This is a genomic window from Mobilisporobacter senegalensis (assembly GCF_003752155.1).
In the GTDB taxonomy this organism is placed as follows: domain Bacteria; phylum Bacillota; class Clostridia; order Lachnospirales; family Lachnospiraceae; genus Mobilisporobacter; species Mobilisporobacter senegalensis.
Window position 1 is genome coordinate 230,687 of sequence record NZ_RJVG01000004.1, and the last position, 57,671, is coordinate 288,357.

The 57,671-nt window shown below is 34.8% G+C and carries 33 protein-coding genes, 1 tRNA gene and 1 pseudogene (2 of these 35 running past the window's edge); 4 read left to right on the top strand and 31 right to left on the bottom strand.

Features of this window, described 5'->3' with window-relative positions:
• The 16 genes and pseudogenes from EDD66_RS08430 to nifJ all read right to left on the bottom strand — a co-directional run.
• Positions 1 to 155, bottom strand: partial view of a UbiA family prenyltransferase gene (locus EDD66_RS08430; RefSeq protein ID WP_170164300.1) — the beginning only. The gene continues 781 nt to the left of window position 1, outside the view; only the first 155 of its 936 coding nucleotides appear in the window; it begins with the start codon at positions 153 to 155; its stop codon lies beyond the left edge, outside the window.
• Positions 156 to 178: 23 nt separating this feature from the next.
• A complete protein-coding gene (locus tag EDD66_RS08435) occupies positions 179 to 1,387 on the bottom strand; it encodes a radical SAM protein (RefSeq protein WP_170164301.1) in 1,209 nt (402 codons plus the stop codon).
• 8 nt (positions 1,388 to 1,395) lie between these two features.
• A complete protein-coding gene (locus tag EDD66_RS08440) occupies positions 1,396 to 2,766 on the bottom strand; it encodes a B12-binding domain-containing radical SAM protein (protein ID WP_123609139.1) in 1,371 nt (456 codons plus the stop codon).
• A 7-nt stretch (positions 2,767 to 2,773) separates the two neighbouring features.
• A complete protein-coding gene (locus EDD66_RS08445; protein ID WP_123609140.1) occupies positions 2,774 to 3,997 on the bottom strand; it encodes a U32 family peptidase in 1,224 nt (407 codons plus the stop codon).
• On the bottom strand, positions 3,994 to 5,211 hold the full coding sequence (locus EDD66_RS08450; RefSeq protein ID WP_123609141.1) for a hypothetical protein: 1,218 nt from the start codon (positions 5,209 to 5,211) through the stop codon (positions 3,994 to 3,996). The genes EDD66_RS08445 and EDD66_RS08450 overlap by 4 nt, the downstream gene beginning before the upstream one ends.
• Positions 5,204 to 5,824 carry a class I SAM-dependent methyltransferase gene (locus EDD66_RS08455; RefSeq protein WP_123609142.1) on the bottom strand — a complete coding sequence of 207 codons (621 nt, stop codon included), beginning with the start codon at positions 5,822 to 5,824 and terminating at the stop codon, positions 5,204 to 5,206. The genes EDD66_RS08450 and EDD66_RS08455 overlap by 8 nt, the downstream gene beginning before the upstream one ends.
• 2 nt (positions 5,825 to 5,826) lie before the next feature.
• Entirely contained in the window at positions 5,827 to 7,449 is a 1,623-nt protein-coding gene (locus EDD66_RS08460; RefSeq protein ID WP_123609143.1) for an SPL family radical SAM protein, read from the bottom strand.
• Positions 7,446 to 8,435 carry a polyprenyl synthetase family protein gene (locus EDD66_RS08465; RefSeq protein ID WP_123609144.1) on the bottom strand — a complete coding sequence of 330 codons (990 nt, stop codon included), beginning with the start codon at positions 8,433 to 8,435 and terminating at the stop codon, positions 7,446 to 7,448. Before EDD66_RS08465 ends, EDD66_RS08460 begins: the two co-directional genes overlap by 4 nt.
• A gap of 165 nt (positions 8,436 to 8,600) precedes the next feature.
• The gene (locus tag EDD66_RS08470; RefSeq protein WP_207667765.1) at positions 8,601 to 8,783 is read right to left on the bottom strand and encodes a hypothetical protein; all 183 of its coding nucleotides are present in this window, start codon (positions 8,781 to 8,783) and stop codon (positions 8,601 to 8,603) included.
• A 628-nt stretch (positions 8,784 to 9,411) separates the two neighbouring features.
• The gene (locus EDD66_RS08475) at positions 9,412 to 9,864 is read right to left on the bottom strand and encodes a hypothetical protein (RefSeq protein WP_123609145.1); all 453 of its coding nucleotides are present in this window, start codon (positions 9,862 to 9,864) and stop codon (positions 9,412 to 9,414) included.
• A gap of 45 nt (positions 9,865 to 9,909) precedes the next feature.
• Entirely contained in the window at positions 9,910 to 11,439 is a 1,530-nt protein-coding gene (locus tag EDD66_RS08480; protein WP_123609146.1) for a Y-family DNA polymerase, read from the bottom strand.
• A gap of 445 nt (positions 11,440 to 11,884) precedes the next feature.
• Positions 11,885 to 12,193, bottom strand: coding sequence for a uracil-DNA glycosylase family protein (locus tag EDD66_RS08485; protein ID WP_123609147.1), 309 nt, complete (start codon positions 12,191 to 12,193; stop codon positions 11,885 to 11,887).
• Between the two features lie 617 nt (positions 12,194 to 12,810).
• Positions 12,811 to 14,292 (bottom strand): annotated as a pseudogene (gene lysS, locus EDD66_RS08490) (lysine--tRNA ligase); the annotation flags it as partial.
• 33 nt (positions 14,293 to 14,325) lie between these two features.
• Complete coding sequence (gene greA, locus EDD66_RS08495; protein WP_123609149.1) at positions 14,326 to 14,805, bottom strand: transcription elongation factor GreA; 480 nt, start codon at positions 14,803 to 14,805, stop codon at positions 14,326 to 14,328.
• 341 nt (positions 14,806 to 15,146) lie between these two features.
• Positions 15,147 to 16,055, bottom strand: a complete 909-nt coding sequence (locus EDD66_RS08500) for a hypothetical protein (RefSeq protein ID WP_123609150.1) — start codon at positions 16,053 to 16,055, stop codon at positions 15,147 to 15,149.
• A gap of 120 nt (positions 16,056 to 16,175) precedes the next feature.
• Positions 16,176 to 19,703, bottom strand: a complete 3,528-nt coding sequence (gene nifJ / locus EDD66_RS08505) for a pyruvate:ferredoxin (flavodoxin) oxidoreductase (protein ID WP_123609151.1) — start codon at positions 19,701 to 19,703, stop codon at positions 16,176 to 16,178.
• A 328-nt stretch (positions 19,704 to 20,031) separates the two neighbouring features.
• Between nifJ and EDD66_RS08510 the strand changes: the two genes are divergently transcribed.
• Positions 20,032 to 21,873: a choice-of-anchor A family protein gene (locus tag EDD66_RS08510; protein ID WP_123609152.1), complete on the top strand. Its 1,842-nt coding sequence runs from the start codon at positions 20,032 to 20,034 to the stop codon at positions 21,871 to 21,873.
• A 114-nt stretch (positions 21,874 to 21,987) separates the two neighbouring features.
• Here the strand turns inward: EDD66_RS08510 and EDD66_RS08515 are convergent, their stop codons facing one another.
• From EDD66_RS08515 to EDD66_RS08580, 14 genes are all read right to left on the bottom strand, one after another.
• Positions 21,988 to 22,974: a substrate-binding domain-containing protein gene (locus EDD66_RS08515; protein WP_123609153.1), complete on the bottom strand. Its 987-nt coding sequence runs from the start codon at positions 22,972 to 22,974 to the stop codon at positions 21,988 to 21,990.
• 58 nt (positions 22,975 to 23,032) lie between these two features.
• A complete protein-coding gene (locus tag EDD66_RS08520; protein ID WP_123609154.1) occupies positions 23,033 to 24,034 on the bottom strand; it encodes an ABC transporter permease in 1,002 nt (333 codons plus the stop codon).
• A gap of 32 nt (positions 24,035 to 24,066) precedes the next feature.
• Positions 24,067 to 25,584 carry a sugar ABC transporter ATP-binding protein gene (locus tag EDD66_RS08525; protein ID WP_123609250.1) on the bottom strand — a complete coding sequence of 506 codons (1,518 nt, stop codon included), beginning with the start codon at positions 25,582 to 25,584 and terminating at the stop codon, positions 24,067 to 24,069.
• 128 nt (positions 25,585 to 25,712) lie between these two features.
• A complete protein-coding gene (locus EDD66_RS08530) occupies positions 25,713 to 27,164 on the bottom strand; it encodes an ATP-binding cassette domain-containing protein (protein WP_123609155.1) in 1,452 nt (483 codons plus the stop codon).
• A 7-nt stretch (positions 27,165 to 27,171) separates the two neighbouring features.
• Positions 27,172 to 28,185 carry a sensor histidine kinase gene (locus EDD66_RS08535; protein ID WP_123609156.1) on the bottom strand — a complete coding sequence of 338 codons (1,014 nt, stop codon included), beginning with the start codon at positions 28,183 to 28,185 and terminating at the stop codon, positions 27,172 to 27,174.
• Positions 28,186 to 28,200: 15 nt separating this feature from the next.
• Positions 28,201 to 29,814 (bottom strand): response regulator transcription factor, encoded by a 1,614-nt coding sequence (locus tag EDD66_RS08540; RefSeq protein ID WP_123609157.1) that lies wholly within the window; start codon positions 29,812 to 29,814, stop codon positions 28,201 to 28,203.
• Between the two features lie 133 nt (positions 29,815 to 29,947).
• On the bottom strand, positions 29,948 to 31,648 hold the full coding sequence (locus EDD66_RS08545; RefSeq protein ID WP_170164302.1) for a methyl-accepting chemotaxis protein: 1,701 nt from the start codon (positions 31,646 to 31,648) through the stop codon (positions 29,948 to 29,950).
• 240 nt (positions 31,649 to 31,888) lie between these two features.
• Entirely contained in the window at positions 31,889 to 38,227 is a 6,339-nt protein-coding gene (locus EDD66_RS08550) for a GH92 family glycosyl hydrolase (protein WP_123609159.1), read from the bottom strand.
• 215 nt (positions 38,228 to 38,442) lie between these two features.
• Positions 38,443 to 39,111: an ABC transporter ATP-binding protein gene (locus tag EDD66_RS08555; protein WP_123609160.1), complete on the bottom strand. Its 669-nt coding sequence runs from the start codon at positions 39,109 to 39,111 to the stop codon at positions 38,443 to 38,445.
• 17 nt (positions 39,112 to 39,128) lie between these two features.
• The gene (locus tag EDD66_RS08560; RefSeq protein WP_123609161.1) at positions 39,129 to 40,394 is read right to left on the bottom strand and encodes an ABC transporter permease; all 1,266 of its coding nucleotides are present in this window, start codon (positions 40,392 to 40,394) and stop codon (positions 39,129 to 39,131) included.
• A 1-nt stretch (position 40,395) separates the two neighbouring features.
• Positions 40,396 to 41,313: a hypothetical protein gene (locus EDD66_RS08565; protein ID WP_123609162.1), complete on the bottom strand. Its 918-nt coding sequence runs from the start codon at positions 41,311 to 41,313 to the stop codon at positions 40,396 to 40,398.
• Positions 41,314 to 41,840: 527 nt separating this feature from the next.
• Positions 41,841 to 41,912, bottom strand: a tRNA-Gln gene (locus EDD66_RS08570).
• 88 nt (positions 41,913 to 42,000) lie between these two features.
• Positions 42,001 to 43,179 (bottom strand): cation diffusion facilitator family transporter, encoded by a 1,179-nt coding sequence (locus EDD66_RS08575; protein ID WP_123609163.1) that lies wholly within the window; start codon positions 43,177 to 43,179, stop codon positions 42,001 to 42,003.
• A gap of 239 nt (positions 43,180 to 43,418) precedes the next feature.
• Entirely contained in the window at positions 43,419 to 49,955 is a 6,537-nt protein-coding gene (locus EDD66_RS08580) for a GH92 family glycosyl hydrolase (RefSeq protein WP_123609164.1), read from the bottom strand.
• Positions 49,956 to 50,349: 394 nt separating this feature from the next.
• On the opposite strand from EDD66_RS08580, the gene EDD66_RS08585 reads away from it, so the two are divergent.
• Genes EDD66_RS08585 through EDD66_RS08595 form a run of 3 tightly spaced genes read left to right on the top strand, consistent with a single transcriptional unit; the run spans position 50,350 to position 53,005 of the window.
• The gene (locus EDD66_RS08585; RefSeq protein WP_123609165.1) at positions 50,350 to 51,498 is read left to right on the top strand and encodes an NAD(P)-dependent malic enzyme; all 1,149 of its coding nucleotides are present in this window, start codon (positions 50,350 to 50,352) and stop codon (positions 51,496 to 51,498) included.
• Positions 51,495 to 52,445: a TIGR01212 family radical SAM protein gene (locus EDD66_RS08590; RefSeq protein WP_207667766.1), complete on the top strand. Its 951-nt coding sequence runs from the start codon at positions 51,495 to 51,497 to the stop codon at positions 52,443 to 52,445. The genes EDD66_RS08585 and EDD66_RS08590 overlap by 4 nt, the downstream gene beginning before the upstream one ends.
• A gap of 29 nt (positions 52,446 to 52,474) precedes the next feature.
• Positions 52,475 to 53,005 carry a DUF4364 family protein gene (locus EDD66_RS08595; RefSeq protein WP_123609166.1) on the top strand — a complete coding sequence of 177 codons (531 nt, stop codon included), beginning with the start codon at positions 52,475 to 52,477 and terminating at the stop codon, positions 53,003 to 53,005.
• A gap of 113 nt (positions 53,006 to 53,118) precedes the next feature.
• Here the strand turns inward: EDD66_RS08595 and EDD66_RS08600 are convergent, their stop codons facing one another.
• Positions 53,119 to 57,671, bottom strand: partial view of an Ig-like domain-containing protein gene (locus EDD66_RS08600; RefSeq protein WP_123609167.1) — the 3' portion only. 820 nt of this gene lie beyond the right edge of the window; only the last 4,553 of its 5,373 coding nucleotides appear in the window; the start codon falls outside the window, past its right edge; its stop codon occupies positions 53,119 to 53,121.

Sequence of the window (57,671 nt, forward strand, 5' to 3'; positions counted from 1 at the left end):
TACCATATCAATAAACTCATAATGACATTGAACACATACTGTGAAGAAAATGGAATAAATAGTAATGCTAATAATGCTGGAATTCCCGTTTCATTAATTGCGGATGGCATGTACTCCCATCTAACTAAAACAAAAAAGCTTTTGATTGTTTTCATCTCTCTCCTCCTCATAATTTAAATTAATAATGTTCCTGTTGACAAAATGGACGGATCATATCATCAGCCTCCAGGAAAAAAAGTCCACACTTCTTATTCCGCTCATAGTCAAACTGATGATCCCCCATATAGTTCTCACAACTAATCATTAAAATTTCCTTTAGATTTGCTAAGGGATCAAATTCTTTCTTTAATATTGATGAATACAGCATTTTTCTAAATATATGTTTTTTTATTAATTGAAACATATTCAGTGTCAGTTTCATCATTAAGAAAGTCTTTTTGCCAAATGAATTGGTATTATTCAACTCATTTGTTATTTTCTCTAAATATTTCAGAAGGGATTCCATATTAAGTGCCTCCTGTACCGGGATTAGAGTTTTGTTTTTTGTAACATATATATAAGTTGTTAAGTTACAATGCTCATGAAACAGCGGGAAATACTGCTTTTGTGGTTTTTTACTAACCGCCTCTATAAACTCCGGAACTGGAAGAATAGTGGCAGGAGACGTGAAATGCTCCTTCCTAATCTGCCTTTTCGTCTGACATTCAATACTTTTTACAATCTCGTCCTTATTATAAATATAAGCCAAATCAAATTTATCAGAGTTGTTACTATTTCGTATAAAAGATTGGAAATTAACATGTTCTATAAAATCTTTATTTTCAACCGCATAATCTATAATAGATCCGATCTCTCCATCGTTAATACCCCGCATAATACATGCTGCAAGTATTGTTGCCTGATTCACAGATTTCAGGTTCTTTAATGCTTGTCTTTTCGTTTCAGCCAGTTCTTTTCCCCTCATTAACTGGTATGTGCTATTATTGAACCCATCAAACTGCAATCCCATTTGACTCAACCCTGCTTTTTTAAGATCCTTTACATAATCAATATCTTCAGCAAGCCTTATTCCATTTGTCATAACTTCTGTTCGCTTAAAGCCCATTGCATGAATCCTAGCTATTAAGTCGGGAAGGTCATCTCGTAAAGTGGGTTCTCCTCCTGTCAGTGCAATTGTCGGATCAATATCTGGCCGTTCTTTTTTTAATCTTTCCAGACGATCTATTATGTCTCCAAACTCCAGGTCTTTGTACATACTAATTTCCGATTGATTTTTCAATCTCCTAAAGCATATGGGGCAATTAAGATTACATTTTTGTGTCACTTCAATTAGCCCTAGTATAGGATTTGATAAAGCTTCGATTGATGTAATGAAATCTGTATTCATACCCTCTCCTACCATTTCTGTGAGTCAAAGAAACCACCAAATGACCATTTTAAAAACCCTTTAAATGTTTCTTTATCCAATTTTTTCACTTCCGAAATTACACGCTGCAACATCTTAATTGGCCTGAAATAGAATTTCCGATAAGCATAATTCAAAAGCTTTTTCCCATCCTCTAATTTTATCTCCTCAGTTTCCAGAATTGGACTCATAATGGTATACCGTAACAAGTTCTTTTCCTTAATCAATCCTTCCTTCTCACAGGATTCGTAAAATCGTGTTCCTGGAAATGGCGTAGGAACTCCGAAAAAAACATAATCAGGATCTAGCTTTAGTACAAAACTCACTGTTGCTTTTGCATCTGCAATTGTCTCCCCTGGAAACCCTAGTATGGATGATACTGCTACTCTCATTTTGGAATCGCGTCCTAATTTTACAGCTCTGAAAAATAAGTCATTTGAAATATCTCTATTCAGGTTTTTCATCGTCTTCTCCTGAACAGACTCTATCCCAAATAATAGACATTCACAGCCTGCACGAGAAAACCGTTTCATCGTTTCTAAATCCGGTATCCTGTCTGCTCTGGTCTGCATTCCCCACCAGACTTTCAACTTTCTCTTCTCAATCTCATCACATATTTCTAAGGCACGAGGTAAATCCACCAAAAAATCTTCATCCACAAATGAAATTCCTTTAACCTTATATTGTTCAATAAGAAATTCCATTTCATCTACAACATTCTTTGCACTTCTTCCTCTCCAGCTTGGAAATAGATGAGAGATTGAGCAGTAATTACAGGTCATGGGGCAACCCCTGCTGGTCATCATAGTGGCCATGTTCATGGGGCCAAAAAGCTTATACTTATGCATTGGAAATAAATGTCTTGCAGGGAAAGGTATGTTGTCTAAATTTTCTTCAGGTATCCTTGGATTGGTTTTAATTACTTTCCCATCCTTTTTAAACATTAATCCATCTATCTCTTGGGGATCTTTACCGCTCAATAGTTCTACAAACGTTTTTTCCCCTTCTCCAAACATGATATAATCTGCATAGTCTATCAATGAATCCGGTTCCAAGGATGGCATTGTTCCCCCTATTGCCACTGGATAATGTGTTCTCAATTTCTCAGCAATCTGCTTACCGTAATCAATGTTACAGGTAACACAGGATATTCCTATGAATTCCGGATCTGTCTTCATTGCCTCTTGTACTGTTTTTTCCACGTTATATTTAAAGCCAAAAGCGTCGACTACTTTTACTTCATGTCCAGCCTGCTCTAAAGCTGCAGCCACATAAGCAAGTCCAATTGGAATACTGGGCAGGCCCATGAATTTTAACACTCTGGGTTCATCATAATTCGGGTTGACTAAGGTTACTCTCATACAAATTCTACCCCACAATCTTTTCTTTAAAATATGGTAAATATTTTTTCATTAGTTGCCACTTTTTTGTATTTTTAACATATTGGTTAAACGCGTATTTCATTAATATATATTGCATGAAATTCTGTTTTTTAGTTACCTCCATCATATTTCCTATTTTATCAAAGGTAGAGCAGTATTCCTCTAATATCTTTTCGTCGTAATGGATAATATCATGAAAATGATTTGAACAATAGTTGCATTTTGAACAGTCTCCACATTCAAAACCTTTTTTAAAAAACCGGTTAAAGAATTTTTCCAGCTTTGCCTTATCAGAAGTTAAATTGAGTTTATTATCAAATAATAATTCGCCTAATTCATGTGATTCGGGGGATATAATCGTTAATAAATCAAGCACATTTCCATCATATGATTCCTCACTGTAAGCTCGTCCTGCCCGGACAATCCATTCTAAATTTTTCTCTCTGCCCCCTATTTTCATATAGTCCACAATACCATCATAGTAATTGCTATCTTCGGGTCTTAACCATGGGCTTTTTAGTATTTCATCCATATTTTTTAACCGTTTGTTTAAACAATTGTAAATACAGTAATCCAAATAAAAAGCTTTTTTATGTACTGAAGCATGTGAACCAGAGTTATAGTGATAATAGCGATAAGGGCAATCCTTTAAACAACTGTCATTTACCAGTATTTCAAGATCCAGCTTTGTATGGTTCCGAATATCTTTTATTATGTTGGGCTTACGGTTTAAATTGATGTTTAATACAATTCGGTTAACACCCAGCTCTTCATAACGTTTTACCTTCCCGATGCTATCAACAGCCACAATGGTTGATAATGCAATTTTAACTTTATTTTTACTTATTTTCTTTATCAATTCAATTAGATAAGGCACTGCCACTGTAACTGTATCACTAAACGAACATATCCACTTTAACTCATCCAACATTTTAGCTTTATATCGTGGATCAAATTCCATATTTCCAAGACAACTGGAATTTATTGTATAGTTAAACTCCAGACCGCTTTCATGGACTTTTTTCACATAATTTTCAACGTCTTTTCTTTTTAGTAATTTTCCACGTATTGCAGCAGAGGAGTGTCCCGCTCCCAAATAACTAGATTTTAATGAACCATATAACTCATGTATTTTATTCTTTCCCTTTTGTATTTCAGGAAGATAGTCAAAGAATTCATAATCCCATGAACATGGTAATGCAATTTTCATTTTATATTCGCCAACTCCTTTTCAAGAATTGCTAAATTGCCGTTTGTTGACTCCACAAACTTTAGTAATTCTTCTCTCACACTGCCATTTGCAATTGATTGTTTTATCAGATCAGTTCCTTTTTTAAAAGTATCCACCATTCCATTTAAAAATAAATATTGAGCGGCATTTATGACAAGCAAATCTGAAAATCCATCCTCTCGCTTTCCTACCATAGATTCTAAAGTAATTTTTAACCTATTATCAAAGTCACTTAAAGTAATGTCTTTCACATTTCTGTGTTTTACTCCCCAATCTTCAGGTGTTGTATAAATAGTATCCTTTACCTTGTTCTCTTCGATTAATGTCATCTTAGTCATACCTACATTTGATACTTCATCCAATGACAAACCTTTGTCATCAGTCCCATAGACAATCATTCCTTTTTTCGTATATGAACAAAGTTCTGCAACAAGTTCTCCTACCAACTCAGTATCTGGAACACTAATTCCCCGTTGCTGGAAAGGAGCCTGAAAAAAATCAAAACAGAGTATATGAAATCGAAATGGATAAAATAATGCTTTCATGATGTGCATACCATTTGGTACTTTTGACATAAAAGTTGCTATATCCTGAGTTTTGGCATCCGCCGCTGATTCTCCATTAATATAAGCAGCTCGACTGGTTATAAAGGCAGTTTCAACGGATTCTGGTAATGTAATAGCTTTATACCCAATATTATCTGTAAAATTTCCAGCCCCTGAAGCTCCAAAATAGGAATGACTCCCCATTTTCAGAACATTTGCTCCAGCAGCTGCGGCCATTATTATGGATGGTGTAGAGACATTAACTGTTTTAATCTCATCGCCGCCAAATCCATTTGTATAAATCAAATTTTTGCTGAAGGGCTTAACGTCCTGGTATCCATTAAACCAGTCATTATCTTTAAAACTCTGAATGAATCCTTTCATTTCCATCACTGTGATTCCTTTTGCAAATATACCTGTTAAGAAAGTCGGTGCAATCAAAACCGTAAGCGGATCAATTGATTTTAAGGACATAAGCATTCGGAGCTTTTCAGGTAAAAACTTCTTGGTTACAAACCCTTTCTCAATGTTTTTCCATTCTCCCCATAAATATCCCCAGCCTTTTCTCACTTCTTCCTGTGTGAGATTATCCTGGTTTTGAATACGTATAAGTATTTTTTCCCACCACAATTCCCATGTTTTATCCATCTTTACCTACCCTTTTACATAATATTCCATATTCAAAAAAATACTTAACAGTTCCCACTACTTCTAAACCTGATTTCTTGCATAACTGAATGCATTCATCCATGTTAACTGGATCTGAATAGCCCATTTTTTTCTCTCCTAATTCCAAAAATCTTGTAAATAAATTATTATTTAGAGCAAAAATTAATACATACCCATTTGCTTCGGTAAAAGATTTATGTAATTCAATTATGTCTTCCTTTTTACTGAAATGTTCAAGTAGACCATCACTCATTACCAAATTGTATTCCGGTCTCCGGGCAATTTTTGTAAAGTCTTCTTTTAGGTATTTAATACTACCTGTTCTATTTTGAAATAACTTTTTATGCATTTCATAGGCAATTTCATTATTATCAACAAGCGTTACACTACCCCCATATATATCCAGAATATGTATGGCTGCAGCACCAGTACCTGCACCTATTTCCATAACATCCGGTGTTTTTATGTTAATTTTCTTTAATATCTTTTGGTATTTTTTTAAATGCACAAAATAGAGGAATTTAAGAAAAAGGGGATGCTTTTTTACCCTTTTCCAAAAAAAATTCCAATCGACATACTCTTTGTTTTTCATATTTACAACCACTTTCCTTTGATCATCTTTGAATAATCATTCAGACCATATTTCTTTAAAACGCCTTTCATAAGATAATCAAATATCCTCTTCTGATACTCCTTATCAACATAGAGGTTATCATTTCCTCTCACATATAACCGTTCATAATCTTCCGTTAATTGCGGATAATATTCATCTATAAACTGCTTTACCTTATATTTGCTATCTCCACGTAAATTGAGAATATCCGGTATTACATAATCGACTTTATAATCAGACAACGTCTTAACTAGATGTTCCATTTCACTTTCACTATCTGTGATAAAAGGGAAGATAGGAATCATAAGTACTCCCACCGTAATCCCAGCTTTCTTTAATTTTTCAATTGCTTTTAAGCGGTTCTCAATCGGTGCAGCTCTCTTTTCTATTTTATCTAAGAATGATTGGTCTAAAGAAGGTATACTAAACACTACATCTGTTAATGGACCTAACTTTGTTAAAATGTCAATGTCCCTCATAACCAAATCAGACTTTGTTGTAATTGTTACTGGATTTTTATACTTATATAGTAACTCCAGTATTTTTCTTGTAATTTCATAGTGTTCATCTATTTTTTGATATGGATCCGTTACAGTGCCAAGGTTAATTAATTTATTTCTGCTTTCTCGCCATTTTGGAACCATTATCTGCTTTTCTAAAGCTTTATCCGCATTAATTTTCACATAAATAATTCGTTCAAATTCATCTTTGGTATGCCCCAAATATTCATGACTTGTTCTTCCATAACAATACTCACAGGCATGTAGACATCCTCGATAGGGATTTGCCCCCCAGTTAAACGGTAGCATTGGAGAGTTAATGAAATGCAGCATAGTGGAAACAACAATTTCTTGATAAGTAACCTCAGTTTTACTCTTATCATCATTGAATTTCTCACTGATTAATTGGATTCTTTCGATCTCATACTTATTCATTTTTTCTTCACAGGCTTTTTTAAATTCAATTTCTATTAGTTCTCCAAACTTTAGCTCAAATACTTTTCTAACCACATAGAAAGCATTAACATTCTTGATTTCTATCCACTCCATGATGTATTTTTGCAATAAAATAATATTCTTCTTACCAAGATTATTAATTGATGTAACTAGCCCCTGCTGAGTATCCATATTATTTGAAACAATAAAAATCACTATTGAATCTAAAAAATCAACAACTTCTTCCTTATTATCTTTTTTAGCCAACACCTTACTGTATGTTTCTAGATATATACGTGCTAAAACTGGATACTCTGGGTCTGCTAATTTATTTTTTATATATTTGATTAGTTCAAGGTCCCCCTTTTCCAATATTGATTCAATACTGGGAATCAAACCATACCTTATAAATTTTTTACTCCAATCATTTGTCAGCTCTACAAATCTTTCATGAATAATTACTCTGCATGATTCTAATTTTTCATATGCCAGAGCCATATACATGACAGCAAATACTCTCACATATTCATCCTCTGATTTTAGAATATCCAATACCTGCTTAAAATCATCGGATGTAAAATCAATACCCATTTTCTTTTTCAGAAGATTTTTACAAGTCTTCACTTCTGGTTCTCTTTTTATTTCCTCCACAATTAAATCAATATTCATTGAACTCCCTCCAGTAAACAATCACAATATTCTTGTAAAGCTATTTTGTACTCATTCTTTCTTAAATCCTTTATATCCTCTTTTGCTTTTTTTATATAATAAACGATTTTATCTTTTACTTCGGACAGAATTATATCCTGGCTAATTATTTCAATTACCAATTCCTTATTTGAAGATTTCCCGCTATAAAAATTTTGTATTATTTCCTTTTGCAGGGTATTACCTATTTTATAAGCTACAATTGTTGGTAATGTAACAATTCTTCTTTCTAGATCAGTCTGATAAGATTTATCAGCTCCCTCATTTCTTAAATAAATAACACTCTTTAAATCATCCAGTATTTGATATGCCAGACCAAGATTATACCCATAAGACACTACAGCAGCTCTATAATTCTCACTATCCCCAGCAATAATTGTACCTAATTCACAAGCCATAGAAAAAAATATAGAGGTCTTATTACTGATCACATGTATATAATCCAATTCACTGATAGTATAGTTTCCCTCTAAAATACTTTCTGACTTTTGACCTTCATACATATGCAATAAACAGGATGATATACTATTTAAAATTTCTTTTTTCTGATTTTCTCCAGTTTCAATCTCGCCTATTAATCTCATTACGATAAATATTAAACAGTCCCCCAATAGCAAGGCTGAAGGCAGCCCATACTCATTCACAATAGTTTTTCGTCCTCTTCTATATACCCCATTGTCAATTATATCATCGTGTATGAGACTTGCTGCCTGTATTAACTCAATAATAATTGTGAGTTCAGTAAGGCTAGAGTCGTATTCTTTTCCTGCTAAATAAGCTGTAATATATGTAAAAGTAGAACGTATCATTTTCCCAGGACATTTTATTACCTGCATAAACTCTGGAATTGACATAAAATCCTTTAAATCTATATTATCAATAATTTCAAAAACCTGACTCTCATAGGTTTCTTTAACCTTTTTATTTATAATATTAAAGCTTTTCACTTATATCCCCCCACACAGTAGCTTATTAATAAAGTTTTTAACACCCCACCATATTACTTAAATTTTGTACATTTTTATGTATTTTTCTATATTTTTCGCTCTTTTTAATATACTTTATCCAATTAACTCCAATTAAATAAATAATACAAAATATGCCACATTTTGTCAATAATTTTCTGATTGCTTAAATTCTTCATCGCAAAAACCTTCTGTTTTTGCATAATCAGCATAAAATACATCTCCTACATTCATTAATGAACAAATTAAAATCCTTGCCACACCATACTCTTCTGCTAAATCTTTCTGGATTGTAGTTTTAAGTATTGCTAATTTACACCTTTTAATCATGTGACTAACTCCCTGATATATAACTTCTTGAATAGCTAGTTCATCTTTCCTCCTAAAATGGGCAGAAAAAAAGCCGGGCGTAACATTTCTGATACTCCCGGCTTTCATGGCCATAGTTGAAAAGGTCATAAAAATGGCCCTGACACTTAAAAATGCCAAGGATATTTTTACTTACTTAATATTCTTTATAGCTACCCCATAATACAGAGTATAAGGGATTGAAGATTCAAAGTCAGCACGCACTTAGTCCGCATTCCGTCCGCCTTTAGTTCACACCTAATTTATCTTCACTAAAAAAATACTTGCTGTCGATATTATTTCCACTTATCCCAATGAAAACAGCTTTATATTTTAGAAGTGCATAACCCCATAATGCCTTCTGTTAATTTTCTCTTCTCTGATCCTGTTTCTGTACCACTAACACCTTCATACCGATCCTCATATTATCTCTTATTGTTCCGTCCATTTTTCTCCAATCAACATTTTCATTTTAAATAAATATATTTCTTCTGTTATCAATTTCGACTCTGACAAAGCTGTAAACGTTAAATATATTTGCTCTAAATAGCATATCTTTTCTATATATCAACTTTTGTCTTATTCATAACATTTAACCAAAAGGTAATGCTTACATAGAAAAATCATTTATAGACGGAAAAATTTCTCCTTTGATACTGATGATTTCCTCTATAGGTATCCTTGTTTCATCCTGCATAACGACAGTTCGCTCATGCCCGTCAATTTTTTTCACAATGCCAATAGCAGAAACGTAAGCTCCACCTGTCTTCTTTTCATCTGGCTGAAAATAAGTGATATTAATCTCTGGTTGACTACCTAACTGCTCATGTACGATTCTCAGTTTTTCATCTAATACATTTTTCGCACACTCATCCAACTCCATTCTTCTATTTGTTAGCCTTGCTGTCTCCTTGATGGCTCCTTCATAATCGGTCACTGCGACAAATGGAGAAAATTGTGCCGCACGATCATGTGTAGACATATGTGGATGAGATTTTGATATATGGTGTGGTAGATTGATGATATCATCATACTGATGTTCATAATTCTTATCGTCTTTCATTTTCTGCCTCCTTATACATTGTTTCACAAGCGTTTCCTTTCGGAGCTATGCCTTATGTCCTCCTATTTGCTTGTTTCGCTCTACTGTCATAGCACCCTTTTCCAAATTCATGCCCTTTAATATAGCATTTTTTCCGAACTTTTTCTTTATGTCCAATACCGCTTGTTGCATCTTCTTTTCACGTTCCAGAGCGGCTTCCTCTTCTTCCCTTTTCTTTTGTTCAGCTGTATAATCGGTGAACAGGTCAAGCTGTTCAAAGGAATCAGACCTTACTACAGAACTTTCATCAACAACGTGATTTGCAGTTATGTTAATCCTTCTAACCAAAAGGTTTTCATCTACTATTTGACAATACAAATCCATGACTGCATCGATTATTAGTTTTGTAGAGGACGTTAGACCTCCTAGATTTGCGGTTCCATGAGCATGTTTTGGAACTTTACGCCCATAATGATCTGTAGTTACAGTTCCATTGTATTTCTTCCTTATCTCTGGGTTACTCATATTCTCAATATCATAGCCTACAATTAAAACCATCTGATCCGCCACAAGCCCTTTATCAACCAGATCAAGAACAAGAAGATCTGTCATTTCCCGTACAATCAACCTTGCTTTCTCATAATCATATGGGCACTGTAGAACTTGTCCGGATCCAAGGCTTTTTACACGAGGCTTATAAGACTTTATGTCTGCCATCGTACATGGTTCCCAGCCCCAAGCATGATCAATCAACAGCTCAGCATTTATTCCAAACAACTTATAAAGCAGTTCTTCATTGTAAAAACTATTAGGTTTTCCAATCGAACACTTTGCCACATCCCCCATTGTAAACAGTCCATATTTTTCTAATTTTCTGGCATATCCTCTCCCAACACGCCAGAAATCCGTTAGTGGGCGATGTGACCAGAGGAGATGACGATAGGTCATCTCTTCTAATTCAGCAATCCGGACTCCATCCTTGTCTGGTACTATGTGTTTCGCCACGATATCCATCGCAATCTTACAAAGATATAAGTTAGTGCCCACTCCAGCTGTGGCCGTAATTCCAGTAGTTTGAAGAACTTCTTGTATCATCTTCATAGCTAATTCCCGTGCTGAAAGATGGTATGTCTGCAAATAATTGGTCACCTCCATAAAAACTTCATCTACGGAGTAAACATGGATATCTTCCGGTGCAACATATTTCAAATATATACTATAAATCCTAGTACTATATTCCATATAGCAAGCCATTCTTGGTGGAGCTGTAATATAATCTAATGACAATTCAGGAGATTTTTTTAGTACTATATCATCATAGGAAGAGCCAATAAATATGTGACCAGGGGCTTTACAAACTCGTTGAGAGTTCACTTCTTTGACTTTTTGAACAACTTCAAAGAGTCTTGCTCGCCCTTGAATGCCATATGACTTTAAAGATGGTGACACCGCAAGGCAGATTGTCTTTTCAGTGCGGCTTGCATCAGCAACTACAAGATTAGTAGTCAAAGGGTCAAGATTACGTTCAGCACATTCAACAGAGGCATAGAAAGATTTTAGATCAATCGCAATATAAACATGATTTTCCTGTTTCATGGTCTATGCCCCCTTCTTATTCTTCAATCTCTGATTCCATTTCATCCTATGTTACTTCATATGGTGTTCTTCAAAAGGTATATATATAGCTATCTAGAAAATGTATCATTCTGTTCTGCATTTATCTCATTTTATTCTCTTTCCAACTTTTTTACTTTGAATGGTTGATGGTATATTCAAGAGAATTTGTAAATCCGACTTTATTCATGAATAATAATTTAAATTATATCAAGAATTCATTGCTTATTCAATTATCACATGATAATGAGTATAGGTAAGTATAGGATTCTATTTTTAATGCTAACCAATATGATTTATCACTTGTATAGGTATATTATATGGAGTTCTTATATTTTTTCTCTATATTGTTAAAATCATTCTTAAAGTGTTTCATTCTTGGAAGTCCATTATTATTGAGTTACTATTGAAGTACTATTCATTTATACTATTCATTTATTATGTTGTTTTTGTTAATTATTTGTCTTATCCCTTCAACAAATTTTTGTTGCCCTCCGTTGGCGGGATGTCTAACATACTCCGTAGCATAACTTTGAAACATAGTACTATTTAGTATAGTTTCTTCCGCTGCTCTTCCCACTGCAATAATTTTATTTATAGTTCTAAATTCATTTAAAATAATTTCTAAATATCTTAGTCCAGCTTCATTTTCTTTTTTTGTTGGTTTTCTATTAGTATCTTTACTACCCTTGAAGGGATGAAAACGAAATTTGTTCCACAATAGTAATTGATCCAAATATGTACCTATATTCCCCCATACTATACTTGCTTAGCTCCCTTTTTCTAAATTCACATCACAATTAATTGCTTTATATCCAAGTATCTCCCCTAAATACGAGTTACACCATTTCTTTTTATCAAATGAAATTCTTCCGTAAACGGAATTCCTGTATTGCGACACCCTTGTAACCTGGTGCCTCTCCTACTATAATGAATTCTCCATGCTGTAACTGATATGAAAGCTTCTACAGGAAACTTTAGCATCTCTGCCGTTGTTGGATTTAGTTTACCGCCAATTTTCTAATTTGAAAATTCCGCAGTGTGGTAAAGTTATTTTGAAACTTACCTTCTCATGGTAAAAATAATTATTTATGCTTATCGACTATGACTTACACTTTAATGGCATAGAATTTACTTCGTAAATTCTTCCTGCAACGAAAAAAGGACACCTTTCTAAAAGTTAACTTTTAGAAAAGTGTCCAAGTAGTGCAAAATATTAAATTGGTTTCTTTAGAGGGAACTCAGCATTATCGTGTATTATCACGTATTATGCGAGTCAAAAATGTTGTCTTTTTGTTGTCCTTAGGGAATTCAACACCCTTCAAACCCTTGATTTTACTGGCTTTATTTATCCAGCGTCTTCATCGTAGGGAATAATAAAACATCTCTAATAGCAGCAGAATCAGTTAAAAGCATAACTAATCTATCAATACCAATTCCTATACCACCAGTTGGAGGCATTCCATATTCTAACGCTGTTAAGAAATCTTCATCCAGAACATTTGCTTCATCATCACCTGCGGCACGAAGTGCTTCCTGTGCTTCAAAACGTCCTCTTTGATCAATTGGATCATTTAATTCGGAGAATGCATTGGCCATCTCACGTTTTGTGATGAATAATTCAAACCTTTCTGTATAGTTTGGATCTGTTGGTTTTCTCTTAGCTAAAGGAGATATTTCAACAGGGTGATCCATAATAAATGTAGGTTGGTCTAATTTTTCTTCCACATATTCTTCAAAGAATAAATTGATAATATCACCTTTTTTATGCCTGTTCTCAAAGGCAATATGATGCTCTTTTGCTAATGCTTTTGCCTCTTCTTCTGTTTCAATTGTATTAAAGTCAATTCCAGCATATTTCTTGACAGCATCAACCATAGTTAAACGTTCAAACGGTTTTGACAGATCAATTTCTACACCATCATAGCTAATTAGAGTTGTTCCAAGAACCTTATTGGCAACGATTCTAAATAATTCTTCCACTAAATCCATCATACCATAATAATCCGTATATGCCTGGTATAATTCTAACAAAGTAAACTCTGGGTTATGGCGAACAGATAGACCTTCATTACGGAATACACGTCCAATTTCGTATACTCTCTCAAGCCCACCTACGATTAATCTCTTTAAATATAATTCAAGAGATATTCTTAGATGAATATCCTGATCAAGAGAATTATGGTGTGTATTAAACGGTCTTGCAGCCGCACCACCAGCATTTGGTACAAGTACCGGTGTTTCTACTTCAATAAAATCCTGATTATCTAAATAATTACGAATCTCCCGAATAATGAAAGAACGTTTAATAAATGTATCTTTTACTTCCGGGTTCACAATTAAATCAATGTACCTTTGTCTGTAACGAGTATCGGTGTCTTTTAAACCATGGAATTTCTCAGGTAGAACCTGCAGACTTTTAGAAAGTAATACAACTTCTACTGCTTTAATGGAAACTTCCTCTGTATGGGTTTTAAATACAACCCCTTTCAGACCTACGATATCACCAATATCAAATTTCTTAAAATCTGCATATGCATCATCGCCAATTTCATCTCTTCTGACATATGCCTGCATATTGCCTTTTACATCAGCTATATTACAAAAAGATGCTTTACCCATCACTCTCTTTGACATGATACGGCCAGCAATAGATACTTCCTGTCCTTCTAATTTCTCAAAATTTTCAAGGATATCTTTTGTATGAGCTGTTACATCATACTTCATGATTTGAAAAGGATCTTTTCCATTCTCCTGAAGTTCAGCTAATTTAGCTCTCTTTATTTTTAGTAATTCATTTAAATCCTGTTCGACTTGCTTCTTTTCTTCAGCCAAAATCTATCTCTCCTTCATATGTAGCCTAACTGGCTAGTTAGATTTTTGTATCTCTAATATCTTATAACGTGATATTCCTACTTGTGTTTCTAATTCAACGATTTCTCCAACTTTACCGCCAATTAATGCTTTACCTACAGGAGATTCATTAGAAATCTTTCCTTTTAAGCTATTCGCTTCTGTGGAACCAACAATTTTATAATCTAATATATCATCATATTCTAAATCCATAATACGAACTCTACATCCAATGTTTATTGTGTTAACATCAACATCTTCTTCTACTACTACTTCTGCATTTCTTAGGATTTTATCTATTTCTTCAATTCTTGCTTCAATATCTCTTTGTTCATCTTTCGCAGCATCATATTCAGCATTTTCTGATAAATCCCCTTGTTCTCTTGCCTCTTTGATTTTTTCTGCTACTTGTTTACGTCTATTTACCTTTAAATCTTGTAATTCATCCTCTAATTGTTTTAACCCCTCATAGGTTAAGATGTTCTTCTTCTCCATTAAAGCTCAACCTCCAAATTGTATTATCGTATCTTTTATAATGTATATGACTATAAAAAATAACTTATCCCAGGTATTTTCTGTTTTGAAAATCTTAGAACAGGGCTTTTCTTAGCAAGCTATGACCCTGTACATTCATGATATTATATCCTATCATCTTTTCATTGTCAAGATTTCGCTATATAAGTCAATTTAATATAATCGTTATTAGTTACAAACCAGCATGATCTTTTCTTAAAACTATATCATTTTTCTCAAAAAGAGTGTAATTAATTCAGGTGCAGTTTAAACCACACCTGAACTGTATTTTCCATAATATAATTGAATATATAAGTTACTTCCTAGAGGTATATTAATTCCCTTAAGTTCAAATTTAATTCTTTACTTATTTCATCTAAGCTATACCTTAGGCTTCCATTATTCTTCCCTTCTATAAACTCGCCCAGGAAAGAACGGTTTCTTAATAAATAAAATCCCAATAATTCATTATTAATCACTTGATTTCCAGAGCTGATTATAACATCATGGATAATACAGGTATTTTTATTTCTTAAATATTGATACTGCCTCTTTATAATATCACTTTCCAGGTCTATCACTATATTGCCCTGATATCTGGAACGTTCTTTTGATAAATCTATAATTACATCGTTAGTATTGTCATTGTCAAGATATTCTGATGTGATCTCAATAACTAGTCCTGTATTATCATATATAATATCAACAAACTCATTAAAATATTCAGGTCTGGGAGTAATAATTGTCAGATGATTTAAATCATTTACTAATAACTCCAGGATGTAGTCAATCTTACAATCTCCTGAATCAATTATCTTTAATCTCATATCTTTCATATCAATGGAATGAATCTTTAGGGTACGTTCCATTATAGGAATTATCATTATATACATAATTATAGTCCTATATTGTTTTATCAGTGACTCATCTATTTTACGAATGAATCTGGTTAAATTTGGTTCTGTATACAGATATTCTATCTTATTTTCTTTTATTATCTTGTCAATATAATCTGTTTTATATTCTTCATCCAGCTCATCAAATTCTTTGTTCGTAAAGGGCAACATAATTGTGTCCCCTTTTTCTCCCAGATATACACTTTCTTTATATATAGTCTTAACATATCTTTTTAAGTAAAATAAATATATTTTTCGAGGCAAATATTTCTTTCGTTTTCGAAACTTATTCTCTTCTTTCTCTTCCATTGTTGAAATTATTGAATAACCATTCATGATCCTACCACTGATATCTTGTTTATATTTATTATATTCTTAAGCTATTAATATATGTACATACTATTGGATCAAGATGAAAAATCCCCTTGCCTTATATATGACAAGGGGATAATTTAATTATTCTTCAGATGCTAATTTTACTAATTTTTCATACTTCGCTTTTGCATCTTTTTCTGATTTCGCAAACAATTTCGCTGCTTTTTCTGGATTAGAACGAGCAAGTGAACTATAACGAACTTCATTTTGAAGGAATTCCTGATAATCTGCAGTAGGTGCCTTGCTATCTAATTGGAATGGATTCTTTCCTTCTTCTGCAAGACGTGGATCGAATCTGAATAGATGCCAGTAACCTGATTGCACCGCACGTTTTTCTTCGGTCTGAGCACCTTTCATACCGCCTTTGATACCATGATTGATACATGGAGCATAAGCAATAATGATAGATGGTCCTGGATAGCTTTCCGCTTCTACAAATGCTTTCACGCATTGATTGTAATCAGCACCCTGAGCGATTTGTGCTACATATACATAGCCGTAGCTCATTGCAATCGCTGCAAGATCTTTCTTTTTAACTTCTTTTCCGCCAGCTGCGAATTGAGCAATTGCACCGGTTGGAGTAGCTTTAGAAGATTGTCCGCCGGTATTAGAGTAAACTTCTGTATCAAATACAAGAATATTAACATCTTGTCCACTGGCAATTACATGGTCTAATCCGCCAAAACCAATATCATAAGCCCAGCCATCTCCACCAAAAATCCATTGAGATTTCTTAGCCAGGTAGTCTTTTTCTTTTAATAGTTCTTTCGCTTCAGTACTGTTTTCAGATTCTAAAGCTGCAACTAACGCTCTTGTAGCTAATCCGTTGGCACCACTGTGATCTTTTGTTTCAAGATATTTTTCACATGCTGCTTTTATATCATCTTTCTTAGTAACCTTAGATAATGCTTCTACGGAAGAAAGTAAACGGCCTCTTAATGCCTGATTTGCTAAATGCATACCATAACCATATTCTGCATTATCTTCAAATAATGAATTAGCCCATGCTGGACCACGTCCATCAGGTCCCACCGTATATGGAGTAGAAGGTGAAGATCCACCCCAGATTGAAGAACAACCTGTTGCATTGGAAATTAACATTCTATCTCCAAATAATTGAGTTGCAAGTTTGGCATAAGGAGTTTCTCCACAACCAGCACAAGCACCTGAGAACTCAAGTAATGGTTTCTTAAATTGGCTGCCTTTAACACTTGATTCTTTAAACTTATCTAACACAGCCTCTGGTGTTCCAAGTGTTGTAGCATAATCAGCTAATTTTTGTGAATCTAATTGAGATTCCAGATTCTTCATAACTAATGCTTTCTCGCCCTTCTTACCTGGACATACATTAGCACATGATCCACATCCTGTACAATCAAGTACAGATACAGAAATTGCAAATTTATATCCTGGCATACCTGTCATATCAAGCATTAATGAACCTTCCGGTGCATTAGCAGCATCACTTTCATTCATTACCACTGGACGAATGACAGCGTGTGGACATACATAAGAACAGAAGTTACATTGAATACAATTATCAGGCTTCCATTCTGGAACATCTACTGCTATACCACGTTTTTCATAAGCAGCCGAACCTTGAACCATCATACCATCAACATAATCAACAAATGCAGATACAGGAAGTGAGTTACCTTCTTGGGCATTAATTGGATTTTGAATATTGTTAACATAATCAACAAGACCTTTTCTGCTGCCGGTTGCTGTTACAGATAAATCTTCATCTGCTGCACTTGCCCAGGAAGCTGGAACTTTAACTTCAACAATATCAGTAACACCACGATCAATTGCATCATGATTCATCTTAACAATAGCTTCACCTTTTTTGCCATAAGAAGCTGTAGCAGCATCTTTCATATATTTTACTGCATCATCTACTGGAATGATATTAGCTAATTTAAAGAATGCAGCTTGAAGAACTGTATTAATACGTCCACCAAGACCGATTTCTTTACCAATTGAAATACCATCAATTGTATAGAATTTAATATTATGTTCAGCCATATAACGTTTTGCCTGGCCTGGAATATGTTTTTCAATCTCTTCCATGGACCATCCGCAATTAAGCAGGAAGATTCCACCGTCTTTAAGATCCTGAACCATATTGTATTTCCTTATATAAGATGGATTATGACAGGCAACAAAATTAGCTTTCTTAATTAAATATGTAGCTTTGATTGGATCTTTACCAAAACGTAAGTGGGAAATTGTTACACCACCAGATTTTTTGGAATCATAATCAAAATAAGCCTGAGCATACATATCAGTATGATCACCAATGATCTTAATGGAGTTCTTATTCGCACCTACAGTACCATCTGCACCAAGACCCCAGAATTTGCAACTGATTGTACTTTCAGGAGTTGTATTTGGATTTTCTTTTAAGTCAAGAGAAAGATGAGTTACATCATCATTGATACCGATAGTAAATTTCTTCTTCTCTGTATTACGGTAAACTGCAATAATTTGAGCAGGAGTTGTATCTTTTGAGCCAAGGCCATAACGTCCTGTATAGATTGGAACATTATCAAATTTAGTATCTTTTAATGCTGCAACGACATCAAGATAAAGTGGTTCACCAAGAGAACCCGGCTCTTTCGTTCTGTCTAATACGCTAATTTGTTTTACAGTATCAGGAATTGCATCAATAAGATGTTCTGCACTGAATGGTCTATATAATCTTACTTTCACAACGCCGACTTTTTCCCCGGCAGCGATTAAATAATCAATTGTTTCATCGATTGTTTCACATACAGAACCCATTGCAATAATAACTTTTTCTGCATCCGGAGCTCCATAGTAATTGAATAGTTTATAGTTTGTACCAATTTTAGCATTCACTTGGTTCATGTAGTCTTCTACAATACCAGGAACCGCATCATAATATGTATTGCATGCTTCTCTTGCCTGGAAGAATACGTCTGGGTTCTGAGCTGAACCACGAAGAACTGGATGTTCAGGATTTAAAGCACGGCGACGGAAAGCATCTATTGCATCCATATCAACCATATCCTTAAGGTCTTCATAATCCCATTGTTCAATTTTTTGAAGTTCATGGGATGTTCTGAAACCATCAAAGAAGTGTACAAATGGTACTCTTCCCTTGATTGTAGAAAGATGAGCTACAGCTCCTAAATCCATAACTTCTTGTACACTACTGCTGCATAGGAAAGCAAAACCAGTTTGGCGACATGCATAAATATCTGAATGGTCACCGAAAATTGAAAGTGCATGACTTGCTAACGCACGTGCAGATACATCGATCACACATGGTAGTAATTCACCTGCAATTTTATACATATTAGGAATCATTAATAATAATCCTTGAGAAGCAGTATAAGTTGTTGTTAATGCACCTGCTGCTAAAGAACCGTGTACTGTACCTGCTGCACCTGCTTCAGATTGCATTTCAGTTACTTGAACTTCATGCCCAAAGATATTCTTTCTTCCTTGAGTTGCCCATTCATCAGTATGTTCTGCCATAACTGAAGATGGAGTAATAGGATAGATTGCTGCAACATCTGTAAATGCATAAGACACATGAGCTGCTGCCGTATTTCCATCCATGGTTTTCATTTTTCTAGCCATTATATAATTTCCTCCTTAAAAGTACTTTTTTAAACATACTCTGTTATAATTTTATCACTTTCACAATTAATTGTAAAGGTTGTCAGTTTCTAAATATTGTACTAAATTCAATACTTGTTACAGTTCAGCCATGCAGAAATTATATATTTTTAGACAAAATCTATATTCCGGCATATTATGAATGGGATGGCTGAACTGTAACAATGCATGATGGGGAATAAAGTTTTTCTATATCTATACAAAAAAGTTTGCACCCAAATTTTTCTAGTGAATAAACTGTATTAAGAATAAGGATATTTGTAATCCAAAGGAGTTTTTTAGTGTTAATATGGATAATAACAGAAATGAAGCTTTATTAAACATAGGAATACCATACGATAATATTATTTGGAATGACATAGAGGGGCAGCCATTCGGGATTGCTTCAAATTTTAATGCTATTATATTTGAAGATGCAAATAATATTATAGATACAAAAGGTGCCATGGCTGTTGGAGGAAACTTTTACAGTCCACGGGGATTAAGCCTTGCATTTGGTGAAAATGTTAAACTTGCAGAAGTTAATTACTCTCCTGATGCAGTAAGATTTTTAGTAGGAGGAAATATAACTACTGGTGGTCCTCTTGTTGTGATAGGTCATGTTGTGGCAGGAGGAAGATTCCGAGGCGCAAGTGGCAGTACTTATTTTATCGGTAAGGACCAGATGGCTACTCAATTACAAGAGTTAGAATTTTTATATCAGGCAGTTGGCGGCAGTCCTTATTGGACACCAACTGACAAAAGGACTCACTATATCATCTCAAGCTATGATGTGCCTCGCTATATACCAGCCAGCAGAATTGGGGCAGATGTGGGATTATTCTTTGAAGAAGCCAGAGATAGCATTACGGATTATAAAAATTGTATTATGGCAATGGAGGAAAATGGAACCGTAATAGATAATTTCCATGAATGGATTCTTAGTGGCAATGATCCTGAACTAAATGTATTCGTTATTGATGCCAGACCTAATGGCATATTAAACAAAGGAATCAGAGCTGAAGTTCCAGATGGAAGTCTTATTGTTGTCAGATTCAGAACCGGAAATAATGCTCACATACAATACGGATTGTGGGGCGATCGAAGACATGTTCATCAAACTCTTTATGTCTTTGAAGATGCAAATGAAATTTTTATGGAAGTTCCTGCTGCAATCTGGGGAAGTATACTTGCACCACAGGCTATGTTCCATGCTCATCCAACAGGCGGACATATCAGTGGCAATGCAGCCTTTCGTTCTTTTGCTGTAAGTGCAACAAGTGGATTTGAATTTCATAGCCATCCATTTATGGGAGGTCTGTATTGTGGAGTAACTGTTCCAACAATGCCTGAAGAGGCCGAAGAAATGCCTGTGGTTGAGACTCCACCTATCACTGAATATGTACCATATCAACCATTTGCTCCTACCCAGGAGTTTTTGCCTGCGGAGGAAATGCCGGTCATACCGGCTCCGGAACAAGCACCTTGTCCTGAATGTCCACCTCAACAGCCTTGTCCTACTTGCCCTACTCCACCGCCTTGTCCTGCTTGCCCGACTCCAGAGCCTTGTCCTACTCCACCGCCTTGCCCTGCTCCGCTACCTTGCCCGGATTGTCCTGCTCCAGAACCTTGTCCGGATTGTCCACCTCCAGAGCCTTGTCCTACTTGTCCGACTCCAGAACCTTGCCCGGATTGTCCGGATTGTCCGGATTGTCCACTTCCGGAGCCTTGTCCTACTTGTCCGACTCCAGAACCTTGTCCTGTTTGTCCAGATTGTCCGGATTGTCCTGAAGCAAGGTCGTATACAGAATTTGTTCCACTACCAATTCCAATCCCATATCCCGAACCAACGGAATGCCCTGAATGTCCGATTTCTTTAATAACACCAGGTATCATTTCAGGTTATGTAAGAGGTTGTAATTGTTGTAGAAATCATCCTTGGGAAATTACTCTCTATCAGATATGTAAAGATGAAAAGATAATGTTATATTGCGAAAGAATCGCTTGCTTTGGAAGTTTTGAATATGAAGTTCCTTATGAGGGAAATTATATGTTAAGTATATGTCCTCCAAGGAATTATAGAAGAACTGCAAAGTGCAAACCAATTATTGTTTTAGAAAATGTAGGTGTATCTAATTTCATGATCTGCTAATATAATATTTTAACCCCAACAGGAGCTGTCTTGCGTGGCAAGACAGCTCCTGTTTTATATTTATATTGTTTATATTAAATATTGCCAAGAACTTATGAATTTATTTATGACTAATTATAGTCCTTCTTTAGTGATGACAGAAACGCCTGTATCAACAGTTTCAGCTCCTGTATCAGCTCCTGATAAAGCATTCACTGCTGTCTTCATTCCTTCATAACCCATAACATCAGGATTTTGAGCCATTGTAGCTAAAAGATATCCATTTTTGATTAAATCAAGAATTGTATCAGATTTATCAAAACCAACACCAACGATTGTATCGCCAGCTTCCTGGATTGCATTACCAATACCAACGGTTGAACCTTCATTGGCACCAAAAATACCAACAACACCAGATGTAATATAGTTAGCTGCGATATCTTTTGATTTAGCAGCATCACCATCGCCGTATTGAGTTTCTAATAATTCAAATGCTGTTCCTTCAAATGCTGAACGGAAACCGTTTTCACGAGCTACACATGATGCTGTAGCTGCATTAACATTAACGATACCAATTTTTCCTTCTTTTACTCCAGCTGTTTCTAAAGCTTTTAACATTTCTGTACCTGCTGTTTTACCAGCTGCTTCATTATCTGTAGCAAGAGTTTGAATTGCTGGATAATCTGCTGCTGAATCTACATAAACAATTTTAACACCTGCAGATTCTGCTTCTTCTAATGCAGAGGTAACTGCATCCGGTCCATTTGCTGCAAGAAGAATCGCATTTGCTCCACCAGCTACTGCATTATTAATACATTCAATTTGTTTTGCATCATCTTTAACGTCTGGTGCTAACCATTTGTAATCTACATTGCCTGCTTCCCCAGCTGCTTTTTTAGCGCCTGCATCCACATTAACCCAATGTTGGTCCATTTGATCCATTGTAATTAAGTATACTTTGTATGTATCCCCTTTTGTTTCTTCTGTAGTTGTCTCTTCCTGTGCTGTTTCTTCCTTTGTTTCACTATCAGTAGTTGCAGTTTCTTTCGTTTTGCCGCATCCAACCACCATAGTAGCCATTAAACTAAGACATAATGCTAATGATAATAATTTTCGTTTCATCCTGAAACCTCCTCTTTTCTTTTTTATATTAAAGCTTTTTTATTGCTTCAATAACAAATTAATTAACTCTGGATTTCCTTGGTTTTCCTGTACGGACAACCACATCCAATAATACGGACACAACTACGATAATACCAATGATGATATTCCTGATAGCTACGGGAGCACCTGCAAATTGAAGACCATTTTGAAGAACACCCCAAATAGATGCACCGATTACTGTACCAAGTAATATACCCTGGCCACCCAGTGTACTCACACCACCAATAACAGAAGCTGCTACTGCATACATTTCATAGCTGTTTCCGGCATCCATTGTTCCCATTCCACTTGTTGCAGTCGTAACAAGACCTACGGTACAGGCACAAATGGCACTTACTACATATACCTTGATAGTCGTAACGGATGTATTCACTCCCGATAACTTAGACGCTTCAATATTACTTCCAATGGCATAAATATGACGTCCTGTACGTGTTTTACTTAAGATAAAATTAAATACTATCCATAATACAATTGCTATCCATATTGTGTTATATAATCCCATTGTTTTCCCATAATAAAAGAAATTACGGAAAACTTTGGCTCCATCACCAATAGAATCAGTGTTGTAATTATTATTTACGATCTGTGCAATACCTCTTGCGATTGTCATTGTACCAAGAGTCGCAATGAAAGGAGGCAGTTTACATTTTGCTACTAATTCACCGTTTAGCACACCTACAATTAAGCAGCAGATGATAGTGATAAATACTGCCACTAAAGGATTTACACCTTTTGTCATAAGAGTTGCAGAAATCATACAGCTCATACCAACAACAGATCCAATTGAAAGATCAATATTTCCTGTAATTAATACATATGACTGCCCAATACCAATGATTAATATTGGCGCTATCTGTCTTAGTAAGTTTCCAATATTTTTACTAGAGAAAAAGGTTGGATTGATGATTCCAAATACGATACATAGAACGATCAGTCCAAATGCCACTGTAATGACCTGCCCCATTCCTCTAATTGCCATTATTCTTTTAAATGCATTTTGTTTGTCATTTCCCATTGTTAACTCTCCTTTATTCTTTGTCATAATCACTATGCATTCGCTCCATTATCAACTTTCTTTTCAAAGCTTGTGGCATATTGTAATATTTCATCCTGTGTTGCTTCTTCCGTTCGTAACTCACCTGTTATCCTGCCATCACACATGACTATAATTCTATCACTGATTCCTAATACTTCCGGCATCTCTGATGATACAAACAATACACCAATTCCTTGCTGTTTTAATTCATTCATAAGATTATATATCTCGACTTTTGCAGCTACATCAATTCCTCTTGTAGGCTCGTCAAAGATTACGACCCTTGAATTACGAACAAGCCATTTTCCAATGACCACTTTTTGTTGATTCCCTCCGGATAAACTTCCTGCATCCACTTCAGAATTTGGTAGTTTAATTCTTAGATCATCAACTGCTTTCTTGGTCATATCTTTTTCTTTTTTCTTATTCACAACACCAAGTTTATTACAAAGAACATCTAAATTAGGGAGGGAAATGTTATCTCTAATACTTAATTTTGTACACAGACCATCTTTTTTACGGTCTTCCGGAGCCAGAACAATACCAAGTTTAATGGCATCTATAGGTTTTTCTACCTTTACTGATTTCCCATCAAGAATGATTTCTCCGCTCTCCTTTGGATCGATACCAAAGATTGCTCTTGTTGTCTCCGTTCTTCCGGCACCCATAAGACCTGCAATCCCAACAATTTCACCAGCATACAGATCAATGTTTATATCTCTTACCATTTTTCCGGCATTTAAATTTCTGACTTCAAAAATCTTTTCGCCCCGTTCGCAGTCCACTCTGGGGAATTTTTCTTTTATCTCCCTGCCTACCATATGAGAAATAATCTTAGCCAGTGTTGTTTCTTGTAAATCCATGCTTGTAATATATTCGCCATCCCGCAAAATAGTAACACGGTCTACGATATGTTCTAGTTCTTCTAAACGATGTGATATGTATACAATTCCACACCCCTCACTTCTTAACTTCTTGATAATGACAAACAAATCATTAATTTCTTTAGAAGTAAGAGCACTGGTAGGTTCATCCATGATCAAAATCTTTGCATTGATTGAAAGGGCTTTTGCAATCTCAACCATCTGCTGCTTCGAAACGGGTAAGTCTCCCACAATTGTCTCCGGGTCAATATTAATATTAAGGTTGTCAAGGATTTTTTTAGCTTCCATATTCATCTTTTTCGCAGCTAAAACTCCCGAGTGGATTTTTTCCCGCCCAAGAAAAATGTTTTGAGCAACCGTTAAATGAGCACACATATTTAGTTCCTGATGAATAATAGCCACTCCTAATTCCTGTGCTTTTTTGGGATTCATATCATCGATCTCTTTCCCAAAGATTTTTATGGAACCACTATCTTTTTCATAAACACCACTTAATATTTTCATTAATGTTGACTTACCAGCACCATTTTCCCCAAGTAAAGCTAAAACTTCACCTGCTTTTAAGTTAAAGGCAACATCATTAAGCGCTAAAACACCAGGGAAGCTTTTCGTTATATGTTCAAGCTCAACAATATATTTTTCCATAACTTGCACCTTATCTTTCTTTGTTTTCAATATATTTCAATTCCTGTAAATAAGTATATCACCCCTACTAATTTATAGTAGGGGTGATTCTTTGGAATGAGGGGGATATTCTTTTGTTCTATTCTTTATTAAACGATAGACCGTAACGATGAAAATTTTTCCTTAGAAAACTCTTTTACGATGGATCCATTCTCGATAACAAGAAATCGGTCTGCTATGGTTAAGGTATCGGAGATACTGACTGCCAGAATAATTACAGCGATTCCTTTTCTTTTTAATTCACGAATTAAATCTGCAATATGTTTTCTTAAATACATATCTGCCCCGGAAAAAGGCTGCAAGCAGAAGACGACTTTGGGCTTGTAAAGGTGAATTCTGTAGTATACAAGATTATATAGTGATGTTAGTCCTAATTTAGATATATCTGTTTCATATATTTCCTGCCCAACGATATTTTCATATTCTGTAATAATACTTTTTAATACCTTTGACTTGTTTTTTACACTTTTTAATTTTCTCTCAATCAGAAAATATAAATTTTCTACATAACTTAAGTTTTGAAACAGCATATTCACTGTAGCATTTTCAACAATGACAGCAATTCCATTTTCCAGTGCATTCTTTGCCAGTTTTGAAGTAAATCTTTTTTGATTCCATATTATTTCTCCCTGTCCTGGCATCATCTCTCCATTCATTATCTGGAGTAAATCAGAATAAATCATATTATTTGTATCAAAAAAGACGACACATTCTCCTTTTTCAATCGTAAAGGACATATTCTTTAAATGATTCGTTGATACATTTTCAAATTTTAAGATTCCCTGTCCATCATATTTAGGAGCAGAAGGCTTGGCATCCTCAAAAGAAATGGTATATGCTTTAATATTATCCTCGGTCAGCTCTTTCTCATCCAGAACCCTGATAATTCTCCCATCTTTCATTAAGGCCACCCGGTCGCATATTTTGAAAACTTCTTCATGATGATTACCCACATAAAGAAATGTAAAGCCTTTTTCTGAATAGCTTTTAATTAGATCTAATAATTTAGAAAGATCAACGACACTTAGAATATTACTGATATCACTTATAACTATAAGTTTGGAGCCTGATATAATTGCTTTTAATAATTCTACAATACATTGTTCGTAACTGTTTAAATTCATTACCAGCTCATCCGGATCAATGGAAACATTCATTTCTTCCAGAAAAAGATTTACCTGTTTATTTAAGACTTTCCGGTTTATGATATATTTTCGAAAACCTCTTTTTAATACAAAGATATTGTCGGATACAGATAAATCCTGAATTAATTTGCTCTTCTTTTCAATGATATAAACACGGTTTCGGTTGTAAGCACTGTGCTCATAATAATTTACTAACTGATTGTTTATGTAGATACGTCCATAATCAATAGGGTAATTCTGGCACAGCAGATTAAAAAGCCAAGATTTCCCCTGGCTGTTAATTGGAATTAACCCCATAATTTCTCCTTTGAAGATATTAAGATTAATATGATCTAAAAAAGTAATTCCATCATATTTACATGTTACATTTTCCATGCGGAGTATCTCTTCTCTCATATAAAACCTACTCCTTAACTTTTGGCAGGGTTATGGTCACATCTGTACCTACATTTTCCGTACTATACATATAGATTCCATATTCTTCGCCAAACAATAATTTAATACGGTTATTAACATTTACAATTGCAATGCCGCCTTTTTGTTTCGGTGTTGGAGCTACCCCATCTAACGAGATTTCCCGCAGCCTTTTATTCAGGTTACTTAATTGTTCCCCGCTGATACCAAGTCCATCATCAGATATTGTAATAAGAAGTCTGTCTGAAGTAGTCTGGATCTTAATACGGAGATTTCCTTTTCCGATTTTTCTTTCAATTCCATGATAAATTGAATTTTCAACAATCGGCTGCAGTGTTAATTTAGGAAGTTTAAGCATTAATACTTCCATCTCATCTTCATCGTCATATTCAACATTAACATTTAATCGATCTCCAAATCGATATTGCTGAATCCTATAGTAATTTTGAATATTTACCAGCTCATCCTCCAATGTAACTAAATTATCTACATTAGAAATGGTATAACGAAAAAATGTCGCCAATGCTTCTGTCATCTCTGCCAGATCATTCATACCAGTACATAAAGCTTCACTTCGGATTCCTTCCAATGTATTATATAGAAAATGGGGATTGATCTGATTCTGCAGGGCAAGATACTCTGCCTGCTTTTTGGAAATGTTAATTAATTCTTTCGTGTCAAGCATATCTTTAAACCGTAGGGTAGCTCGATGCATAAGAGGACTTAAAGGATAACGCATATCAAAAATACCCTGCAGAATCAGTCCTTCTGCAAACAGATTAAATGCTTTGCTTGTTTCTCTGTACGGTTTATAGACCCAATTATAGCTTCCATATAATATTGCTGCCAGACCTATCACACATAAGGTCAGACCCAGTCCATAATCTTGTTCCCTGATTACGATTACCGCTAAAAATAGAAGCATTATAAAAACGAATAATACCATTAAAGCAAATATAAATACTGTACGATAAGAGATATATTGACTTCTTTTTTTATTCATATAATGCCCCTTTTCTTATGAATATAATTTCCTGTATTCATTTGGCTTCAAGCCAATATGTTTCGTAAACATTTTTGTGAAATGTTTTACATCGCTGTAACCAACTCTTTCACAGATGGCTGCAACGCCCAGATTTGTTTCTTTTAATAAAATCTTTGCCTGGTTCATACGGACTTCTGAAAGATATTCAAGAAATGTATAACCAGTATCTTTTTTAAATAAAGAGCTAAAATAGGTTGCATTGAACCCCACTCTGGTACTTACATCTTCTAAGGTGATAGAATTCTGATAATTTTCCTGTATGTATTGTTTCGCATCTCTTATTGGTTTCGTATCCAGCTGTTTTTTATCTTCAATGATTTTATCCAATAAATTCACGATTGAATTGATGAGATAATTAAAAAGGCTGTTCACTGAACCAAAATTATTCACATTGGAACTGAATTCTTCAAAAAATGTAGTATTTTCATCTAATAAAAATTTATTCTTTCTAATTGTGATAAGGAACAAATTGCATACCTCTTTTGTCATCTGAACAATTTCATGCCCGCTCGTTTCCGGACGCTTCTTAATTCCTTCCCTTAAAAACCGGATTGAAGACACTACTGCCGATTTATCCAGTCTTTCCAATGCCGAATCCATCTGTTTATTAAAATCATAAAATAGCTGACTGTCTGCCAACTGATTCGTGTTTGTAAAATCATAGTCAATCACACGATTCGTTCCAACTACAAGTCTTTGTTCATATGACCAGATAGCAGTTTTTAGAGAATCATCAATTGTACTCAGATTTGTTTCTACCGTACCAAGTCCAATTGTACTTTCTAAATTTTCAAAAATATCTTTTTGCAGGGCTATTTCATCTAATAATATCTTACATTGTCTACGTATCAATTTTTTATTAGATAAGCTGAAATTTAAAATACTGTAGCATATATTTTCTACAAAAAAGCTTTCCAGATCATAACAATATTCTTTTAAATTATTGTTAATGAGCAAAACTATTTTCTCTTCTAAAAATTTCACATTACTAAAATAGGTTTGATCCAGTCCGTCTAATTTCAATGTCAGGATCTGAAAGCATCCTTCTTTAAAATTGTATTGATATTCTCTGTTTATCACATCAATTGAGATGTCTTTCATTCTCCTTACTTTTTTTAATAAAATTTCATTTAAAAAACTGTTTCTTAATTTTACCATATTATTTTTTAAACTTAATTTCATCTTTTCTTCTTTTGATAATTGTTCTGCTCTGACTAAATAATGGTCTTTCATCGTTGTTAAAGTTGTTATTAATTCATCTTTTTTAATAGGCTTTAACAGATAGTCTGATACGCCATATTTAATTGCTTTTTGGGCATATTCAAAGTGCTGGTACCCGCTGATAATAATAAATTCAATGTCAGGGTTAACTTCTTTTGCCTTTCCAATGAACTCAAGCCCGTCATACCCTGGCATTCTTATATCAGTAATAGCTACATCCGGATTATGTGACTTCACTAATTCTAAAGCTTCAATCCCGTTATGGGCAATACCAACAACTTCCATCTCTATTGATTTCCAATCCACCAGCTTGTATATTAATTGGCAAATTTTATCCTCGTCATCTGCGATAATAATTTTCAGCATAAACTATTCCCCTTCTCAGTATAAAGTGAATTTTAGTTGAACTTATCAGCTTTTCCTTCTATTATTACTAATTATATAATACCAAATTTGAAAAAATCAGACAAGGTATTTACTTGTCTGATTGTAAAACTTTTCACAAATTAAACATATCAATATTCTTTTCTAAATTCACTACAATTTCTTTTAGTTTTCCTGCCAAATTTGCTACTTCAATCACTGTTCTCGTAACTTCCTGAGTAATTGCAGATGTCTGCTGCGCACCTGCTGCATTATTCTGGGCAATGCCAGAAAGATTATTCACAATATCAACCATAGAATTCTTAGCTTCATTTAGTTCTGCTGTATTTCTTTCAATTACATTTACATTCCGATTGGACCGTTCAATCTTATTCTTTATATCTTTAAATATTTGTTCTGTCTTTCTTACTTTGTCACTTTGCTCTGATATGATCTTTTGTACTTCATTCATGGTATCTACTGCTTGTGTAGAATCCGATAAAAGATTAGATATGATTTCTTCAATCTGTCTGGCCGATTCATTGGATTGTTCTGCTAACTTTTTAATTTCATATGCCACTACAGAAAATCCTTTTCCATGTTCCCCGGCTCTGGCAGCTTCAATACTTGCATTTAAAGATAATAAATTTGTCTCCTCTGCAATAGATGTTATTAAATTAATTGCTTCTTGAATTTTCTTAGCAGATTCATTGGTAGTATTTGTTTGAACATAAATTATTTCTATTGCATCTTTCGCCGTATTATTTACTCCATGGAGCTCTTCAAGAGTGTTAGCGGCAGTCTCATTTAATAAATTCATCTCATTAGAATTTTTATGCAGCTCGTCTACATTTATACTAGTTTTTTCAATTAAATCCCTCATTACTTCAATATCTTCAGATGCTTTTTTCGTCTCTTCTGCTTGTAACAGGGCACTTTCAGATATACTATCTATTGCCTGTTCAACCTGGGTCGCAACATTTGCTGTATATTCCGATGATTTATCCAATTGACTTGAAGATTCCATTAAAGTATTACTGCTGTCTTTAATATCTCCAATGATATGCAGCAATTCCCCTTTTAAAGAGTCCGTTGCTCTGGCAACATCTCCTATTTCATCTTTTCGCTTTAAGATAGAATTGTTTAAAGTAATTGTCAAATTACCACCGGATACTTCCTGTAACATATTTTTTGAACCTGCCAGTGCTTTCGTAACAGCATTGGTAAATAATATATTAATTCCTACAAAAATTAATATTGCCCCAATAATTATCCCAATAGTCGTAATGGCACTTTTCATGATTATGGTATTCATCTTATCCGTTGACCGGCTTGCCATTAATATTCCTATCACTTCACCGCTATCCTGTTTAATAGGAACATAATAACCCTGATATTCATTTTCATTCACAATTAAATGGGAATCAAAATAGGATTCTCCTTTTTTAAGGACCCGTTCAGCCACTTCATTTCCTGCTTTCAGGTCGATCAACCGGTTATCTTTAGAATCCTTTAAAGATGTCATTACAGCCGTATCCCCATAAAAAAATGTTATATCTACATCCGCTTCCTTCTTCACATCATCCACAATACTTGTCTCAGTTGAAACATTAAAATTCATTCCTCTCCATACATATCCATCCTCTTTCAGGGAGTAATCCCCATACCCCTGGACATTATAGATATTTCTGGATGCTAATGCGGTCGTTTTTAGACCTTCCTCACTTTCCACTGCTAATGCATTGGATAACTGCATTAGACTAATCGTTAATGCAATCAATCCAGTGATTAAAATAGAAGAAATACTTAGCAATAATATCTTACCTTTTATCTTCATAAAATTCCCCTTCTCACACATATTCGACATAATAGCTTATATTGTTTTAAAAGTAACATATTAACTTATAGAAATATAGGGGAGCATCTTTTGAATTTGGGGGGCATTCCTTTGCTAGATAGAGTATATTTCTTACCTGTTATGTATAAAAAGCGATATCCTGATGAATATCGCTTTTTATACGTTAATGAACAATTTTACTATGGGAGTATTAATTCAACTAATGGTATTTAGTTGAAACTATTTGACAATTACTTTTGTTTTTTTCTTTAATGTATCGCAAGTCGCAACAACATAATCAATTCCTTTGGATTTGGCAATTGCTTTTCCTGATTTTTTGGCAATAGCCACTCTGGATCTGGCAGTTGTTGTATATATTACATCTGATTGATTAAATCCGTAGCATTCTACTGCAAATACAAAGGTTTCACCTAACTTCATAGATGTTGCAGCTTTCGTGAATTTGATATATGCTTTTGTTACTTTTACTTTATTACTAAATGTTTTTTTAATACCATCGATTGTTATAGTTGTTTTAATTGTTGCAGTTCCAGTTCCTTTTGCCGTGATTTTACCTGATTTTTCAACCGTCGCAATTTTCTTATTACTTGATGTATAAGTAATTTTTATATTACTTAAGCCCTGTTCAACTGCTCTGGAGATTACCTCTGGTAATTCCACATTCACAAACGTTGATTTTCCTGTTGTTCCACCTAAATATAATGTTTTTAATGGTTTCACAGTCATATTGGCCACTTCTTTTTCCAATAATACTTTGTTCTCCATAATGATCACATAATCAGATGCATGATTAAAGTTTAATGAAACATTACCGTTTTTATCCACTTTCGTTACATCCTGCAATATCAATTCTTTCTTTACAGGATTGAAATAGAATAGGTTTGCAACCAGACCATTATTTTCTTTTCTTAAATTAAGTTCCAGTTTCCCATTAAATCCAAATTCTCCATTATGTACAAGTTGAATTTGTTTCGCCTTGCTATTCTTTCCTATCGCATCAACTACAGTCTCAGGTAAAATATTTTCTTTAAAAGTAACGCCCAGATCAATATTGTTTAATTCATCCTTTGTAATATCTTTTCCATTAATGATCCACTTATAGCCATTCATCTGAAATTCTGTTGTAATATCTTTCCCTTTTAGAACTGCGAGGATCTCTTTTTTAATAATTGTATGATTCTTCATGTCAATATTTACACTGCTGCCTTCAGATTTTGCACTAATATCTTTTGTGATTGCATCCCAGCCTGTAGCGTTGTTATTTCCTGCAATTTGAGGTTCATTGTTAACAGGGGCTGATCCAGAGGATGAGCCTGGGGATGGGCTTGAAGGAGTGGTATTCACTATATTTATAGCAAGAATTTCACTGTCTCCTACATTAAAGTCAATATTTAATACCAGGTTTCCATAAGGCTGTCTTATTAAATATTCTTTCTTTATAGTTAATACATTGCCGCTTATACTATAATTTTCAGAACCAATACTACTTCCTCTGTCTTTAATATCGGTAATAGATGCTGCATCATTCCATGTAATTACTGTATCAACATCGGCCATGTTACGGAAATATTTATCAAAAACAGCTGTTTTAGGGCTAATAACAGCGCTGATGACTTCTGGTTCAGGTTGATTAGAGTCTATCATCTTCAGAGTTAAAATTGCGGCATTTCCTTCATCAAATTCTACTGTTAAGGTATGGGTTCCCACTGTTTGATCTTTTATAAAATCTTTGGATATCGTTAACGCACTGCCGCTTACTACATAAGCATCTGCTCCAATGGTCATATCCTCTTGCTTAATATCTGTCACCATTGTTGCATCATTCCATGTAATTGTAGCTTCAATATCTTCTGCCCCTGCATTCTCTATATTAATATCAAATGAGGAAGGTGAAATTGTAGCACTATTCTTCGTTGGAACAGTGGAATCGGAGATATTGGCAATTAACGTTGCAGCATCACCCTTATCAAATTCAACAGATAATATCTGACTGCCAATTGACTGGTTTTCTAAATATTCTTTTTTAATTGTTAATACACTTCCATCTACTTCATAAGCCTCCGCTCCAATAGAAATACCGTCTTTTGTAATATCTGTAACGGAAGCCGCATCATTCCATATAATTGTAGTGTCTGCATCTTTTGGATCTAATTTATCAAAACTGATATTGTCCGGATCAAGAACTGCACTGTTTATTAAATTCTCACCCTCTGAGAATTTGAACCAGTCAATATTAGCTATATATGGTTTCGATCCATTTGTCGTACCACGCAGGACAAAATAAATATTATGCAATCCTTTTACACTTGTTTGAAGATTCTTTTCAACGACTACATAATTATTCCAGTTTCCTGCAGTAGGTGGAATTGCAATGGTATCTAACAATTCTCCCGTAGATGAATCTAAACGCACTTCAATTCGCGTATCATCTGGGCAGCGTCCATTATTTGCTGCATATCTTATTGCAACCTTACCAAGACCTTCACCAGAGAATTTCAGCTGTTCAAAAGAAATCCATGCCCCATCAGAAGTTCCTCCAATATTAGTCAGGCTTTCTCCTTCACTTGTACTGCTGGATTCTGTTTTCAAGCTGCCAGCTGACCAGTTAGAATAATTTTCTGCCTGATAGATACCGTAAGTATTTGCCTGATTGAACTTCATCCAGTCAATATTAGCAATAAAAACTTTTCCTGCTCCTTCACCAGTTGCTCCTGTTCCTTTTAATACAAAGTAAATGTCTACAACACCTTTTAATTTTTCACTGTTTATAAGCTCTACGGTTTTGACAACATAATTGTTCCAATTGTTTCCGGTCTCCGGAAGGGTTATTGTCTGCAATAGTTCCCCACTTGCACTGCCAAGACGGATCTCCATAGATGCATCTGTGGCACAGCGGCCGGAATTATTTACATAACGTACTGAGAGAGTCGCAACCTCTTTATTGCTAAAATCTAATTTTTCAAACCCGATCCAGGCACCATCATATGTTCCACCAATATTATTTAAGTTTACATTATTGCTGTCCTTACCACCTTCTGTCTTTAGATCTTTTCCTCCAGACCATACTGTGAAACTTTCTGCTTCCAGCTGTTTGAAAGCATTTTGGCTATAAACTAAATTGTTGATAAGATTATATATTTTATTATAGGCATCTTCATAATCATCTTCTGTTGAATCAGCATCATCAAGTACTGCCTGCCCATTTAATAACTCTACCTGTAACTTTGCATATGCTAAGGATGTAAGGTCTGACGGATTAATAAGTTTACCTTCATCAATAATTTGAACCAGTCTTTCTTTCCAATCACCAATGAAGTCAATAATCAGCGACTTCATACCTCCATAATTAGAACCATTAATATCACAGGCTCTGGCTCCATCAAACGCTGAGTCATTAAAGGATACAACCAGATTGTCTATGTCAGCATTATGGATATCAGCATTACCGGATATACTTAACAGAATTTTCTGGTCTGAAATCTTTGCAACATTGGCAGTTAATCCTGCTGGTAGATTCGATAAGTTAACTTTATTTGATAATATGAAATCTTCTCCAATACTACCGTTAAATGTTGTGCTGCCAGTAAGATTGATATCTACCGTGTCTGTGACTGATCCGTCATTTAATTCAGATTCATATAATCTGTCTTTAGAAAACTGAATCGAATCATCCATGAACATGATTTTAATATTATTTTTCTCTTTTCTCTTACTTGTAATAGGCTGGCTGAATAATGTATCCTCAAGTTTAAGAGATAGATTGCCAATACTATTACTTAATCTATGGTTTAATGAGTTCCCCTCAAAGTTTAATTTAATACTTGTATCATTTACCTTCGTTGCTTTTAGAGTAAGTCCATCCGGAACATTTCCTACAGTCACTCTGCCTGCTGCAATTAAATCTTCATTATTTACTCCACTGATAGTAGCTGATGTGTTTTGCAAAGAAATAATTACTTCCTGATCGATGGAACCATCATTATTCTCCGACTCAAATATAGTTGTTGCAGAATATCTAAGAGGGTCAGTTTTATCATAAATTGAAGTGTCAACCATATCAGAAGATGAAAGAGCTGTCACTCCATCTTTTGCCCAGTCAGAAGGTGTCGGACCCATTTCAAATTTTAATGTGCCGCCACGGATTATTTCTGAATAATCAACCCATGTCCTGTCAAAGCTTTCACCGTTTAAAGTTGCTGACTGGATATAAAAATTGTCAGAAGATACATTATTTGCTTCAATTACGAACTCTCTTCCATTCCCTACATCCAGTGTTATTTTTTCGAAGAAAGGAGTCCCAACCTGGAAAGTGGTATCCCCAGGAGCCATTGGGAAAAGCCCCATTGCAGCTGAAACATACATAGCCGCCATTGTCCCTGCATCTTCATCCATAGTTTCAAGGAATCCTTGTGGATCAAGTTTATATACATAATCCTTAATTGGAGGATTATATTCACCTGTACCGCTATAACGATTCCAGGTTTGTTTCGTATAAATCTGTCTTACCCAATATTGGGTATTATATGGCTCACCAACAAAATTAAATAAATATGGGGTATGGAGATCTATTTCATTTGTATTTGTATGGAGCATACGCTTTCCATCTTCCGGTGCATGCATCCCATATAGATATTTAAGCTGATCCGCCATAAGTTCTTTGCTTCCAATTAAGTCTAGTAATCCATTTACATCATTGGAATCCCACCAGGTGTACTGCCATAATGTCCCCTGGTACAAACTATTATCACCATATTTCTCAGGATCTGCAGTTTTCCAGTTACCATTACTGTCCTTAGGCCATAAAAGTCCAAATGTTTTTTGAATGCTGTTTACCGTAGTTGTTACTGCATCTGCCTTAAATAAATTCTTATAAAAGAAGGATCTGGCCAAATATTTATTATAATCTTCTGTCTTGCCTAAATTATCTGCAAGTAAAGAAATTGCCCAGTCATCATAAGAAAATTCTACTGTCTTATCTACCCGTCCTTCAATATATCCCAGGCTTTCTGCGGCACTATTGACTGTTTTATCCGCAATCTCTTTTGACTTATTATATGCAATATCTAAATTGTCCACATCGTCAAATCCCTTTGCGACACCATCTGCCAATAAGGCGACTGCGTGCTCTGTTCTGACTGTTGGAACTGTCTGAGTTTCAATTCCCCAGGTACCAATACCATATTCCATGGTGTTTGCAAGGGAACGTATGTAATCTTTATAAACCTCCGGGAGGATCAGTCCAATCATAGGATATTTTCTGAAATCATCCCAAAGTGTCCATGAATCATAATGAGTATAATCATCTGCCTTATAAACATTTAAATCTGTCGCTCTAAATGTATTATCTGTACTTGTGGCATTTACCGGCGTCGTGAACATATGATATAAATGTGTATAAAAGAGTTTTTTTAGTTTGTCACCAGGATCGCTTTGGGTGGAATTTTCTACTTTAACCTTCCCAAGAATCTCATTCCACTCAGCTTTCGCACCATTGCGCACCTCTTCAAAACTCCAGCCCGACATTCCATTATACATATCTGTTTTCGCCTGCTTGCTGCTGACAGGAGAGATACTGACTTTAACCTCAATTGGTGTGGAAGCTAAAGCATCAAAGGACAAAACAGCCCCAATATCATTGCCTTCTCTTTTTATATCATTTCCAATATTAGAGTCCAGCCAGGTTTGTACCCCTGTTGCAGGCTGACTTGTCTCCATATAAAAATACATTGTATACTTTCCATGGCCAGATACATTTCTGCCACTAAATCTACCTGAAATAGCAGTTGTATTCTCTAATTGTTCCACTTCCATGATTGCATTTCGAATATCCGTTCCATGATAAGTATAATTAAGATCAACAATCAGTGATACTTTTCCATCTTGTGGAAAAGTATATTTATGATATCCTGTTCTTGTATTACTGGTCAATTCTGCTTTTATATTCCCTATAGAACTATTGTCAACATAATTAGTGCCTGTTCCTGTTTTTGGTGTTAATTCTACAGAATAATATCCAGGCTCGGCTGCTTCCTTATCATGGCTAAATTTCTGTGCTTTCGAAGCTGCCGCTGGCTTTGAACTATATTGTACATAGGTTGGAGTGATGAGAACATCACCTCCTGCACCCTGTCCACCAACACCTTCAATTCTGGTGTGTGAGAATCCTGCAATCTGAGTCTTACTATAGTCATATCCTGCATGATCATCTGTCTGATGAGGATAGGTATCAGGACTGAGCTTCATCAGACCATTTGGGGTAACGGAACCCGGAAACAATTGGCCATAGTCTACATCCGTTCCCACAAATGGATCAACATATTGGGTGTAATCTTCTTCAAAGGATTGTGTTTCTATTTGAGAAGCCCGGGATATTATTACCTGACTATTAATGATAAGGGACGGTAACAACATCGGAATAATCATTACCATGGCTAAAATTCTATCTTTAATTTTGCGCATATTATCTCCTTTTTTACTTGTTAGATTGTTTTTTACCTTGTTTTTGCCAACCATTGAAACAACTTTTTTTAATCTCTTCACCCCACTTACTTTTTTCAATAAATTTTCCCCAAATCAGCAAGTTAACTTAAATTCAAATACCTCCTGTTTTTTATAATTGAAAAATAAAGAAACCCCTAATTTTTTATACTTACTCTATATAAGAAGATAACATCGATACAATCTGAAATATAGGGGGACATCTTTTGAATTAGGGGGGGATTCTTTGTGTAAATTAAAAAAAGGGCTGTCACACTACCAGCCCTAATTTGTAGTTACTTAATACTCTGAATCTTATAATCTTCAATTATATAATTTGATGTACAATGTTTAGCGACCACATCACTATGGGTTGCTACTACCAGGGTCTGTCCTTTTGAGATTAAAAGATCAAAGATTTTTAAAATTTCATACTCAGAAGCCTTATCTAGTGCACCCGTTGGCTCATCAGCAAGCAGAATATCCGGTGATTTAACAATAGCTCTTGCAATTGCTATACGTTGACATTGACCACCAGATAATTCGTAAGGGTACCTATCTTTAAATTCATTCAAATCTAGTAATTCCATTATTTCTTCAACTTTATTCTTTATAGTTTTTTTATCATGTTTTAAACATTTAAGGGGAAAAGCTATATTATCGTAACAGTTTCTATCAGATAGAAGCTGATATTTTTGAGTTACAATTCCTATATGTTTAAGACGATGAGTAGCCATTTTTTCAATATTCTTCTCCAGTTTATTCCTCTTAAAGTAGTAGTCTCCTAAATAATTCAGGTCCAGGCCAGCCAGCATGCGCAACAATGTGGATTTTCCCGAGCCACTTCGACCGCTTATTGATATAGAACAAGATGCATCAATATTATAATCTATATCACGAAAAACCTGGCACACTACGCGTTCTCCACTAACAAACTGCTTTGTTACATTTGATAATTGTATCATAACAATTCCTCCCTATATTATAGATGTTTCATTACATAATTCTTTAAAATATGTTTACATATGAAATAAACCAAACACAAAATACTTAATGAAACAGCTAATATAAATAAGATAACCAACAATGAAATATGTTGAAAACATATTTTAATAATAATAACTGTACTAATAAACGCCAAAATATAGGGGATACTAATATCTTTAAAAAATACTTGCCTATAATTATCAATTCCAACAAGCCAAAAAGCCCTATATACATCAAGCCTCCTTAAGAGAATCTGGTTTCCCATTCCATACTGGATAAATGTGACCAATATACTAATTAATAGCATCATTATAAATATAAGATTACGATTTCCCTTGATAACTGATATCATGGTATCATATTTTAAAGTGAAATCAGAAATTCCAACAACCGAAAAATCTGCAAATCCTGTTGAATCAGAAATATATTTTATTTCTTTCAAAAGTTTATTCTTATCAATAGTGGTTATAATATCGCCATTAATCATGGCAAAATATAATATACCTTCAAATTTAAAATCTGATTCATTCACTGATTCTAAAAGTTCTGGATATGGTACTATAAGATACTGATCCAGATAGAATTCAGGATCTCCTTTATAATAAACAAATGTGTTTGGCTCAAGGATGCCAACTACCTCAAATGTTATTTCACGATTATAATAATTAACGAAAAAAGTATCACCAATATCATAAATTCCTTTATATTCAGAACCTATCAAAATAGGCAGCTTGTTCCCGCCATAATTAACTTCGTCCCAATCAAAGATTGTACCATTTGAGACTTTCAACCCATATAATTCAAATGCACTTTGATTCAATTGAATAGCTTTTACATTAGCATTCGTGGTATCTAGATCATGTGCATCTCTAAACTCTTGGGAATTATATAAAAACTGCTCTTCTCCCATAAACTGTTCAACATATATTGGTTGATTAAATATTGAGATAAATTCCATATTTGTGGATGTTACAAGTGCATTATAGAATTCTCCCAAGCGATTAATATTATCTGAATGTTGTCTAAATTCATAAAATGCATCCGGATCATAATAATTATCAACAATTCTATACAACTGTTTACCTTCATAAATATTCTCAACTGAACTTTCTTTAGTAAATGTAGCGGTTTGAAGTTGAAATAGAATTCCTATCATTACTAAAAATGTCGTTAAAACACACCAGCTAATAATATTGAATAGTGAAGTTACTTTAAACAAACGTTTCTTATGAAAGCATTGACTGATTACTGTCTTAAACATATTAAGTTATCTCCTTCAAAATCTGCCGCCAAAATAAAATACAATAAGCTCCTAGCAATATAGTATAAATCACTACACTAGACATAATAAACTCAAAAAAAGGGGTCTCCCTTTGGAATATACATACTATTATCAGATCAAAAAATAGTACAACTATAGTAATATCCCTAATACCCTTTTTAAAAATAGCCTTAGCCCCCATACCAATCTCCCAAAGAATGTTTCTACGCTCTTGCGTAATTACAAGATAATAGTACATAGATAAAAAGGAAGAACACAGTATTACTAACCATGTTAAGTTTCTAATCCAGTTGGTCACAAAAGATATATTAAACCACCTCTCTACTCCTTTATTGCCTAAAGATTTTCCTTGAAGCCAGGTAATCTTATTAAGATTTGGTCCATCAGAAGTAAGTGGTATATCTGGTTGGTCAAGTAGTGATGAATTGTTTAATAAAATAGTGTTTTTTAGAGGACTATCATCTGTTAATCCAAATTTCCCAATAACGTAATAACGTATATTGTTATAATCATAGTATTCACTATCGCCTAACATATATGTTGGAATCCCCATACCTACAATAGCCTCATTACTATCCTTTGATGAGAAGCAACTTCCGGATTTTAGAGGTAAGATAATTTTCTTGTAATCTGTTGCATAAAATGCAATGACCTGTTCTGTCGAACTTCTTTCTAACAAGCCAAAAACAGAAAAGTTATCCCTTGGTTTAACTAATTTTCTCCAATTTATTTTTATATCTTCACTTACCTGTATATGGTACGGTGACATTAAGTTATTGCTTTCTAAAATTAACATTTTTTGAATGTGTTGAAATTGGCCCTCAAAACTTTTTAGTAAAAATATAGATAATATAATAAGTGAAAAAGGAATTATTTTAAGATAAGGTCTTATTTTCATCGTATCCTCCAAAAGTGATAGGTTCTATTAATTTATAAATAGTCTACTGCCTTACTTAAAGCAAAGGCAGCAGACTATAGAAATTATGTAAATTTTACTTTTTAAACCTTATTACTAATTACCATAATAAGTTCTTGCCCTATCCCAAACATCTGGATTAAATGCCAACCATGGGCACGACCAGCAATCATAATATATACCATATATTAACATACTTCAATAAATTATTGTAATTATTTGGCGAAAACGACTAAAATATATCGTATATTGCTTAAATGGACCAAAACAAAACTTAATGCTAAATACTTATGGTAAGGAATGCTTAAAGTTATCAATATGTTTGATGGTGGATTAAATGAAATATTAACATTAGTATCAAGCAAAAAATCTAGTTAACATATTGTAGACTACATAAAATAAATCCTCATATCATCTATATTAAGTTGATATGAGGATTTAATATTTTTTAATTACTGGCTATAATAATATACCTGCTGAATTTCAATATCCAACAGGTTTTAATAATACTGGGCTAATAGGATTCGAACCTATAGATGCTGGAGTCAGAGTCCAGTGCCTTACCGTTTGGCGATAGCCCACTATTGCAAAAGATATTATAACCTATGCAATTTAAAAATTCAAGGTATTTTTTGAATTTTCTATATAATTAGAAAGATTATATGTTTTTTATCTATTTCGGATAAAACTATGTTCCAGAGTAATGATACATTGATATCTCTTATCTTTTTCAGCCACTGCTTCCATTACATCCTGAATTAACTTATATTCCTTATCTTCACTGTAAGAATGTGCAACTACCAGATCAAAGATAAGATTGATCTGTTCTTCTCCATTGACCATTCTAAAATCATGAATGGTTGCACCTTCATCATATTCTTTCACTGTATCTATTACCATATTCTTAATGGATAATACTTTTGTATCATTTACTTCAATGGGATCCATGTGAATTACTAAGAATATCCCTAATTCTTTTTGTGCATCCCGCTCAATCCTGTCAATCGTTTCATGTGCCACTTCAAAATCAATATCATTGGGAACTTCTGCATGAATGGACGCCATCGTATGAGTAGGGCCGTAATTATGCACAATCAGATCATGGCTTCCCACAATTCCATCATAATTCTCTACCATAGTGGTTATCTTCTCATATAATTCCGGATTCACTGCTTCACCGATTAATGGTTCAATGGTTTCCTTTGCAATATTATAGCCCGCATATAATACAAAGAGGGATACTACAAGACCCATGTAGCCATCCACTTTGAATCCGGTCAATTTTTCCACAACAATTGCCACTATAGTAACTACAGTAATAAGAACATCACCAAAAGCATCTGCAGAAGTAGCTTTCATTACAGAAGAATTAATGCGGTTTCCCAGTTTCCGATTAAATAATCCAAGCCAAAGTTTCAACAGTACTGAAATACAAAGGATGCCTACTAAGATTATATTAAACTCCATGGATTCCGGATGTATAATTTTTGAAATTGCATTTTTAAAGCAGGTAAAACCAACCTGGAGGACTAAAAAGGCCACTACAAACGCAGATAAATATTCAAATCTCCCATGACCAAAAGGATGTTCTTTATCTGCTGGTCTATTGGCTAATTTCACTCCAATAAAGCTTATAATTCCTGAAGATGCATCTGATAAATTATTAAATGCATCTGCCATGACAGAAATACTATGAATTGCCAGACCAATGGATATCTTAACAGCAAAAAGTATAATATTACATACTACCCCCACTACGCTTGATAAGATTCCATAGGAAGTCCTTACTTTTGACTGTTCAATTTTTTCCCTGTCTTTCACAAATAATTTCACTAAAAATTCTGTCATGTTCTCACCTGCCTTATTCTCAAAATTTATAATATTAATTATAATTTTAGATGTTCAATTATATTACCATATATCCCCTTGTGTTACAATTATAAATTAAATTTTCCTATGTTTTGTATATATGGATATTTTCAGGTCAAAAATAAAAATGTACAGAAATCCCATTTAATCTCTAATAAGAAGAACATACCTTTTACAAATTCAGGTATGTTCTTCTAAAATTTTATCAGGCTATCATACTACTTAACTGTTACTTTTGTTTTTTTCTGTATCGTATCACAAGTAGCAACAACATAATCAATCCCTTTTGTTTTTCCGATTGCTTTGCCTGATTTCTTGCCAATCACTACTTTTGATCTCGCTGTTGTAGAATATATTACATCAGATTGATTAAATCCGTAGCACTTTACTGCGAAAGCAAATGTTTCACCTAATCTCATGGAAGAAGTTGCCTTTGTAAATTTAATATAGGCTTTTGCCACTCTGATTTTTGTATTATAGGATTTTGTAACGCCATCAATAGTAACACTCGTCTTAATTACAGCAGTTCCTTCTCCTTTTCCAGTAATTTTACCGGTCTTAGATACCGTTGCAACTTTTTTATTACTTGATTGATATGTTACCTTCACACTGCTAATTTCCTGTTCTGCTGCCTTAGAAATCACTTCAGGCAATTCAATCATTATAGACGCAGACTTGCCTGTAGTACCTCCTATATATAATGTCTTATTTGCCGGAGTCACTGAAATCTTATCTGGAACCTTCTCTAATAATGCTTTCTTTCCCATGATGATAACATAATCGGAAGCATGTAAGAAACTTAAATTCACATTACCATTTTCATCTATTTTCCCTACATCCTGTAATATTAATTTTCCTGCAATTGAATCATAGTAGAATAAATTGGCAACGAATCCACTATTGGCTTTATCCAGATTAATTTCCAGTGCGGCTTTGAATCCAAATTTTCCATTGTTCATAAGCTGGAGTTGTTTTGTTTTGCTTTCATTCGCTATTTCCTTAATGATTTGTTCTTTGATTACACCTGGATTGAATGTGACTGCCAGATTAATATCACTTAAAACTTCCTCTGTAATGTCCATGCCATTTATAATCCATTTGTATTCATTTATTTGTAACTCAAGGGTAATATCCTTACCTTTTAAGGAATGAATGACCCCTTTTGGAAGAATGTTTTTCCCATTCATATGAATGACAACTTTACTTCCTGCCTCTTTGGAAGAAAGTACATTCATAATTGCATTCCATCCTTTTGCATTATCACTTCCAACAATCTGAGGTTCTGTTACTGTCTGCGGCGGTGACGATGGATTACCTGGCGTTGGATTATTTGGAGTAGTATCTAAAATGTTTATTGCCAGAATTGCAGCATTACCAGCATCAAATTCTATATTCAACGTTTGGTTTCCTCTGGATAATGTTCTTAGGTATTCCTTCCTGATTGTTAAATTGTCACCGGCAATGGTGTAGGAATCCGTACCTATACTTCTTCCATTATTTTTAATGTCTGTAATTTGGGTGGCATCATTCCAGGTAACCGTTGTTTTAACATCCTGACTCTTACTATAGTACTTATCAAATATCCCAGTACCCGGTTGAATCGTTGCGCTCTTAGTTTCCGGTTGTGTTGAATCTTTCACTTCAATCATCAGAATTGCAGCTTCTCCCTCATCAAACACAATTACTAATGAATGGTTTCCTAAAGGCAGCTCTTTCAGATATTCTTTATTGATTGTCAAAGCACTTCCACTTACTACATAAGTATCGTTTCCTAAGGAAGTACCATTCTTCTTAATATCATTAATTATTGTGGCATCATTCCAGGTAATGGAGATATTTAAGTCCTCTTCACCCAATAACTCTTTATCCAAAACAACATTGGAAGGCTCAATGACTGCACTTACTTTTGAAGGAACCGTAGAATCTATGATATTTACGATTAAGCTTACCATATCTCCTCTGTCAAATTTAATATTCAGTTCATGGCTGCCGATTGATTGAACATCAAGAAATTCCTTCTTGATTGTCAAAGCGCTTCCGCTTACTACATAAGAGTCTGTTCCAATACTCATTCCATCCATAAGAATATCTTCAACTAAAGTTGCATCATTCCATAGGATGGAAGTTGTCACATCTGTTGGATTAATGATATCAAATGTAACACTAACTGGATTTATTTCTGCATTATTATATGAAGTCTTAGTAAACTTAAACCAGTCAACATTTGCAACGTATGCATGACTTCCGTCATTTCTAAATACCAGGTAAATATCATGTAATCCGGAAATAGTTGCAGGCAGAGTCGCACTCACTGTTTTATAGGTTGCCCATCCAGATGGAGCCGTGACAGGTGTTTCTATGATTCCAACCGGCTCTGAATCCTTGCTGTCCAGATGAATTTCTACGTATCCGCCACCATCTGTTCCCTGTGCTGAATAATGCATCTCTATAAAATTACTTCCTCCATCAAATAACACATTTTCATAACTTGCCCAGTAATTTGCCTTTACTCCGCCAATATTATGGGGCACTCCGTTTACATAATCAATTAGAACATTACCATTGGTAAAGTTTTCTGCTTCTATCGGCTCATATGGATTCACAAATTCACTTGTGACATCATCAATCACCTTTTTCAAGGCATTGTATGCACTGGTAAATTCCTCTTCTGTAGTTCCGGTATGATATACAACTTCTGCTGCTTCGATTGCTTCATTTAATTTCATCTTTATCACTGAAATCATATTGGACTGATCTATTAGTTTGGCGGAAGCAATTAAATTTCCCAGATCTTCCCTGGTGCGGATTCCATCATCATAGGACAATAATTCAATTTCCGATACACTGCCTTCGCTAAAAACAAATTTATAATGAGAATACTCTTTCTGTAGTTCCTCTTTAATCTTAAATGGACGAGTATATCTGCTCCACTCGAAACTTAAATTATTATAATTTCCAAGTTCTACCCATACTCCATCTGATAAAGCCCCATATAATGCCACTGATGTTGGTGCAGGCTCCTCCTTACCAGAGGTTATTGTAAACATCTCTGCTTTCTTTTCACTGTCAAGACTATAATATATTGTTGCATCATTTTCTAATTTAGCTTCTGTTGCAGAAGTATTATCGATCAACTTAGCTACATCTGCTGTCATGGAAGATACACAATCTTTATATACCTTGCCTTCTGGTATTGTATCTGCATTCACTATATTTGCCTTTGGCTGAATGATGTCATCATAAGATTTGACTGTTTCATTGGCAGCAGTCAAGGATGTTGGTAAATCATTTTCTGAGGACCCCCAGGATGTATTTGGAGTATCTCCCATATTAAATTCAATTGTTCCGCCGGTAGCAATGTCTGAATGTTTGATATGATTCTTTGAATAATCCACACCATTTAATTTCATACTTTGAATGTAAACATTCTCTTTACTATTATTGTTTGCAATTATCTTTAAAGTTTTGCCTTCTTCCAGGTTCACGGTAACTTCATCAAATAGAGGTGATCCGATTGCATATTCATCACTGCCCATAGCTAACGGATAGAAGCCTAGTGCAGAGAAGATATACCATGCTGACATTTCACCATTGTCTTCATCCCCAATGTATCCCTGGCCAAATGTAGAACCAACATAGCACCGGTCTAATACATCTCTCACATATTCCTGAGTCTTCCAAGGCTGCCCCGCATAATTATACATATATGGAATATGGTGGGATGGCTGATTGCTGTGGCCGTATTGCCCCAGTTTCACTTCACGTGCTTCTTTTTGTTCATGGATACCACCAACGCTATTTACTGCACCGTAACCATTGTAAATACCATTTGTTGTGAAGATGGAGTCCAGTTTTTTACCAAGTTCCTCTAAACCTCCGTATAGATTAGCCAATCCCTGTCCATCCTGTGGTACAGAAACCGCCATATTATATGCATTGGTTTCCGTGTAATTTGCTCCCCAGTAAAATGGATCGAATTTATCATCTGTATAATTAGATATATTCCACTCACCTGAGCTTGATTTTCCTTTGAACCATTTCTCCAGTACTGTTTCACCAGAATCGTCAAATAGTTTTACATAGTTCTTTGCCCGGTTAATATAGTATTGATATTCAGAATAATATTGCTCTTTCTTTGTTTCATCCGTTTCTTTCTCAGCCAGTGCTTTTGCCATCTGAGCAATACCATAATCATTTACATACCCTTCCATGGACCAGGAGAATTCATCTCCGGTTCCCGGAGTATAGCCTAAAAAGATGGACGTTTCAAGTTTTGTTCTTCCCCCATTGGTCAAATTGGAAGATACTGTTGCAGCATTACGAATTGCTGATTTATAAGCATTCTCATAATCAAATTCAATGTCTTTCATGAGCGCATCTGCAAAGATGACATCACTGCTGGTTCCTACCATACTATTAGTTCCGCCAGGAGCGATCCATCTTGGGACCCAGCCTTGATCTTTATAGTGCTGTACCAGACCATTCAGCATTCTTGTTGCCTCTGCAGGAGTAAATAATCCATAGGCAGCCCAGGTGGTACGATATGTATCCCAGAACCCATTGTTAATATAGATTTCACCATCGACCGGTTCTGCGTCACCAGCGCGGTATGGGCTCTTATATTTCCATACTGGATTATCATTGGTTCCAACATTTTCAGACATGGTATTAGGATAAGCAAACAGACGGTACATATTAGAATATAAAGTCACTAATTGTTCATAAGTAGCACCTTTTACATCATTTATAATGTTTAGCTTCTTATCCCACACACCCTGTGCTTTATTATAAATATCATCAAAATTTTCTTCAGAAGCAATTTCTAATTCAAGGTTCTTCTTCGCCTGATCATAACTAATATAAGAAGTTGCTATTTTCATTTCTACTACTTCGTCATTGAAACCGGCAAGTCCTGCTTTATTTGATGTCTTTGTAATATTTGCTTTCTTATTAAATACTCCATAGACATACATCCTCTTTGAACCATTGCTCATATGATCGCTGTAACTTGTAAAGGTTGTAACAGCGCCCTCATTATTAAATGTAACCCCTCCTGCTGCACGGGTACAGTCCAGGATTACATTTCGATTGGCAGTATCCTTATCAAAAGTAAAGCGAACGACTGCACCGTGATTTGTAGGTGTCAGTTCTAATTTTGATCCTTTGGATGCACCCTTTTCTTTATCAAATTCAACACTATAGTAATGAGCATGAGCGCTTTCTTTCTCATGGGCGAAATCAGAAGTCAGGCTTCCCAGCCCGAAACTATTTGCAGTAGATGCATTAATACTTGTATTGACCATGAACTGCCAGGTTCCACGATCACCGATCCAGTAAGATGGTTCATGGCTGATCGTAATATATCTTAAGGAAGTATCCTGATAATCATAGATTTTGTTATCATTTAAATTCGTCGCCGGAACAAAGAAGTTAAATCCATGAGGCATGGTTACTGCCGGAGCTGTTAAACCTCTTGAAAATGACGATGAATCATTCGTTCCCCTGAGTATGGAGGTATATTCGGATAAATGATTATGTACTGTTTCGCTTTTATTATATATTTCAATATCATCAAAATAGGTAATAAAGTCTATAAGACCAGCCATATCATGAGCCGGTTTATTATAATCTACTAAAACACTTTTAATTACTTTTCCCCTGGCAATCGTACCAATATTGCTATAGATCTGATTCCATTGATGAGTGGTTAACGTTCTGCTCGCTCCTTGTCCTGCTGCATTTAATGGATTCTCATTTTGGTCATATACATCATATTCACTTAAATAAGTACCATCTTCAAACTTTAAATCAATTGACATGAACATTCCTGTATATTGAAAATCGTACACGTCCCCATTGGACATGGATGGGAATATATTATATTTTAAATAGGTAGTGCTATCTACAGGAATATTTAGATTGTCATAAAGAATATTATAAGAATATGCATCATTTCCTGTTATACTTCCTGATGTTCTTAATGCCTTGCTTCCAGACCAGCCTGCATTTGATTTTTGATTCCATGCGGCAGTAGGTCCATTGGTAATTTCCACATTCATACCATCTGATTGAAATTCATTATCTTCTTTTTTCCCGGTAGCAAGTATTATATCAGCCAGCTGAGTCATTGAGCCGCTGCTTCCATTTTTTTCTGAAATGACCAATTTATAGCTGCTATAATCTTCAGGTTCTGAAATTGAATATAGTTTCTTCTGGTATCTTGCTGTAAATACCTGATTGGATTGTTCATCTATCAGGCTCCAATCTGCATCGCTTTCTTTTTTCCCATATAACTTCCAGCTTTTAGGGTCACGTTCCGGCGCATCATTGGCAGCAACGACACCATACTGATTGATTGCTTTTTCCATTTTATCTTTTAATGACCATGTAACAGTAACCGGTAATCCTGTATTCGTTAAAAATTTTGTAGATGAAGATCGGTCAAATAATTTAACCTTAGTTTCATTCTCATTAAAGTCAGTACTGCCTTCAACAGATTTTATGTCTACCAGATATGTTATATCACCGGTCAAAGTACCAGAAAGCACTCCTGCTACATTGGCACTTCCCTTTTCATCTAATTTATTTGGAGTAAAATCATCTGGTGTTTCAAATGAAGTCGACCATAAAATATCCTTTTCACCATTTTTTACTTCTTTTGCTTTTGTTGTAATTGGAGATGATGATATTACAGTTGAAATGATCATACATGCCATTAATAGCCATGATAGTAATCTTTTAAAATGTTTCTTCATACCTTACCCCTTTCCCATATTAGAATGAATACTTTAATAAACACTTTTGTACTCTCTATTATTTTGCAAATATGACCTTAAAATCTTAAGGTCAATACCCATTTGTATCCTGAAATGTTTATCTTATGTATTTCATCCTAACCTGAATCCATAGCATCCCTCCTTATAATTATCTAATACGGTAACAATAAAAATTAAGCCTTTGATAATTTATGTAAATTATTTACAATTACAGATTGAGTATAGCACAGGAATTTTATAATCATAGGGGTGGTTCTTTTGTTTTAAGGGGGCATTTCTCTCTTGATTTAACCTATTCATAATGGTATTATTAACCTAGTTTTATACTTGAACCAATTCATTAACTGATTAGAAAGGGTTAAAGGGAAATATCATGACAACTAACGAAAAAGCTTTAAAATTACATGAAGAATGGAAAGGTAAAATTTCTACAACTTCCAAATGCAGTGTACAATCAAGAGAAGATTTAGCACTTGCTTATACACCGGGAGTTGCCGAACCATGTAAAGTAATTGCAAATGATAAAGAGGCTGCTTATAAATATACCATCAAATCAAATACAGTTGCTGTAATTTCAGATGGAAGTGCTGTTCTTGGTCTTGGAAATATAGGTCCCCTGGCTGCAATGCCGGTTATGGAAGGAAAAGCTGTATTATTCAAAGAGTTTGGTGGAGTAAATGCATTTCCAATCTGCCTGGATACTCAGGAAACAGAAGAAATAATTAAAACAATCGTGAATATCGCTCCCGCTTTTGGAGGAATTAATTTAGAAGATATTTCTGCTCCAAGATGTTTTGAAATTGAAGAAAGACTAAAAGAATTATTAGATATCCCGGTGTTCCATGACGATCAGCATGGAACTGCAATTGTTGTACTTGCAGGTATCATTAATGCCCTAAAAGTAGTGAAAAAGCAGAAAGAAGATTGTTATATTGTAGTAAACGGTGCAGGCTCTGCGGGAATTGCAATTACCAAATTACTTTTTAACTATGGATTTAAGAATATTGTAATGTGTGATAAATCAGGAATCTTATCTAAAGATACTCCTGATCTGAACTGGATGCAAAAACAGATGATGGACGTTACAAATCTCTCCAATAAAAAAGGATCTCTGGCAGATGCCTTGACAGGTGCTGATATCTTTGTGGGAGTATCTGCCCCTAATATCGTTACCAAAGAAATGGTATCCTCCATGAATAAAGATTCCATTCTTTTTGCAATGGCAAATCCTGTCCCTGAGATTATGCCCGATTTAGCCAAAGAAGCAGGAGCTAAAGTCGTAGGCACAGGACGTTCTGACTTTCCTAATCAGGTAAATAATGTAGTAGCATTTCCAGGTATCTTTAGAGGAGCCTTGGAAGGACGTGCCACGCAAATTACGGAAGAGATGAAATTGGCTGCTGCTCTTGCCATTGCAGGACTGGTGGATGAGAACGACTTAAGGGAAGATAATATCATGCCTGAGGCTTTTGATCCGCGAGTTGCTGCTGTGGTAAGCGAGGCAGTTAAATCACATATATGAAAGACCTGCAAACCTGGGGCGGAAGACGATACTATTCCCTGGATCATTATCTAAAGAACCAATTTGGAGAAAAAATATATAAACTGTCTTTAGATGGAGGAATGACCTGTCCTAACCGTGATGGCAGTTTAGGAAAACGTGGGTGTATCTTCTGCAGTGAAGGTGGTTCGGGAGATTTTGCCTCCAATGGAAAGGATTCTATCACAGATCAGATTGAAGAGGCAAAATCAAAAGTAGCGGGCAAAACCAAATGTTCTAAATTTATAGCATATTTCCAGGCTTATACCAACACTTATGCTCCTATAGGATATTTAAGAGAAATATTCTATGAAGCAATAAATCATACAGATATTGTCGCTTTATCCATTGCCACCAGGCCAGATTGCCTTAGTGATAATGTGTTAGAATTATTATCTGAATTGAATAAGATAAAACCTGTGTGGATTGAACTTGGCTTACAGACCATTCATGAAAAAACAGCTGATTTTATCCGCAGGGGATATCCGCTGGATTGTTTTGAAAAAGCTGTGGAGGAATTATCCCGTATAAATATTGACATTATCGTCCATCTTATTATAGGATTGCCATATATGGATAATCAAAAAATATTAACAGAGAGCCGGGACGACATATTAGAAACCATAGAATACCTTTCAAAACTGCCAATCCAAGGGGTAAAGTTACAACTTCTCCATGTATTAAAAGGCACTGATTTGGCTGATCATCTTACCGGCTTAGAAATTTTATCTTTCGAAGATTATATTAATATGGTAATATTATGTATAGAACATCTGCCTGAACGTATAGTGATTCATAGAATTACCGGAGATGGACCAAAAGCATTGCTTCTGGCGCCCATGTGGAGTACAAATAAGAAAAAGACATTAAATACAATAAATCAAGAATTGAAATTAAGGAATACATGGCAGGGAAAATACTTTTCTTAGCATGTTCCATTACAAAGGAGATGAGTTGATTGCAAAACGATGCTCTAACATTATATAAATTAATTATTTTATACATCCTTGATAAAGTTAATTTTCCTCTTACAAATGCACAGATTTCCAACTTTATATTGGAAAAGGAATATACGAACTATTTCACCATACAACAGGCGATTTCTGAATTAAATGATGCTGAACTGATTCGGACAGAAACCATTCGAAACAGTACTTACTACAGGATTAACCAGGCAGGAGAAGAAACTCTTGAATTCTTTGGCAATAAAGTATCCGATGCCATAAAGAGTGATATTGACGAATATTTAAGCAAGAATGAATATGAGCTTAGAGATGAAGTTTCTACTATTGCTGATTACTATGAAGAAAAGAAGGACGAATATATTGTGCGTTGCCAGGTCAAAGAAAATGGCAGTCCTATCATTGATTTAAGTATCAGTGTTCCATCTGAGCAGGAAGCAGTCTCTATCTGTAATAATTGGAAATCAAAAAGCCAGGAAGTCTATGCATATATTATGAAAACACTTATGTTTCATAGCAATGATTAAAATCAATAAATATAAGCATCTGATAAATATTGTATAAAATAAGAAGAAACTTTATATTCCATATATTCGGGAAATATAAAGTTTCTTCTTATTTTATTTACATATGTGATATTTTATTGTATCTTTTTTCGTCTTCTTAACATTCTGGCTATCATGGCTATTGCTATACCACCCATACCAAAGGATGCATAGATTGCTTTTTTATTATTATAATATTGAACCCACCTGTTCTGTGTAACTAAAAATTCATCTACTTTAAGTGAGCCTGTATTTCCCGCTGCATCCTCAAATTCAACTTCTAAATTCTGCTTATTATTACTTTCCGGAATTTCAATGGAAAAATCACCAGCTTCATTATGAAGGCTCTCTTCCTTCCATCCGGATACTTTTTTACCATTTAAGGATAACTTCACATCACTTAATCTGAGATTATCTTTTACAACAATACGGGCTTTCTCTGTTTCGGTGTTGTAAATTGCTCCACTCTCAATCCCCAGAACCGTAGCTTTTGGTTTGGTTTTATCCACAGTGAACTGGATCTCCTCTTTCTTTATATTATTATTGGAAAGATTGCCTGCATTGTCAGAGGATGCAACCATTACGATATAATTACCTTCTGCTGCAAAATTCTTACTATAGATCGTATATACATACTGGTTCCAGCCGCCACTTTCATAGAACTGTTCTACCTTATAATCCTGTCCCTTATGAAGTGCCTGTATGATACCATCCTTACTATAATTGATGGAATATTCTTTCAAAGAATCCACATTGGTTTCCATAAGAACCAGGTCAACCTCCTGATTAATATAGCTATTCCTGATCTTTTCTGTTTTATCATCCACAGAATAAACAGAACCAAATCGATTCACACTAAAAGACAGTTTTGCTTCTGTTTCATTACCTGCATTATCCTCCACCTTCACCGAGAGGGTATAGAAATCATCCATATTCTGCAATATTGGGAATATATCAAGAATTATTTTTTCTCCATTCCCCATACGAATTGCATGTCCTTTCTGGGATACTTCACCTTTTTTGTATCCTTTTAAGGAAACAGATACTTGTTGTGTATTAAAATTAGTATCCGTATATTCAATGACAGGTTTTAATTCCCCATTATAGGCATGTTTGTCTTCTACTCCTGTGATTTGTAATTCCGGGGCAGTAGTATCAATGGTAAATTCCTGTTTTTCGAAGGGATCAATCCGATTGCCTGCCATGTCCGTATAATCTAACATCAGAGAATAATCTCCATCGTTCCCAAAGGATATGGTCGCTGTGTGGGTATCTCCCTCTGTATTCCAGCTGCTGACACCAGGAAGAGGAATCCCCTTACCATTATAGCTTCCTGTCATAGTGATATTGACATCCTCCGGATTAAAATTATGTTCCTGAATCACAACTTTTGCCTGTCTGGACTCTTTATAATAACTGGTATTCAATACTGCATTATTATCAAAAGTAACCTGTAGAACCGGTTTTGTCAGATCAATGGTAAATTCATCATCATGTTCATAGGATGCTTCATTATCTGCAAGATCCGTGTAAGATACCTGAAAACGGTAATCTCCATCTTCTGCAAATCTGATATGTGCTGTATGTACGATTCCTTTGGATTTCCAGTTATCCGTCTTAGGAGTTAAGTTCTGTACAAGTTCATTATCTTTATAAATTGTGATCTTCACATCTTCAGGATTAAAGTTTAACTCTTCAATCTGGATGGTTGCTGTTCTTTCTTTACAATAATAAGTACTGTTCAAAAAATCATTATTGTCATAAGTAACATCTAATACTGGTCTCGTAACATCTATCTTTATATCTTTTTCTGCGATAATATTTTCGTTACCTGCATTATCATTATAAGTAATATTAATACCAACATTGTTATTATTATTGCTTAATGCATCCAGCTTAACAATTTTATTCCACTCATAAGTGATATCTTCCTTCTGCTCCAGATTAACCGTTACAGGACTCGTTGCTCCCACATCATAAGTGAATTTATTAATGCCTGAATATGGTTCAAGAATCTTCAGGGCAACTTCCACATCGGAATTATAAAAACCATTTTTATTTGGCTCTGTTAAAGGTTTGATCGTAATCGTATCAGAAGCATTCTTATCTGCTTTTTTTATGATAATAGATTTGGCCTTCGTATATTCAGTAGATTTATTATGAGCGTAATCCTGTCCTATGGCATATACCGTTCCTTTGAAGTTAGGAGGAATATCAAAGGTGATAGTCTGGACACTCTCTCCCTCTTTTCCCAGTGGGAGGGTTGTTTCCTGGCTCTTTCCTTTTTCCTTGTCTTCCGTATAATATATAATGGACTTCATACCACTTGTTTCATCTGTTGATTTTACTGAAACCTGAACTGTTTCATTGCAAAAATATCCAAAGGATATGTAATTAATAAATTTTGCAAGTGAACCACTGTTTTTCTTTTTATATATCATATCATCACTTAATATTACCGGAGCTTTGGTATCTACCACAAAATTATCTGTAGGATATTCATTCGCTTTATTTCCAGCCAGATCGGTATAATTAATGTCAAATGTATAGATGGCATCCTGGGCAAACTCTATATGGGCAGTAGAAATATCCCCCTGTTTATCCCACGAGCTTATGTCAGGGACTGTGATCTCTTTTCCAAATATGTCTTTTGCAGTTATTGTCACTTTTACCTCTGAATTAGAAAAGTTCTCTTCTTTGATTGTTATGGTAGCGGTTCTTTTTGCATTATAATAATTCCCTTCCGCACTGTTGTTATTATCATACTTAACAGACAGTTCCGGACGTGTCTTATCTATTACAAAAAGTTCTGATTCATAAGGATTCCCTTTGTTCAATGACTTATCGGTATATGAAATTTTTAGCTGATATTTACCATCATTATCGAAACAGATAGTTGTCTGGTAAACATTTTCTTTTCCCTCGACCTTCTTCCAGGATTCCTTAGAAGGGATTAATTCCGGTACTTCTTTCTCCCCTTTTGTAACACTGATTACTACATCTTCAACATCAAAATTATTTTCTGTAATCTGAATGGTTGCGGTCCTGCTCTCATTATAATATCCACTTGCTATTCTTTTATCGTAACTTACATGGATTTCAGGTGGAATGCTGTCAATCACTATTTCCTCATCCGTAGCAGAAACAAAATTTCCTGCTCTATCAAAAATAGTCACTTCAATATGTCCTTTAAATTCAGGCTCTATTTGAAAATATGAAGAATAAACTCCGGCTTCTTCCTCTGTTTCATTCAGAATTCCATTTTGTATCTCGCCATTTTCACGGATATAACTATAGTGGATCTGATCCACTCCTGCTGTTATATCTTCTGCAAATACAGTCACTTTAGTGGACTTATTAAAGAATAGTCCCCCTGTAATACCACTTAAAAATTCTTTCACAGGATCATTATTATACTGTACTTTAAGATTGACCGGTGCTTCTTTATCTACCACAAATGAGTCATCCTCTAATGTCTCATTTCTGTTTCCCGCCAAATCTGTATAAGAAATGTGAAAAATATATTCTGCATCTTCATCATAAACTATTGTTTCCACATAGGTATCATCCTCCCCTTCCCAGGTCAGATGAGACAGGTCTACTTCTTCCGCGATTCCAATTCCTACTTTTTTCTTTAAGGATATCTGAATGTCCGATGAATTAAAATTCTTTTCCTTAATAGAAATTGTGGCAGTTCTGTTATTCTGATAAAATCTGTTGTTTTTAACATCATTATTATCATAAGATACTATAATTTCCGGAAGGGTACGGTCAATTATAAATTCTTCTGAGCTGACGTCATTGGCTGGATTTCCCGCAGGATCTATGTATTTCATGTTTAAAGTATATTTTCCATCCTTTGAGAAGAGAATCTCTGAGCCATAAGAATTCCCTACCTTTTTCCAGGTGATTGCACTTCCAGAAACTGTGCCTGGCTCTCCATCTTTAATAATTTCAATATACATATCTTCTGGATCAAAGTTTTTCTCATTTACAAATACCAGTGCGAGCCTGCTTGTATTGTAATAATTCCCATTGACAGGATTATTATTTGTGAAGCAGATATCCATACTAGGAGGGGTAGTATCTATGATGAATTTCTCTCCAATCACTGTTTCTGATACGTTATCTGCCTTATCAGTACACACTATTTTTAAATTTTCATATTCTCCATCCTCTAACACAATAGAGAAAGCCCAGGATTTATCCTCTTTCTTAGTTGTATTCCATTCTGAATCAGGAATTGCCGTTAATTCACCATCTTTCTCCACGGTAATTGATATTAATTCATCAGAAAAGTGCTCATCCTCCAGAGAGATATTCAGTGTACGGTAAGCATTATAATAGTTTTCTTTCACAGGTGCCTGTTCTTTGTCAAATTCATAATCAATATCCGGCAAAGTTTTATCTATGACAAATTCCTCTGAAAACAATACGGAAGTACTGTTCATACTTTCATTATAAAGATGAAAATAAACCTTATATTCTCCTTCTTCTGTGTAGATAAGTTTATCTACTGCATCCTCACTGCTCTCCCATACTCCTCCCGTGGAGTCTGATTCCAATACCTTATATCCATTATCAGGCAAAATGGTCACATCCTGATTGTACAGCCTGCTTCCTTCTTTGTCCGGTAATATAACATATT

Bases quoted from the DNA above. Each gene is read 5' to 3' on its own strand.
- EDD66_RS08440 (WP_123609139.1), bottom strand. From the start codon at position 2,766: ATGAGAGTAACCTTAGTCAACCCGAATTATGATGAACCCAGAGTGTTA.
- EDD66_RS08475 (WP_123609145.1), bottom strand. From the start codon at position 9,864: ATGAAAGACGATAAGAATTATGAACATCAGTATGATGATATCATCAAT.
- EDD66_RS08525 (WP_123609250.1), bottom strand. From the start codon at position 25,584: ATGGAAAAATATATTGTTGAGCTTGAACATATAACGAAAAGCTTCCCT.
- EDD66_RS08565 (WP_123609162.1), bottom strand. From the start codon at position 41,313: ATGAAAATAAGACCTTATCTTAAAATAATTCCTTTTTCACTTATTATA.
- EDD66_RS08455 (WP_123609142.1), bottom strand. From the start codon at position 5,824: ATGAAAAACAAAGAGTATGTCGATTGGAATTTTTTTTGGAAAAGGGTA.
- EDD66_RS08530 (WP_123609155.1), bottom strand. From the start codon at position 27,164: ATGAGAGAAGAGATACTCCGCATGGAAAATGTAACATGTAAATATGAT.
- EDD66_RS08470 (WP_207667765.1), bottom strand. From the start codon at position 8,783: ATGATTAAAAGGTGTAAATTAGCAATACTTAAAACTACAATCCAGAAA.
- EDD66_RS08535 (WP_123609156.1), bottom strand. From the start codon at position 28,185: ATGAATAAAAAAAGAAGTCAATATATCTCTTATCGTACAGTATTTATA.
- EDD66_RS08460 (WP_123609143.1), bottom strand. From the start codon at position 7,449: ATGAATATTGATTTAATTGTGGAGGAAATAAAAAGAGAACCAGAAGTG.
- EDD66_RS08445 (WP_123609140.1), bottom strand. From the start codon at position 3,997: ATGAAAATTGCATTACCATGTTCATGGGATTATGAATTCTTTGACTAT.
- EDD66_RS08580 (WP_123609164.1), bottom strand. From the start codon at position 49,955: ATGAAGAAACATTTTAAAAGATTACTATCATGGCTATTAATGGCATGT.
- greA (WP_123609149.1), bottom strand. From the start codon at position 14,805: ATGGAGAAGAAGAACATCTTAACCTATGAGGGGTTAAAACAATTAGAG.
- EDD66_RS08450 (WP_123609141.1), bottom strand. From the start codon at position 5,211: ATGGATAAAACATGGGAATTGTGGTGGGAAAAAATACTTATACGTATT.
- EDD66_RS08585 (WP_123609165.1), top strand. From the start codon at position 50,350: ATGACAACTAACGAAAAAGCTTTAAAATTACATGAAGAATGGAAAGGT.
- EDD66_RS08575 (WP_123609163.1), bottom strand. From the start codon at position 43,179: ATGACAGAATTTTTAGTGAAATTATTTGTGAAAGACAGGGAAAAAATT.
- EDD66_RS08560 (WP_123609161.1), bottom strand. From the start codon at position 40,394: ATGTTTAAGACAGTAATCAGTCAATGCTTTCATAAGAAACGTTTGTTT.
- EDD66_RS08515 (WP_123609153.1), bottom strand. From the start codon at position 22,974: ATGAAACGAAAATTATTATCATTAGCATTATGTCTTAGTTTAATGGCT.
- EDD66_RS08510 (WP_123609152.1), top strand. From the start codon at position 20,032: ATGGATAATAACAGAAATGAAGCTTTATTAAACATAGGAATACCATAC.
- EDD66_RS08520 (WP_123609154.1), bottom strand. From the start codon at position 24,034: ATGGGAAATGACAAACAAAATGCATTTAAAAGAATAATGGCAATTAGA.
- EDD66_RS08540 (WP_123609157.1), bottom strand. From the start codon at position 29,814: ATGCTGAAAATTATTATCGCAGATGACGAGGATAAAATTTGCCAATTA.
- EDD66_RS08590 (WP_207667766.1), top strand. From the start codon at position 51,495: ATGAAAGACCTGCAAACCTGGGGCGGAAGACGATACTATTCCCTGGAT.
- EDD66_RS08500 (WP_123609150.1), bottom strand. From the start codon at position 16,055: ATGAATGGTTATTCAATAATTTCAACAATGGAAGAGAAAGAAGAGAAT.
- EDD66_RS08480 (WP_123609146.1), bottom strand. From the start codon at position 11,439: ATGAAACAGGAAAATCATGTTTATATTGCGATTGATCTAAAATCTTTC.
- nifJ (WP_123609151.1), bottom strand. From the start codon at position 19,703: ATGGCTAGAAAAATGAAAACCATGGATGGAAATACGGCAGCAGCTCAT.
- EDD66_RS08545 (WP_170164302.1), bottom strand. From the start codon at position 31,648: ATGAAGATAAAAGGTAAGATATTATTGCTAAGTATTTCTTCTATTTTA.
- EDD66_RS08435 (WP_170164301.1), bottom strand. From the start codon at position 1,387: ATGAATACAGATTTCATTACATCAATCGAAGCTTTATCAAATCCTATA.
- EDD66_RS08555 (WP_123609160.1), bottom strand. From the start codon at position 39,111: ATGATACAATTATCAAATGTAACAAAGCAGTTTGTTAGTGGAGAACGC.